Annotated in this window: 51 protein-coding genes, 3 pseudogenes and 1 riboswitch (1 of these 55 running past the window's edge); of the genes and pseudogenes, 30 read left to right on the forward strand and 24 right to left on the reverse strand. The window is 34.7% G+C overall.

Annotated elements, in window-relative coordinates; translation table 11 throughout:
- The 4 genes from J3D55_RS14410 to glgB form a co-directional block, all read right to left on the reverse strand.
- On the reverse strand, positions 1–706 hold the 5' portion of the coding sequence (locus tag J3D55_RS14410) for an SRPBCC family protein (RefSeq protein ID WP_259132163.1). 335 nt of this gene lie to the left of the window's left edge; only the first 706 of its 1041 coding nucleotides appear in the window; the start codon lies at positions 704–706; its stop codon lies beyond the left edge, outside the window.
- A 189-nt stretch (positions 707–895) separates the two neighbouring features.
- A complete protein-coding gene (locus J3D55_RS14415) occupies positions 896–2164 on the reverse strand; it encodes a glucose-1-phosphate adenylyltransferase (RefSeq protein ID WP_259132164.1) in 1269 nt (422 codons plus the stop codon).
- Between the two features lie 79 nt (positions 2165–2243).
- On the reverse strand, positions 2244–3650 hold the full coding sequence (locus J3D55_RS14420; RefSeq protein WP_259132165.1) for a glycogen synthase: 1407 nt from the start codon (positions 3648–3650) through the stop codon (positions 2244–2246).
- Between the two features lie 9 nt (positions 3651–3659).
- The gene (gene glgB, locus J3D55_RS14425) at positions 3660–5609 is read right to left on the reverse strand and encodes a 1,4-alpha-glucan branching protein GlgB (protein ID WP_259132166.1); all 1950 of its coding nucleotides are present in this window, start codon (positions 5607–5609) and stop codon (positions 3660–3662) included.
- A 219-nt stretch (positions 5610–5828) separates the two neighbouring features.
- On the opposite strand from glgB, the gene J3D55_RS14430 reads away from it, so the two are divergent.
- The 11 genes from J3D55_RS14430 (at position 5829) to J3D55_RS14475 (ending at position 15519) form a co-directional block, all read left to right on the forward strand.
- Positions 5829–6950, forward strand: a complete 1122-nt coding sequence (locus J3D55_RS14430) for an alpha/beta hydrolase-fold protein (RefSeq protein ID WP_259132168.1) — start codon at positions 5829–5831, stop codon at positions 6948–6950.
- 4 nt (positions 6951–6954) lie between these two features.
- Positions 6955–8370, forward strand: coding sequence for a M17 family metallopeptidase (locus tag J3D55_RS14435; RefSeq protein WP_259132170.1), 1416 nt, complete (start codon positions 6955–6957; stop codon positions 8368–8370).
- A gap of 204 nt (positions 8371–8574) precedes the next feature.
- Complete coding sequence (locus J3D55_RS22345) at positions 8575–9033, forward strand: ATP-grasp domain-containing protein (protein WP_310467058.1); 459 nt, start codon at positions 8575–8577, stop codon at positions 9031–9033.
- On the forward strand, positions 8951–9724 hold the full coding sequence (locus tag J3D55_RS22350) for an ATP-grasp domain-containing protein (protein WP_310467060.1): 774 nt from the start codon (positions 8951–8953) through the stop codon (positions 9722–9724). Before J3D55_RS22345 ends, J3D55_RS22350 begins: the two co-directional genes overlap by 83 nt.
- A gap of 5 nt (positions 9725–9729) precedes the next feature.
- Positions 9730–10008 (forward strand): hypothetical protein, encoded by a 279-nt coding sequence (locus J3D55_RS14445; protein WP_259132172.1) that lies wholly within the window; start codon positions 9730–9732, stop codon positions 10006–10008.
- A gap of 38 nt (positions 10009–10046) precedes the next feature.
- A complete protein-coding gene (locus J3D55_RS14450; protein ID WP_259132174.1) occupies positions 10047–10760 on the forward strand; it encodes an alpha/beta hydrolase-fold protein in 714 nt (237 codons plus the stop codon).
- A 55-nt stretch (positions 10761–10815) separates the two neighbouring features.
- A complete protein-coding gene (locus J3D55_RS14455; RefSeq protein WP_259132176.1) occupies positions 10816–11769 on the forward strand; it encodes an ATP-grasp domain-containing protein in 954 nt (317 codons plus the stop codon).
- Positions 11770–11790: 21 nt separating this feature from the next.
- Positions 11791–12909, forward strand: coding sequence for a carboxylate-amine ligase (locus J3D55_RS14460; protein ID WP_259132178.1), 1119 nt, complete (start codon positions 11791–11793; stop codon positions 12907–12909).
- A gap of 34 nt (positions 12910–12943) precedes the next feature.
- The gene (locus J3D55_RS14465; RefSeq protein ID WP_259132180.1) at positions 12944–13777 is read left to right on the forward strand and encodes a type 1 glutamine amidotransferase; all 834 of its coding nucleotides are present in this window, start codon (positions 12944–12946) and stop codon (positions 13775–13777) included.
- A gap of 78 nt (positions 13778–13855) precedes the next feature.
- Entirely contained in the window at positions 13856–15040 is a 1185-nt protein-coding gene (locus J3D55_RS14470; RefSeq protein WP_259132182.1) for a hypothetical protein, read from the forward strand.
- 20 nt (positions 15041–15060) lie between these two features.
- Positions 15061–15519: a hypothetical protein gene (locus J3D55_RS14475; RefSeq protein WP_259132184.1), complete on the forward strand. Its 459-nt coding sequence runs from the start codon at positions 15061–15063 to the stop codon at positions 15517–15519.
- Between the two features lie 88 nt (positions 15520–15607).
- On the opposite strand, the gene cphA is transcribed toward J3D55_RS14475, so the two are convergent.
- On the reverse strand, positions 15608–18235 hold the full coding sequence (gene cphA / locus J3D55_RS14480; RefSeq protein WP_259132186.1) for a cyanophycin synthetase: 2628 nt from the start codon (positions 18233–18235) through the stop codon (positions 15608–15610).
- 202 nt (positions 18236–18437) lie between these two features.
- Between cphA and J3D55_RS14485 the strand changes: the two genes are divergently transcribed.
- The 3 genes from J3D55_RS14485 (at position 18438) to J3D55_RS14495 (ending at position 20635) form a co-directional block, all read left to right on the forward strand.
- Positions 18438–19325: a cyanophycinase gene (locus J3D55_RS14485; protein WP_259135108.1), complete on the forward strand. Its 888-nt coding sequence runs from the start codon at positions 18438–18440 to the stop codon at positions 19323–19325.
- A gap of 133 nt (positions 19326–19458) precedes the next feature.
- Complete coding sequence (locus J3D55_RS14490) at positions 19459–20301, forward strand: isoaspartyl peptidase/L-asparaginase (RefSeq protein WP_259132187.1); 843 nt, start codon at positions 19459–19461, stop codon at positions 20299–20301.
- Positions 20302–20398: 97 nt separating this feature from the next.
- Positions 20399–20635, forward strand: coding sequence for a YtxH domain-containing protein (locus J3D55_RS14495; protein WP_259132188.1), 237 nt, complete (start codon positions 20399–20401; stop codon positions 20633–20635).
- Positions 20636–20685: 50 nt separating this feature from the next.
- Here the strand turns inward: J3D55_RS14495 and J3D55_RS14500 are convergent, their stop codons facing one another.
- The 6 genes and pseudogenes from J3D55_RS14500 to J3D55_RS14520 form a co-directional block, all read right to left on the reverse strand.
- Entirely contained in the window at positions 20686–21483 is a 798-nt protein-coding gene (locus tag J3D55_RS14500; RefSeq protein ID WP_259132190.1) for a class I SAM-dependent methyltransferase, read from the reverse strand.
- Between the two features lie 157 nt (positions 21484–21640).
- Positions 21641–21808, reverse strand: a complete 168-nt coding sequence (locus tag J3D55_RS22560; RefSeq protein ID WP_374759496.1) for an SHOCT domain-containing protein — start codon at positions 21806–21808, stop codon at positions 21641–21643.
- Positions 21807–22178 (reverse strand): annotated as a pseudogene (locus tag J3D55_RS14505) (PH domain-containing protein); the annotation flags it as partial. The pseudogene J3D55_RS14505 and the gene J3D55_RS22560, both read right to left, overlap by 2 nt.
- 164 nt (positions 22179–22342) lie before the next feature.
- Positions 22343–22909, reverse strand: a complete 567-nt coding sequence (locus J3D55_RS14510) for a PH domain-containing protein (RefSeq protein WP_259132194.1) — start codon at positions 22907–22909, stop codon at positions 22343–22345.
- A gap of 16 nt (positions 22910–22925) precedes the next feature.
- Positions 22926–23828 (reverse strand): PH domain-containing protein, encoded by a 903-nt coding sequence (locus tag J3D55_RS14515; protein WP_259132196.1) that lies wholly within the window; start codon positions 23826–23828, stop codon positions 22926–22928.
- Positions 23791–24774 carry an SHOCT domain-containing protein gene (locus J3D55_RS14520; RefSeq protein WP_259132198.1) on the reverse strand — a complete coding sequence of 328 codons (984 nt, stop codon included), beginning with the start codon at positions 24772–24774 and terminating at the stop codon, positions 23791–23793. The genes J3D55_RS14515 and J3D55_RS14520 overlap by 38 nt, the downstream gene beginning before the upstream one ends.
- Before the next feature lie 176 nt (positions 24775–24950).
- On the opposite strand from J3D55_RS14520, the gene J3D55_RS14525 reads away from it, so the two are divergent.
- Complete coding sequence (locus J3D55_RS14525) at positions 24951–25217, forward strand: DUF1883 domain-containing protein (RefSeq protein WP_259132200.1); 267 nt, start codon at positions 24951–24953, stop codon at positions 25215–25217.
- A 54-nt stretch (positions 25218–25271) separates the two neighbouring features.
- Here J3D55_RS14525 and hisS read toward each other — a convergent pair whose 3' ends face one another.
- From hisS to J3D55_RS14540, 3 genes are all read right to left on the reverse strand, one after another.
- Positions 25272–26639: a histidine--tRNA ligase gene (gene hisS / locus J3D55_RS14530; RefSeq protein ID WP_259132202.1), complete on the reverse strand. Its 1368-nt coding sequence runs from the start codon at positions 26637–26639 to the stop codon at positions 25272–25274.
- A 209-nt stretch (positions 26640–26848) separates the two neighbouring features.
- Positions 26849–27319: an HRDC domain-containing protein gene (locus tag J3D55_RS14535; RefSeq protein WP_259132204.1), complete on the reverse strand. Its 471-nt coding sequence runs from the start codon at positions 27317–27319 to the stop codon at positions 26849–26851.
- A 14-nt stretch (positions 27320–27333) separates the two neighbouring features.
- Positions 27334–27666: a single-stranded DNA-binding protein gene (locus tag J3D55_RS14540; RefSeq protein WP_259132206.1), complete on the reverse strand. Its 333-nt coding sequence runs from the start codon at positions 27664–27666 to the stop codon at positions 27334–27336.
- Between the two features lie 280 nt (positions 27667–27946).
- Here J3D55_RS14540 and J3D55_RS14545 point away from each other — a divergent pair, with 280 nt between their 5' ends.
- The 11 genes and pseudogenes from J3D55_RS14545 (at position 27947) to J3D55_RS14595 (ending at position 37726) form a co-directional block, all read left to right on the forward strand.
- Positions 27947–28549 carry an HPP family protein gene (locus J3D55_RS14545; RefSeq protein WP_259132208.1) on the forward strand — a complete coding sequence of 201 codons (603 nt, stop codon included), beginning with the start codon at positions 27947–27949 and terminating at the stop codon, positions 28547–28549.
- 6 nt (positions 28550–28555) lie between these two features.
- On the forward strand, positions 28556–28900 hold the full coding sequence (locus tag J3D55_RS14550) for a hypothetical protein (RefSeq protein WP_259132210.1): 345 nt from the start codon (positions 28556–28558) through the stop codon (positions 28898–28900).
- A 23-nt stretch (positions 28901–28923) separates the two neighbouring features.
- Entirely contained in the window at positions 28924–29829 is a 906-nt protein-coding gene (locus tag J3D55_RS14555) for a TIGR01777 family oxidoreductase (RefSeq protein WP_259132212.1), read from the forward strand.
- A gap of 29 nt (positions 29830–29858) precedes the next feature.
- A pseudogene (gene nudK / locus J3D55_RS14560) lies at positions 29859–30441 on the forward strand (GDP-mannose pyrophosphatase NudK).
- A 32-nt stretch (positions 30442–30473) separates the two neighbouring features.
- Positions 30474–31052, forward strand: coding sequence for a hypothetical protein (locus tag J3D55_RS14565; RefSeq protein ID WP_259132213.1), 579 nt, complete (start codon positions 30474–30476; stop codon positions 31050–31052).
- A gap of 133 nt (positions 31053–31185) precedes the next feature.
- Positions 31186–31566, forward strand: a complete 381-nt coding sequence (locus tag J3D55_RS14570) for a VOC family protein (RefSeq protein WP_259132215.1) — start codon at positions 31186–31188, stop codon at positions 31564–31566.
- Between the two features lie 77 nt (positions 31567–31643).
- Entirely contained in the window at positions 31644–32201 is a 558-nt protein-coding gene (locus J3D55_RS14575) for a suppressor of fused domain protein (RefSeq protein ID WP_259132216.1), read from the forward strand.
- 76 nt (positions 32202–32277) lie between these two features.
- Positions 32278–32462, forward strand: a riboswitch (cobalamin riboswitch).
- Between the two features lie 424 nt (positions 32463–32886).
- Positions 32887–35202: a 5-methyltetrahydropteroyltriglutamate--homocysteine S-methyltransferase gene (gene metE / locus J3D55_RS14580; protein WP_259132217.1), complete on the forward strand. Its 2316-nt coding sequence runs from the start codon at positions 32887–32889 to the stop codon at positions 35200–35202.
- A gap of 114 nt (positions 35203–35316) precedes the next feature.
- Positions 35317–36297: a toll/interleukin-1 receptor domain-containing protein gene (locus J3D55_RS14585; RefSeq protein ID WP_259132219.1), complete on the forward strand. Its 981-nt coding sequence runs from the start codon at positions 35317–35319 to the stop codon at positions 36295–36297.
- Positions 36298–36306: 9 nt separating this feature from the next.
- A complete protein-coding gene (locus J3D55_RS14590; protein WP_259132221.1) occupies positions 36307–37155 on the forward strand; it encodes a hypothetical protein in 849 nt (282 codons plus the stop codon).
- A 124-nt stretch (positions 37156–37279) separates the two neighbouring features.
- Positions 37280–37726, forward strand: a complete 447-nt coding sequence (locus J3D55_RS14595; RefSeq protein ID WP_259132223.1) for a KTSC domain-containing protein — start codon at positions 37280–37282, stop codon at positions 37724–37726.
- 417 nt (positions 37727–38143) lie between these two features.
- On the opposite strand, the pseudogene J3D55_RS14600 reads toward J3D55_RS14595, so the two are convergent.
- The 5 genes and pseudogenes from J3D55_RS14600 to J3D55_RS14620 all read right to left on the reverse strand — a co-directional run bounded on the left by J3D55_RS14600 (position 38144) and on the right by J3D55_RS14620 (position 44479).
- Positions 38144–41363 (reverse strand): annotated as a pseudogene (locus tag J3D55_RS14600) (efflux RND transporter permease subunit).
- 4 nt (positions 41364–41367) lie between these two features.
- Positions 41368–41856, reverse strand: a complete 489-nt coding sequence (locus J3D55_RS14605; RefSeq protein WP_259132225.1) for an efflux RND transporter periplasmic adaptor subunit — start codon at positions 41854–41856, stop codon at positions 41368–41370.
- A complete protein-coding gene (locus J3D55_RS14610; protein WP_259132227.1) occupies positions 41804–42430 on the reverse strand; it encodes an efflux RND transporter periplasmic adaptor subunit in 627 nt (208 codons plus the stop codon). Before J3D55_RS14610 ends, J3D55_RS14605 begins: the two co-directional genes overlap by 53 nt.
- Before the next feature lie 6 nt (positions 42431–42436).
- The gene (locus J3D55_RS14615) at positions 42437–43789 is read right to left on the reverse strand and encodes a TolC family protein (RefSeq protein ID WP_259132229.1); all 1353 of its coding nucleotides are present in this window, start codon (positions 43787–43789) and stop codon (positions 42437–42439) included.
- A 96-nt stretch (positions 43790–43885) separates the two neighbouring features.
- Complete coding sequence (locus J3D55_RS14620) at positions 43886–44479, reverse strand: TetR/AcrR family transcriptional regulator (RefSeq protein WP_259132231.1); 594 nt, start codon at positions 44477–44479, stop codon at positions 43886–43888.
- A 181-nt stretch (positions 44480–44660) separates the two neighbouring features.
- Here J3D55_RS14620 and J3D55_RS14625 point away from each other — a divergent pair, with 181 nt between their 5' ends.
- Together J3D55_RS14625 and J3D55_RS14630 are read left to right on the forward strand one after the other, a co-directional pair.
- A complete protein-coding gene (locus J3D55_RS14625) occupies positions 44661–48395 on the forward strand; it encodes a DUF7948 domain-containing protein (protein WP_259132233.1) in 3735 nt (1244 codons plus the stop codon).
- The gene (locus J3D55_RS14630; RefSeq protein ID WP_259132235.1) at positions 48340–48576 is read left to right on the forward strand and encodes a T9SS type B sorting domain-containing protein; all 237 of its coding nucleotides are present in this window, start codon (positions 48340–48342) and stop codon (positions 48574–48576) included. Before J3D55_RS14625 ends, J3D55_RS14630 begins: the two co-directional genes overlap by 56 nt.
- 38 nt (positions 48577–48614) lie before the next feature.
- Here the strand turns inward: J3D55_RS14630 and J3D55_RS14635 are convergent, their stop codons facing one another.
- The 5 genes from J3D55_RS14635 to recQ all read right to left on the reverse strand — a co-directional run bounded on the left by J3D55_RS14635 (position 48615) and on the right by recQ (position 55300).
- Entirely contained in the window at positions 48615–49439 is an 825-nt protein-coding gene (locus tag J3D55_RS14635; RefSeq protein ID WP_259132237.1) for a CvfB family protein, read from the reverse strand.
- A 153-nt stretch (positions 49440–49592) separates the two neighbouring features.
- Positions 49593–50996, reverse strand: coding sequence for a dihydrolipoyl dehydrogenase (gene lpdA, locus J3D55_RS14640; protein WP_259132239.1), 1404 nt, complete (start codon positions 50994–50996; stop codon positions 49593–49595).
- A gap of 227 nt (positions 50997–51223) precedes the next feature.
- Positions 51224–51574 (reverse strand): hypothetical protein, encoded by a 351-nt coding sequence (locus J3D55_RS14645; RefSeq protein ID WP_259132241.1) that lies wholly within the window; start codon positions 51572–51574, stop codon positions 51224–51226.
- 77 nt (positions 51575–51651) lie between these two features.
- The gene (locus J3D55_RS14650) at positions 51652–52734 is read right to left on the reverse strand and encodes a glycosyltransferase (protein ID WP_259132243.1); all 1083 of its coding nucleotides are present in this window, start codon (positions 52732–52734) and stop codon (positions 51652–51654) included.
- A gap of 361 nt (positions 52735–53095) precedes the next feature.
- Positions 53096–55300, reverse strand: a complete 2205-nt coding sequence (recQ, locus tag J3D55_RS14655) for a DNA helicase RecQ (RefSeq protein WP_259132246.1) — start codon at positions 55298–55300, stop codon at positions 53096–53098.
- A 155-nt stretch (positions 55301–55455) separates the two neighbouring features.
- On the opposite strand from recQ, the gene J3D55_RS14660 reads away from it, so the two are divergent.
- Both J3D55_RS14660 and tatC read left to right on the forward strand, forming a co-directional pair.
- The gene (locus J3D55_RS14660; RefSeq protein WP_259132248.1) at positions 55456–56415 is read left to right on the forward strand and encodes a KpsF/GutQ family sugar-phosphate isomerase; all 960 of its coding nucleotides are present in this window, start codon (positions 55456–55458) and stop codon (positions 56413–56415) included.
- A gap of 188 nt (positions 56416–56603) precedes the next feature.
- On the forward strand, positions 56604–57431 hold the full coding sequence (gene tatC / locus J3D55_RS14665; protein WP_259132250.1) for a twin-arginine translocase subunit TatC: 828 nt from the start codon (positions 56604–56606) through the stop codon (positions 57429–57431).
- The last annotated feature ends 240 nt before the right edge of the window (positions 57432–57671 follow it).

The following is a 57671-nucleotide window of genomic DNA, read 5'->3' on the forward strand; positions in this document are numbered from 1 at the left end:
AATCCATCGTTGTGTAATTATAAATTTTGTTATAATTCATCACGATGTTTTTGTAAAGTGCGTCTTTTTTATTGGCAGTACTTACATTGATTCCCAATAAAAGCTTTTCCTCTTCTTTTTCTACCATCAAGCTGTCGTATTTTATGGCAGCCATCTGATTGTCTTTTTCAACTTTATTTCCTAAAACATTTTTAAGATTCGTCATGCTTTTATCAATGTTTTCGGCAAATTTGTCTTCTGTCCAGAAGTTTTTAACCCTACTCAATACTGATAATTTCGGAGTATGAACAACCCAGGTTATTTTTGTTTTTTCTGCTGAAACGGCTTTAAATTTAACTTCAACAACAGTCGGATTTTCGTTTTTGTCCTCGAAAAGCTGGTATCTCAATGCTCTGTTTTCTTTTTCGTAACGAATAAACATCTCTCCGTCTGTATCTTTTTTAGGATCTGCATAACTGATGGAACTTCCCTGTCCTGCGTAAGGTGTATAATAATCGATATCAATGGATTGAGAACTCGTAAAGAAATTATTCCAACGGGTAAAATTCTGCAGATTATTGAACTGTAAAAAAACTTTCTCCAAAGGATAATCTACCTCCTTTTCAATCTCAAAGTCTTTATTTTCATCCACAAAATAATACATGGAAGCCGCATAAGCCCCAATCACTAAAACAATAAATACCGCTATGATCTTAAAAAAACGCATTGCACAAATGTATAGAAAATAACAAGAGTGACCAATATGTTGATCACTCTTGTTTTAATTTATTTTTAAGGATGAAGATGGAGGAATGGATGTTGGAAGTTGATATGCAACCGCTCAATTTCTATGAATAATTTTAAATTAATTTAAATCATTGAGACTTCCCTCTTCCGGCTTCAAACTTCCTGCTTATTACCCAATATGAGTTCCCGGCTTCACAATCGCCCCTTTTTTCACAACGATGATTCCGTCCTGCACTGAATGTGTTCCGTAATCTCCGTCTTTCATGTGTTTTCCGCCGATAATTCTTACATTGTCTCCGATATAACAGTTTTTGTCTAAAATTGCTTTTTCAATATAACAGTACTTCCCGATTCCCATATTTGGCAGACCTTTTCTGTCGTTCTGTACAATTTCCGTGGTATCCTGATAAAAATCGGCACCCATTACATAAGAATTCACGATTGTACTTCCTTTATCGATTCTTGTTCTGTTTCCAATCACTGAATTTTCTATTTTATCTGCCATAATGATACAGCCGTCTCCGAAAACTGCTTTGCTTACGTAAGAACCGTTGATTTTCGACGGCGGAAGCATTCTCGCTCTTGTATAGATCGGCGAAGACGAGAAAAGATTAAACTGAGGAAAATCCTGACAAAGATCTAAATTGGCTTCGTAGAAAGACTCAATTGTTCCGATATCCGTCCAATATCCTTCATATTGATAGCTTAGTGTTGTATATTTTCCGATAGAATTTGGAATGATATCTTTTCCGAAATCATCTCCTGCTCCTTCTTCAAACATCTTTTTAAGGATCGTTTTCGTGAAAATATAAATTCCCATCGAAGCAAGATATTCTTTTCCTGCATGTTTATTTTCTTCGGAAACTTCAGATTTTAACCCATCTAATACATCGTAACCCGGTTTTTCAACAAATGAAGTAATATTTCCTTCATCATCGGAACTTAAAATTCCGAAACCTGTCGCATCTTTAGCATTTACAGGAATCGTAGCAATGGTTACATCGCCGCCATTTTCGATATGGAAATCCAGCATTTCCCTGAAATCCATCTGATACAACTGGTCTCCCGAAAGAATTAAAATATAATCATAATCATATTTTTCCAGATGCTTCATCGATTGACGAACCGCATCTGCTGTTCCCTGATACCAGCTTTCATTTTCAACATTCTGCTCTGCAGCCAAAATATCTACAAAACCTTTGCTGAAAATATCGAAATGATAAGAATTTTTAATATGAGAATTTAAAGAAGCTGAATTAAACTGTGTTAAAACAAGAATTTTATTCAATCCTGAGTTTAAACAATTGGAGATAGGAATATCCACCAATCTGTATTTTCCTGCAATAGGCACAGCCGGTTTTGATCTTGAATAGGTAAGAGGAAAAAGTCTCGTTCCTCTACCTCCTCCCAAAACAATGGAAATAACGTTGCGATTCATAAGTGTATGTTGCGTTTTATCTTTTGGTTAATATTATTTTTCCTTTATACCAGCTTCATTTTCCCTTTCTTAGTAAGCTTTAGTTATTATATAAAGCTATATATTTTTCCGCTGATTTCTCCCATGCAAAATCAAAATTCATATTCGCATAGATCAGATTTTTCATTTCATCTTTTTGATTATAAACCAATAATGCCCTGTTCATCGCGTGAATAATATCATCAACTCCGGGATAGGTGAAATTAATTCCCGCTCCACCTGTTGAAATATCTTCTACCGTATCTCTCAAACCTCCTGTATATCGTACAATCGGAACCGTTCCGTATCTCATGGAATACATCTGATTCAATCCGCAAGGTTCAACTCTTGAAGGCATCAGTAAAAAATCTGCCGAAGCATATATTTTGTGCGAAAGATATTCTTTATACCCTACATCCAATGCAAAATTGGAGTAAGTATAATCGTATTCTTTCAATTTATTTTCAATATAAGAATTTCCCGAACCCAAAATCATGATATTTAATGCACCATAACTTTGTTTAATGCTTTTCCAGACTACATCGGGAAGAAAATCTGCCCCTTTTTCCGTTGCAAATCTTCCGATAAAAGCAAACAACGGAAGCTCAGGTTTTAAACCATATTCTTTACAGAGCTTTTCTTTATTTTTCTTCTTTTTAGCAATGACCTCTTTAATACCATAATTAAAATCAAGCATCGGATCGGTTTCGGGATTCCAAACTTCGGTATCAATTCCGTTGATGATTCCGTACGCTTTTCCGAACTCATCTCGAACCAGACTTTCCAATCCTCTGAAACTTACGAAAAGTTCTTCAAGATAGCCTTGAGAAACCGTTGTAAAAGCCGTTGAACATTTAATCATGCTTGCCAAAGGATTTATATATCCGTTCCAATCCATCAAGCCCCATTTGTACTGATCGAAAGAAGGCAAATAGTTTGCCATTTCCCAGCTCATCATTCCCTGATATTCGCCGTTGTGGATGGTTCCGATCGTTTTTACACCTTTTAAAAACTCAAATTCGCCACAATGTTCAATCATAAAAGGAACCAATCCTGTATGATAATCGTGACAATGCAAGACATCCGGACGAATTTTCATCGCACTCAGCCAATGTAAAACCCCATGCTGAAAAGCCAGAAACTGGAAACTTTCATCCTGATAACCATAAGGATTTTCACGATCCAAAAGCCCCGGAATTTTTACCATGTATAATTCAAATCCCAAAACATCGGTTTTCTCCTTAAAAACCTGTACCTGAAGCATGTTTGACCCTTGATGAATAAAGCCATCAAAAACTATGTCAAACTCATGATCGTAAACAAAAGGTTTGCTGTACCAAGGCATAACGACTTTAGCATCAACACCTTTTATTTTGTTCTGATATTTCGGTAAAGCTCCGACTACATCTGCCAAACCGCCCACTTTTGCTATCGGATAACACTCCGTACTTAGATGATAAACTACCATTTTTGCCTTTTATCTTTTGTGTTGCTTAATTCTTTGTATTTTATATTTTTTGTCTCTTTTCTGTTTTAAAATAATTCCTGCGAGAGGAGGTAAATTTAAACTGATCGACTTCGGATGGTGCATATAATCTTCATACTGTTCTTTGAAAACATTAGGTTTTAGTGCACTTCCTGCATATCTTTCATCATCGGAATTGAAAATAACTTCCCAATGCGTTCCTGCATTCACACCGATTTTATAATCTAAAACTTTGGGTGTTAAATTTAAAATCACCATAAAAACATCATCACGTTTTTTTCCTTTCCTTAAATATACAAAAACAGAATTATCTACATCATCCGCCTGTAACCATTCAAAACCGTTTGGATTAAATTGATTTTCGTAAAAAGCAGATTCATATCTGTAAATATGATTTAAATCTTTAACTAAAGTTTGCAAACCTTTATGAACAGGATATTTCAGCAAATCCCAATCTAAACTTTTTCTAAAATTCCATTCACCGGTTTGTCCGAATTCATCACCCATAAAAAGCAGTTTCGCTCCCGGATGCGTAAACATATACACGTACAACGCACGAAGATTAGCGAATTTCTGCCATTCATCTCCCGGCATTTTATAGATGAGACTTGCTTTTCCGTGAACCACTTCATCGTGTGACAAGGGCATCATATAATTTTCATTATACATATACATCGACGCAAAAGTCAGTTTATGATGATGAAACTTTCTGTTTTCCGGCTCTTCTTTAAAATAATCTAAGGTGTCATGCATCCAACCCATCATCCATTTCATTCCAAAACCGACGCCACCATCATGAACAGGCTTCGTCAGCATCGGAAAATCTGAACTTTCTTCTGCAATCGTCATGATATTATCTCCAAATTCTTTATAAACAGCCGTATTAAACTCCTGCAAAAACACTTCTGCTTCCAAATTCACATTTCCGCCGTGAATATTGGGTTCCCATTCTCCTTCATTCCTTGAATAATCGAGATGAAGCATCGATGTTACCGCATCTACACGCAATCCGTCTGCATGATATCTTTCCAGCCAAAACATGGCATTTGAAATTAAGAAAGACTTCACTTCATTTCTTCCGTAATTGAAAATATAGGATTTCCAATCGGGATGAAAACCTTTTCGCGGATCTTCATGTTCATATAAAAAAGAACCGTCAAATCTGTGCAAACCATTGGCATCACCCGGAAAATGAGAAGGAACCCAGTCTAAAATAACACCAATATCGTTGTTGTGAAGTTCATCAATCAAAAACATTAAATCCTGTGGTGAACCAAAACGCGAAGTCGCTGCATAAAATCCCGTAATCTGATATCCCCAACTCGGATCATACGGATATTCCATAACGGGCATGAATTCTACGTGCGTAAAACCCATCTCTTTTACATAAGGTACGAGTTTTTTGGCGATATCACGGTAATTCAAAAACTTTTTCTGATCGTCACTTTCTCTGACCCATGAAGCCAAATGAATCTCATACACGGAAATCGGAGCTTTAAGACTATTTTTTTTCCAGCGGTTTTCGAGCCAGTTTTTATCTCTCCATTCGTACCAGGTTGTGGAAACCATCGATGCCGCCTGAAGATTTTGTTCCCAGCTTAAAGCATAAGGATCACTTTTTTCTAAAATTTCTCCGCGAGGAGTTTCAATAGCGTATTTGTACAAAGTTCCCCAAGTCAACCCTGCAATAAAACCTTCCCAAATCCCAGATTCGTCCCATCGCGGAAACAAAATATGGTCTTTATCGTTCCAGTTGTTGAAGTTTCCTATTACTGAAACTTTTTTGGCATTTGGAGCCCAAACCGAGAAATAAACGCCTTCTATACCATCTTTTTCGGCAGAATGTGCCCCAAATTTATCATACAGCTTATAATGTTTACCTTCTTTAAAAAGATAAATATCCTGATCCGTAAAAAGAGTATATGTTTTAACCGAATTCATCACGGTTTTAATTTAAATTTTTTATTTTCATTGAAACTACGAAAAATATAAACAGGTACTGTTAATTATTATTGAAATAATCATTATGTTAATCGCCTTCCATCCTATGTTTCTATCAAATATATAGTTTTTTTACTCACTCTTTCATGATTTTAAAAATAATTTGATATAAAAAGATTTTTTATAAATTTAGAGTTTAGAATTTATTAAACGCATATGATGAGGTTTGAACTTTATACAAAAGAAAGTGATGATAGAGCAATATACATCACTGGAAATTTCAACAATTGGAATCCGAAAGATTCCCGCTATCAATTTACAAAACTAGACAGTCAAAATTATTTTATCGAAATTGAAGATTCTATTTTACCCAACATTATTGAATACAAATTTACGAAAGGAGGTTGGGAGAACGTAGAACTCGATCAATACGGAAACATCACTCCGAACAGAAAAGTTCCGAAATCCACGGGCAAAGTTTCTGATAGTATTGAAAAATGGAGGTTGAATTGGGGACCTTTCAAAGATGAATATTTCCCAATTGCAGAAATCATTTCGGAACAGTTTTACATTCCCCAACTTGAGCGTTATCGCAAGGTTTGGGCACTTCTCCCCTACGATTATTATGTCTCCAACAAAAGTTATCCTGTTTTGTATCTTCAGGATGCCCAAAATCTCTTCAATGAAGGAAGCGGCTACGGAAATTGGGAAATTGACAAAAAACTATCCATCCTTGCAGAATACGGACGTGGAGACGTTATCGTAATTGCCATAGAACACGGAAGCGAGGAAAGGATTAAGGAATATATTTTTGACAACGATAATGTAGCACACGGCTCGGAAGGAAAAAAATACATCCGCTTCATTACCGATACTCTGAAACCTTTTGTAGACGAACATTACCGCACAAAAAGAGACCGAGACAATACTGGAATCGGAGGAAGTTCGTTAGGCGCTTTAATTAGTATTTACGGTGGTTTTCTTTACCCTGAAGTCTATTCTAAATTGTTAATTTTTTCCCCTTCACTTTGGGTTGAAGCTAATAATAATTTTCCGCTGATGAGTTTTCGTGTCCCTTTTAAAACTAAAATTTATTTGTACGGAGGCGGTCAGGAAGGTGCAAAAATGGTAAAAAGAATTCATGTTTTTGAAGAATATTTAAAACGCTGGGAAAAGAAAAATCTATTCGATTTTGAATTTAGAACAAACATTAATCCGGAAGGAACACACAACGAATTTTATTGGTCGCAGGAATTTCCAAGGGCAATAGAATGGCTTTATTACGATAATACAGAAAATCCGGTAGAAGTAAAACCGCAACAAACAAGCATTAAAAATTAAAATTATGAAGTTAATTAACAAGAAAAATAAAAATTACACTCAGGTTTTTCATTTATTTACTGAAGAAGAATGGACGAAAACGAGTAAAAATTTCAATAAAAACATTGCTACGTTTTTTACAGGAAAGAAAAATGAAATCTTTGTAAACGCCCATGAAGAAGGCATTACTTATTTTATTGGTTTAGGGAAATCTACCTTGCAGAACTTCGAAATTCAGCAGGTTGCCCATAAATTTTCTCAAAGTCAAAAAAAGAATTTGCAGGCAGTTCCGACTTTGATTTTAGCAGATTTTATGACCGAAAAACAATTCGAAGAATTTGTAAAAGGACTTTTAATAGGAACTTACAACTACCCTTTCGAAAAAACGCATGCTTTCTGGAATGCAAAATTTGAGCTTCATTTTGAAAACACGAGTCAGAAAAAATTAGATCATATCAGTCAGAGATCTTTGGCTTTAAGCAATGGACAAATTGCTTGTCAGGATTGGCTTAATAAACCTGCAAACCTCAAAAAACCGGATACTTTCAGTTTATATCTTAAAAATTTAGCAAAGAAATACGACATCAAATACACCTCTTTCAACAGAAAAAAATGTGAGGAACTTGGTTTGGGCGCTTATCTTTCCGTGAATCAAGGAAGCGCTTATGACGCCGCTTTCACTATTCTGGAATATAAAACGACCGCAAAAAATGCCAAAACTTTCGGATTAGTCGGAAAATGCGTTTTGTTCGACACAGGTGGAATCTCTCTGAAAAACCCTGACAATATGCACTATATGAAGTCTGATATGGGTGGCGCAACAGCCGTTTTAGGAACTTTGATTTATGCCGCAGAAATGCAGCTTCCTGTAAATATTGTTGCTATTTTACCCATTACAGACAATGCAATTTCCGAAAATGCTTTCCTTCCAAGTGACGTCATTACGGCTTATAACGGAAAAACGATCGAGATTTTAAATACCGATGCAGAAGGCAGAATGATCTTGGCAGACGGACTTTCTTACATGGCAAGAAACTTCAAAACAGACTTCCTGATTGACCTTGCGACTTTAACGGGAAGCTCAGTGAGAATGTTCGGCGATACTTGTGGTGCCATGTTTTCCAACAATGAGGAATTAAAAAATATTTTAATAAAAACCGGCGACAAAACCAATCAGAGATTATGGAATTTGCCACTTTGGGATGTTTGGAAAGACGATATTCGGTCTGATGTTGCAGATTTGAAAAACATTTCGATGAAACCGATCGGTGATTGCATTGTTGCCGCAAAATTTTTGGAAGAATTCATAGAAAACCACCCAAAATGGGCACATTTGGATATTGCAGGCGTTGCTTTCGGAAGCGTGGGTTATGCAAAGGAAAAAGCTGCAACCGGCTTTGGAGTGCAATTATTGGCAGATTTAATCGAAAATTATCACTAAAAATTAGTTTATTACAAAAATTCTCAGTATAATTGAAATAGGATTTTTCAAAAGCGCATCATATTTTATTATTTAACATTAAATAATCAATAAAAATTAGCTTTTATTTTTGAAAACTCATCAAAAACTTAAAAACATTATATGGAGGAGAAAACAATAGTATGCATTTCGTGCTATTACAAGGGTTATGATTTCATGGACGAAATGAAAAAGCTCGGTAATAAAATAATCTTAGTAACATCAGAAAATCTTAAAGACAAAAACTGGCCATGGCATGCTATAGACGAAGTATTCTACATGCCTGAAGTAAAGCCTTCCGTCTGGAATCTCGATCATCTTGTTCAGGGATTTTCCCACCTGATGCAGACCAGAAAAGTAGATGCCGTTATTGCATTAGACGATTACGATGTAGAAAAAGCTGCCCTCATCAGAGAAAGTTTCCGGATTCCGGGAATGGGACAAACTACCCACCGCTATTTCAGAGATAAACTGGCGATGAGGCAAAAAGCAAAGGATTCGGGAATCAATGTCCCGGAGTTTACGGCGGTTTTTAATAATGACGAGGTTAATCGTTTCGTTGATGAAGTTTCCTGCTCCCTGGGTTTTAAAACCCCGCTCGGAAGCTTCGGCTTCGGGTATAAAAAAACTTACATCCAAAGATGATCTTTGGGAAGCTTTGAATGCGCTTGGAGAAGAACGTCATTTGTTCCTTCTGGAAAGCTTCAAACCAGGCGATGTTTATCACGTTGACAGTCTTACATTTCATAAAAATATCGTTTTCACTTCTGCTTCAAAATACCTTGCTCCACCCATGCAGGTTTCCCATGAAGGAGGGGTTTTCAGAACGAAAACATTGGGAAGATATTCGGATGAATTTAAGGCTCTTGATGAAGCCAATGAAAAAGTTCTTTCCAATTTCGGATTATTAAACGGTGCGACGCACACAGAATTTATCCGAAGCAAAGACGACGGAAAATATTATTTCCTTGAAACTTCTTCACGAGTTGGAGGAGCACATATCCCTGATTTGGTAGAGGCTTCAAGCAATATCAACATCTGGAGAGAGTGGGCAAAAATTGAAGATTCGTTGCTGAGGGGGGAAAACTATGAGGTTTCTAAACCTACAGGATATTATTCAGGCTTAATCATCGCTTTAATTAAAGATAAAGAACCCGATTATAATGATTTTGAATGCAAAGAAGCGGTGAAATTTTTACCGATTGATTATCATGTAGGAATTGTTTACAAATCAAGTGATTCTATCATCGTTCAGGAAAGATTAGACAATGCGGCAGAGAAAATTCATGCAGAAATGTTGAATATTCTTCCTCCAAAAAGCAAACCGACTTCATAATTTTAATGAACAGAGCTATTAATATTCAAGAAATTATTGATTTTATAAAATATAATTCACCTAAGGAATCTAACTTAATAAGTAACTTAGAGACAATTGAATCAGGAGAATGGGAAAGCAAGGCTTATTACAAATTTGTTGATTTTGCGAATGCAAATCAGCAAGGTTCAAAATGGCAGTTTAAAGAAAATATTGTTATGGAACATCCGAAATTTAAAACAATTGTCTTAGATATTCTTGAAAACGATCGACTTGGCGGAATTGAATTTATTAAATTTATATAATTCTCAAGAGCATAATTTTAAATCTAAATAAGAAAAAAATGCCGCAGATAGAGCATACAGATTTTTACTCACATATTTTAGGAATGAGCCTTAAAGTAGAAGTTACAGGTCATTATGGTCACCCGATCATCATGTTCCCGACTTCACAAGGGCAATACACCCAAAACCATGATTTTCATTTGAATGGAAGTATTAATTGGTTTATTGAACAGGGAAAAGTAAAGCTTTATAATATTCAGACCATTGATGCGTGGAGTTTTTATGATGACAATATTTCTCCGAAACAAAGGATTAAAAATTATGAAAAATATGTTCAGTTTTTGATTCAGGAGTTTGTGCCTTATATTCAAAAGATCCATAAAGTACATCGCGTTGCCTTTGCAGGAGCTAGTTTCGGAGGTTATCATGCTGCGAATTTCGCTTTCAGATTTCCTGATGTTGCTTCACATTTATTTTGTCTTTCGGGAGCTTTCAGTATTAGAAATTTTATGGATGGATATTCTGATGAGCTGGTTTATTTTAACTGTCCGAGAGAGTTTGTAAAAAACGACGAAGCCTGGAAATACAAACATATGCACATTGTTTTAAGCACTTCCGATCAGGATATTTGTAAAGATAAAAACATCGAAATGTCAGAAATTTTAAGATCAAAAGGAATCGATTTCTGGTATGACGAAAGAAAGTGGATCAATCACGACTGGCCACTTTGGAGAATGGTTTTCCCAAACTTTATTGGAGCATTCTTCTCTTAACAATTTAATTATTATTAAAAATCAAACAACAAAATATAAAATAAAACATACAATTATGGCAAAAAAAGTAGGAATTCTATTCGGTATGGAAGACACGTTCCCTTGGGCTTTTATCGATAAAGTAAATGAATTGGGAGGCGGAGAAATCATTGCTGAACCAGTGAATATCGACAAGCTGGAACAAGGCGCAGATTATGGTTATGCAGTGATTATCGACAGAATTTCACAAGACGTTCCTTTCTACAGAGCTTATCTGAAAAATGCTGCATTAAACGGAACTTACGTCATCAACAACCCATTTTGGTGGAGCGCAGACGAAAAGTTTTTCAATAATGCATTGATGTCAAAACTGGGAATTCCGCTTCCGAAAACGGTATTGCTGCCTTCCCATGAAAGACCTACAGATACTACAGAAACGTCATTCAGAAATTTAAAATTTCCACACGACTGGGAGTACATTTTCGACTACGTTGGTTTCCCAGCTTATATGAAACCGCACGATGGTGGTGGCTGGAAAAGCGTTTACAGAGTAGAAAACCCGGAAGATCTTTGGAATAAACTAGGCGAAACAGAACAGCTGGTCATGATGGTTCAGGAAGAAATCGTTTTTGATGATTATTACAGAGTTTATTGTCTTGGGCAGAAATATGTTCATATTATGCCGTATGAACCGAGAAATGCTCCTCATTTGAGATATGAGACAACCCATCAGACTCAAGGTAAAGAATTGGAAAAATTATTAAAAACAATTCACGATTATACCATTAAAATGAATGAAGCTTTAGGCTACGATTTCAACACGGTAGAATTTGCGATAAGAGACGGAATTCCTTACGCCATCGATTTTTGTAATCCGGCTCCGGATGCCGATAGAAATTCTGTAGGTGAAGAAAATTTTGCGTGGATTGTAGAGCATTCTGCAAAATTAGCCATTGAAAAAGCAAAAGAATATGTTCCGGGAAAACCCAATATCTCTTGGGGAACTTTCGTAAAAGATTCTGTAAAATAAAACATAAAAAGCACGAAAAAAATGCATCAATTTACTATTGGAATCGAAGAAGAATATCAAATCATTGATGTTGAGAGCAGAGATCTGATCTCTCATGTTTCGAAAATTATTGAAGGCGGAAAAGCGGTTTTAAGTGAAAATTTAAAACACGAAATGCACGAATCCATGATAGAAATGGAAACGGGAATCTGCCAAAACATTCAGGAAGCAAGAGCCGAACTGACGAATTTAAGAAGACACCTTATCAATACCGCACATGAACAGGGACTTCGTGTTTCCGGAGGCGGAACACATCCGTTTTCAAATTGGGAACATAATACGATTACGAATGGAGAACGCTACACTAAAATTGTAGACGATATGGGAGATGTAGCTCGTGGAAATCTTATTTTCGGACTGCATGTTCACATCGGAATCCCGAATCGTGAAGAAGGCGTGAGAATTCAGAATGTGATGCGTTATTTCCTTCCTCATGTTTATGCTTTGTCCACAAACTCCCCTTTCTGGATCGGAAGAAATACAGGTTTTAAATCTTACAGACAAGAAATTTTCGTGAAATTCCCAAGAACAGGAATCCCAAGTTATTTCAATTCTTTGGCTGAGTTTGACAGTTATGTTGAGCTTTTGGTGAAGACAGGAACTATCGATAATGCGAAGAAAATCTGGTGGGATTTAAGAGTTCATCCGTTCTACCCTACCATTGAATTCAGAATCTGTGATATGCCTTTAAGAATAGACGAAACCGTTTGTATGGCAGCAATTATGCAGGCTTTGGTAGCAAAAATTTATAAGCTTCATCAGCAGAATTTAAGTTTCAGAAGTTACAGAAGACTATTATTAAATGAAAATAAATGGCGAGCTTCCAAAAGCGGAATCGAAGCCCATTTGATCGACTTTGGTAAGGAAGAATCTGTTCCTTATCCGGATTTATTAAGAGAACTTCTTGAGTTTATTGATGATGTTGTAGACGAATTGGGATGTCGAAAAGAAGTCGAGTACGTATGGAAAATTTTGGAGCACGGAACCGGTGCAGACAGACAGCTTAGGATCTTTAAAGAAACGGGAGATTTAACAAAAGTAGTAGACTATATGATCTCAGAAACAGAGCATGGCATAACACATAGTGAACACGCTTGGTAATATTTTGGTAACTTTGCAAGAAATATAATGTAGTATGAAAGATATTCGAATCGCTTTGTTGGACATGAATAACAACCATGTAAATCAAGGTTTTAGAAATATAAAAGAAATTTCTGAAGCTTTTCAGCAGAGCACTGAAGAAAATGTAAGTATCAAAACTTTTGATGTAAGATTCAAAAATGAAATGCCGGATATTGAAGATTTCGACATATTCATTTCTTCGGGTGGTCCCGGAGATCCGCACAGAGAAGGACTTGAATGGGAAGACAAATTTGCCAAGTTTCTGGATAAAGTTTTTGAACATAACAAATTTAATGACGACAAAAAATATCTGTTTTTAATCTGTCATTCTTTCCAACTGGCAAGTATTCACTGGAAATTAGGTACCATCAATAAAAGAAAATCTTATTCTTTCGGAGTGATGCCGATACACAAAACAGAAGAAGGGGAACAGGAATTTTTATTCAAAAACCTTCCGGATCCTTTCTATGGCGTAGATTCCAGAGCTTATCAGTTCATTGAGCCGGATCATGAGCGCTTTGAAGAATTAGGAATGAAAATCGTGGCCATCGAGAAATTCCGCCCTCATATCGATCTGGAAAGAGCAGTGATGGCAGTTCGTTTTTCGGAAGAGATCTTTGGAACTCAGTTTCATCCTGAAGCAAATCCTGCAGGCATGATTGAAAACCTGAAAGACGAGAAAAATAAAGAAGCTATGATTGAGAATTTCGGAATGGAAAAATATCTGGAAACAATCGACAGAATTGACGACGAAGACAAAATTATTTTAACGCAGGCACAGATTCTTCCAAGATTCTTACGGTTTGCAAAAAAAAACGTTTTGAATCAGATTGAAGTAACGGCTTAGATAAAAAAACAACAAACATTACTATAGAAAATCGGGCAAAAATTGTCCGATTTTTTAAAATCACAAAAGAAAAAGAATATGATTCCAAAATACAGAAAGCAGTTTAATCAGGAATTTTCACAGGAAAAATACAATCAGCTTAAAGAAATTTTAAAACAAAAAAGTGGTTTGGAACCTTCATTCAGAATTTCCGAAAGTCCATTATTTTTAACTAAAGAATTTGAATCTAAACTCATTGATGCAAGCGACAGCATTATCGATCAGATTAAAAAGTTGCCCAAAGAAACGATACAGAAAGCGATTCCTGACAATTGCAGAGTTCCCAATGATACAGAACAACCTCATTTTTTCACCATCGATTTTGGAATCTGCAAAAGTGAAAACGGTGAAATCGAACCTCAATTGATCGAGCTTCAGGCGTTTCCTTCATTGTATGCTTTTCAAAAAGTTTTTGAAGAAACATTCTGCGAAGTTTACCCTTTTCTTTCTGAGATTCGAAATAAAATGCCCCATGAAGATTTTAAAAATTACGTAAAAGATTTAATTGTTGGTAATGAAAATCCTGAAAATGTAATTTTATTAGAAATTTATCCCGAAAAACAAAAAACAGCCATCGATTTTCTCTTAACTGAAAAATTGATAGGAATAAAAACGGTTTGTTTAACGAAAATAAAAAAAGAAAGTAAAAAATTATTTTACGAAAACGACGGGAAATTAATTGAAATTAAAAGAATCTATAACCGCGTTATTTTTGATGAATTAGACAGAATCCCGGATCTGAAAACAGAATTTGATTTCCGTGAAGATGTTGATGTAACCTGGGTTACGCATCCGAACTGGTTCTTTAAAATTTCTAAATTCTTATTGCCTTTTTTAAAACATCAATTTGTTCCGAAAAGTTATTTCTTACATGAATTTCCGGAAACTGAAAACCTTGAAAATTTTGTTTTAAAACCCTTATTTTCATTTGCCGGAAGTGGAGTTAATTTAAACCCAACAAAAGAAATTACCGACGTCATCGAAGATAAAGAAAACTATATTCTGCAAAGAAAAGTAACCTACGAACCGATTTTTGAAGATATTAACGGTGAATTTTCAAAAGCAGAGATCCGATTATTGTATATTTGGCGCGAAAACGACGAACGCCCTATCCTTCTGGAAAATCTTGGAAGAATGACGAAAGCCGCCATGGTAAACGTAGATTTTAACAAGAAAGATGCCATCTGGATCGGTAGTTCGAATGCATTTTTTGCGGAAGAATAATCTATTTAAACTAATATACAATGGAAGAACAATCAGCTTTTGAAGAGTTTGATGTAAAAAGTAATTTTGTACGAAGAAGAAGTTTATTACCAGTTTGGATCAAGGTTTTCACTTGGTTATTTTTAATCGGAGGTGCAGCAGCAGTCGGAATATTGATCTGTGGATCATTTCTAACTCATATAAGTTTGTCAATCTATGGAATTCAGTCACCCCATCCTTATACATTAACCGGTTTTTTAATTAGTATTCTGTTAATTTATAAAGGAATTGTCGCTTACGGACTTTGGTTTGAACAAAAATGGGCGCCCCAAGCCGCAATAATAGATGCTATTGTTGGGATTGCTGTTTGTATCATTATGATGGCAATTATCCCTTTTACGGTTCCAAATATAAGTTTTACTATAAGATTAGAATTGATTCCTCTTTATTTCTACTTATTAAAAATGCAGAAAATAAAATCCACCTGGGAAAATTTATAAAGCAAAACCTCCGAAAATCCGGAGGTTTTTTATTTTGAAAAGTGTTGGTTTAGGGGCGGCTTCGAAGAAGCCGCCCCTAAATCTCATATTACATCTTATCATCCTCAAGCAATTCTCTCGCCTGATATTCCTGTACAAGGTCGATAGCATTAGAAATAACATCACTTAAAGCGGTGATAAAAGTTCCTTCTTCTGCCATTCCCATTGCGTGTTTCAGGGCATCAATCTCTTTAGGAATCGTTTCATAGCTTACATTTTTTCCTGCTTCATTTATTCCGTCTATAATCAATCCGTTAATCTCTTCCTCAGTTCTTCCACGAAGATGTTTTTCATTTCTGATGATGATATAATCAAACATTCTTCCTGCGATTTTTCCGCATAATCTGATATCTTCATCTCTTCTGTCTCCAACTCCGGAAATGATCCCGATTTTCTTTGTAGATTCTACATTTTTAAGATAATCTTCAATCGCTTCATACCCTGAAGGATTGTGGGCAAAATCAATTAAAACTTTAAAATTTTTAAATTTAAAAACATTCAGTCTTCCCGGAGTAAGCTGTGCACTCGGAAGAAAAGTTCTCAGTGAATTTGAAATATCTTCGATTCCGAAACCTTGAAGGTAACTTGCCAAACTTGCTGCCAAAACATTCTCGATCATGAATTTAGCTTTCCCTTCCATTGTTATCGGGAAATCTTTTGCTTTACCGATTCTTATTTTCCAGTCCCCTTTTTTGATGGTTACAAAACCCTCTTCATAAATGCAGGTAATTTTCCCTTCTTTTGCAAACTTCCTGATGTGCTTGTTGTTTTCATCCATACTGAAAATCGCCACATTGCAATGAAGATCGTTGACAATTCGCATAGAATATTCGTCATCGGCATTCATTACGCTCCATCCGTTCTTTTTTACGCTGTCAAGAACTACCCTTTTTACTTTGGTAAGATCTTTCAGATTGTGAATATCATTCATTCCTAAATGATCTTCTTTAATATTGGTTAAAACACCGATATCACATTGCGAAAAACCTAGTCCTGAACGTAAAATTCCACCTCTTGCTGTTTCCAGAACGGCAAATTCTACGGTTGGATCTTTTAATATAAATTCAGCTGAAAGAGGTCCCGTTGTGTCGCCTTTTGTCAGCATTGTATTTTGAATATAAATTCCGTCTGAAGTGGTAAAACCTACTCTATGACCGTTGCTTTTAACGATATGCGAAATTAATCTCGTCGTTGTTGTTTTTCCGTTCGTTCCTGTTACTGCAATAATCGGAATAGTAAACTGTTTTCCTTGCGGATACAGCATATCAACAACCGGAGCAGCAACATTTCTCGGAAGACCTTCGCTTGGAGCCAAGTGCATTCTGAATCCCGGAGCAGCATTCACTTCAATGATCGCACCGCCGCTTTCTTTCAAAGGTTGGGTAAGATTTTCTGCCATAATATCGATTCCGCAGACATCAAGACCGATGATTTTTGAAATCCTTTCTGCCATCGTAATATTTTCCGGGTGAACCATGTCTGTGACGTCAATAGAAGTTCCTCCTGTCGACAGGTTTGCCGTTGATTTCAAATAAACAACTTCCCCTTTATGAGGAACGGTTTCAAGAGTATATTGCAGTTTATCAAGAAGTTCTGTCGTATCTTTATCTACTTCAATTTCGGTTAAGACATTTTCATGACCATACCCTCTTCTCGGATCTCTATTTTCTTTTTCAATTAATTGCTGCAGATTATGTTCACCGTCTCCTACAACATGAGCAGGAACTCTTCTCGCGGCCGCAACCATTTTGTTATTAATTACCAAAACCCTGAAATCATATCCCGTAATATATTTTTCAACAATTACTTTTTTAGAATATTTTTGAGCGTGTTCTAATCCTATTTTTGCAGCTTCCCAATCGTTAACATTAATAGATGAACCTTTTCCATGATTTCCGTCTAAAGGCTTTAAAACAATAGGATAATTTATTTTCTTAATTACACTTTCTAATCCTTCTTCATCAACAATCAAATCTCCGATCGGAACAGGAATGGCAGCATCATGAAGCATTCTTTTTGTTAACTCTTTATTACATGCAATATCTACGGCAATTGAGCTGGTTTTCCCTGTGATAGTCGCCTGAAATCTCTGCTGATTAACACCATAACCAAGTTGTACGAGAGAGTTTGTTCCTAAACGAATCCAAGGGATTTTTCTGGAAACCGCTTCTTCTACAATACTTCCTGTGGAAGGACCAAGACGAACTCTTTCTCGGATTTCTTTTAATCTATGAATACAGGCATTTAAGTCATATTCTTCTCCATTAATTAAAACTTCTGCAATTTTTACCGCTTCTTCCGCTGCATAAATTCCTGCATTTTCTTCAATATAATTAAATACAACATTATAAATTCCCGGAGTTTTTGTTTCGCGTGTTCTTCCGAAACCCACATCCATTCCCGCTAAAGTCTGGATTTCTAAAGCGATGTGCTCAATAACGTGTCCCATCCAGGTTCCTGTTTCTACACGGTGGAAAAAACCGCCTTCAACACCTTCAGAACATCGGTGAGTATACAAAGATGGAATCAGTTTTTCCATCCTTTCGCGGAAGCCTTCAATTTTGTTGGTAGGGAAATTCTCCAATTCTTCGAGATCCAACCTCATCTGTATCAGCTTCTTTCTTCTGATACTCCAAATATTTGGACCACGCAGCGCCTGTATCTTCTCAATTTTCATAATCTATTTGCATTTTTAATAGTTAACAATAACTCCATTTAAAATCAAAGATAATGCAAAAGCCTAAAAAAAACTATACCACAGTTAAACATTTATCAAAAAATAAAGAAAATTTATCAACAATTCTAAAATCCTCACAATCAATTAAAATGTGGTAGGAATTTCGTCAAATGTTAATTATTTTTTAAATTTGCAGTCTATGATGAAACCCGTTGGAAAATTAATTGTAATCGGAGGCGCTGTGAACAAAGGCAGCTTTGCCGAAACCGATTTTGATCAGAACATAGAGAAAAACCTCAATTTCTTTGAAAGAGGTATTCTTAGAAAGATCATCAATGAATCAAAACTTAAAGAAGATTCCGTTATTGAAATTGTAACGACAGCTTCGCAAATACCGCAAATTGTAGGTTCAGAATATAAAAAAGCATTTGAATTTTTAGGTGCTAAACATGTAAATATACTTGATGTTCACAATCGTGAGGAAGCCAATTCCGACGCTATTGTAGCCAGAGCAAACGCTGCAGATGTTGTGATGTTCACCGGAGGAGATCAGTTGAGACTGACTTCCATTCTTGGTGGAACAAGATTTCACGACACTATTTTATTAAAATATCAGGAGCAGGATTTTATCTATTCCGGAACTTCAGCCGGAGCAGCAGCCGCTTCTGAAAATATGATCTATCAGGGAAGCAGTTCTGAAGCTTTGCTGAAAGGTGAAATAAAAGCTACGCAAGGTTTAGGACTTATTGATAATGTGATCATTGATACCCATTTCGTACAGAGAGGAAGAATCGGAAGGCTTTTCCAGGCTGTTGTGAGCAATCCGAGAACATTGGGAATCGGTTTGGGAGAAGATACAGGTCTTTTCATCCATAATGATGTAATGACTGCTGTTGGTTCCGGACTTGTAATTTTGGTCGACGGAAGATTTATTAAAGATACCAATCTTACCAATATCAACTTGGGAGAGCCAATTTCTATTGATAATTTAACCGTTCATGTGATGTCGATGAATGATCATTACGATTTAACAACCAAGACATTAACGATAGAGAATTCTCAGTTTAATCCGATACCGCAGGAGAAATAAGAACTGCAAGTTTCGTGACACGAGGTTTAATAATTGAGTAAAAAAGATTTTTTAATTTTATTTGCTTTAAAAACGTCTATCTTAAACTCAAATTTATTTTAGATCTAAATCTCGAAACATAATTTTTAAACTTATGAAAATAATCATCCACGGCGGATTTTTCTCGGAAAGCGATCAAAGCCACGAAGTAAAAGTTGCCAAACAGGAATCTTTAAAAAATATCGCCCAAAAAGCGTTTGAATATCTTCAATCACATGCTGCGTTTGACACCGTTGCTTATGCTGTCTCTTTGCTGGAAGACGATGAATTGTACAACGCAGGAATCGGTTCACAAATTCAAAGTGACGGCATCATCAGAATGAGCGCCGCTATTATGAATGGCGAAACTCAGAAACTGAGCGGTGTCATCAATATTCAGGATGTAAAAAATCCGATTTTTGTTGCTAAAGATTTAATCCACGAAGATGACAGGGTTTTGGGAGGAAACGGTGCGAAAATTTATGCTAATGAAAACGGTTTCGAGAATTTTTCAACTGAAATTCCGCAAAGAAGAAAAGAATATTTAGCCAAATTAAATAACGGAGGAAAAGGAACTGTAGGCTGCGTTGCCATTGATAAAGACGGAAAATTAGCCGTTGCCACTTCCACAGGAGGAAAAGGTTTTGAAATTCCGGGAAGGATTTCTGATTCTGCCACTGTTGCCGGAAATTATGCCAATTCTTTCTGCGCCGTAAGCTGTACCGGAGTTGGTGAAGATATTGTGAGCAATGCCACTGCCACAAAAATTGTAACAAGAGTGACCGACGGAATGTCTCTGGAACAGTCTTTCACAAAAACTTTTGAAGAATTAAAAACAATCGATGGCTTTGCAGGTGCGATTGCCATTGATAAAAACGGAAATATTTATCATCAGGATTCTTATCCGAAAATGGTTTTTGCAAGTTTCGATGGGGAGAATTTTGATATTTTTAATTAATTTTAACATTATTTTATCATTCCATTTAATTTTTTGGCACACATTTTACATGATTACTAATAACCAACTTTAATATTAACATTAAAAAATAGAAATCATGGGAAACAAGACAAAAGGTTTATTAGCATTAGTAGGTTTAGGAGCATTGGCATATTGGAAGTATAAAAACTCAAGTGCTGAAGAACAACAAGCCGTAAAAGATAAAATAAATAATGCAAAAGACAACCTGAATAAATGGGGAAATGATCTGAAGGATAAAGCTAATAATGTTGCTTCACAGGTTCAGGATAAAGTAGAGGAAGTGAAGAACAAAGCACAGGAAACTGTAAATTAAGGCTAGTTTATTTAACATTCATATATACAGAAAGTCATCGTAATTCAGAACTACGATGACTTTTTTTGTGCTTCGATGGCAAAAACCAACGGTATTTTGTTTCCGAACGGCGAGATTCTCCATTTTCCTTTTTCAAATTCTTCGACGTGTTTGAAAGATGGATAAGGCGACCAATCAAATTCTTTGAATTTTTTTATCTGAATATCGTTTTCAATTAAATTCTGAAGAACATCCGCCAAAGAATGATTCCACATCACATAATCCTGTACAATGTCTGCAGATTGATCGGCGTAAGTTCCTTCATAGGTCTCTACAATTGGTTTTTCGTTGAAATAATTGTATTTCACGCCTTCAAAATCATCATCAAACATCCAGATTACAGGATGAAATTCTGCCATGACAAATTTCCCATCCGGTTTCAGAAAATGATCGATAATTTTTGCCCATTTACCAAGATCCGGAAGCCAGCCAATTGTTCCGTAGCTTGTAAAAACAAGATCAAATTTTTGATCCAAAATATTCGGAAGATTGTATAAATCCGTACAAATAAATTGCGTATTCGTACCCGCTTTCTGAGCCAACTCTTTTGCTGTTTCAATAGCTTTATCAGATAAATCGATTCCGGTAACTTTCGCACCCATTCTCGATAACGAGATCGAATCCTGACCAAAATGACATTGCAAATGAAGAATACTTTTGTCTTTTACATCTCCCAAAAGCTCTAGTTCGATTGAATTAAGAGAAGTTCTGCCCTTCAAAAATTCATCCACAAAATAAAAATCTGATTTTAAATGCGGCTCTACTTTGGCATTCCAGGAGCTTTTGTTGATTTCTAAATAGTTTTCCATGAGTTTTACTTTGGTTTAAAGTTTTAACAAAAATTTCAAATCATAAGATACATAAAAATACATTCAACACAATTTGTCATTCGGGAGGAATCTAAGCATAGTATTAAAAAATCGTTTGGAAAGATTCACACCTGAATCCTAAAAATCATTGCTTTTATCATGATTTATTGATCAATTTTTTCTTTTGTTCTAAAAATTCTTCTTCCGTCAAAACTCCGCTTTCCTTTAATCTTCCGAGTTGTTCCAATTGATCCAAAACTGTCGGTTTCCGCTTTAGCCTGAAAATATTCTTTCGGTCGCGACATGAAATCTCGCACTTTTTCACAGAACAGTTCTGCTTCGTATTTTCCAACTCCGTCTATTTCAACGATATCGCTTGAAACATTAATATCGATCGAAGCCAGCATAAATTCTTTCTCGTATTGTATCGAAGTGACCTTATCATAAGAAAAATCTTCAACCTTCAAACCGTAGAACATTTCTTTATCAATGAAAATCAACCTTCTGTCCGTCGCTACCAATACAATGTGATGAGTCGTGGTTTTGTTTCTTCCTTCCACCAGATAGACAATTTTTTCGTCCTGCGAAAGAACGTTCGGAAGCTCATGGATTTCTTTTCTGGCAAAGAAAGTCGGGTTTATATCTAGTTTTTCGAGTTCGTCTTTTATCTCATCAAGTCTTGATTTTTCGCTCATTATTAGTTTTGTTTTTATGGTTTTTAATATTTAAGTTTTTAGTGTTTGTTTTTAATGTCTAAAATTAATTTTAACGCAAAGGCGTTCCACTTAAAAAAGAAGACAAAGTTTTTCTTTACTTACCTATTTTAATATTCAATTATTTTTAATCCAGAAATTTAAAGTTATAATCTATCTAAAAGCTTTTTCTTTTGTTCTGTGAATTCCTGATCTGTCAAAATACCATTTTCCCGAAGCTTGCCCAATTTTTTCAATTGTTCCATAATATCAGTTTCCGGATTGGAACTTTGATTTTTCACAATGGAAATCGGTTCTTTTTTCAGATGTAAAAGATAGTTGTTTACAGTATCGCAAAAACTCAGCGCATTCTTATTGTTATTAACATTTTCTATTGTAATACTTTTCTCTGAAACAATCGTAATATCTGCATAATGAAGTCCAACTCTGCAACTTATAGGATTCATTTTATCATATGAAATATTTTCCTGAAATGAATGAAAAAGTCCGTAAGACTGGAAGATCAATTTTTTGTCGGTCGCTACTAAAAGTCCGTTTTTACTGCCTTCCCAATTTCCTGTCACGGCATGAATAATCTTTTCATCAGGATCAAGAATGTGCGGTAACTGATTAATTTCTTTCTTAATCAAGATCGTGGAAATAGGAACACCAATATTTCCCAGTTCCTTTTTTATCTCTAACAATCTTTGATTATAAGCTTCTTCTTTAGTCATTTAAAACAATATGAATTTAAAGTTTACCCAACAGCTTTCTCTTTTGTTCTGCAAATTCTTCTTCCGTTAAAATCCCTCCTTCTCTCAATTGTCCCAATTTTTCCAGCTGTTCCAAAACAGCATCTGATGAAACCTGTTTTACTGTATCCAACTGCTTTTTAGCTTCTTCTTTGTTGTATATTTTTTTAATAAAGCTGTAAAATTTTTCGGCATCATCTTTATCATTAAAACATTCAAATTCCACAATCTTTTCGTCTGTATGAATTTTAATAATTGGAGACAAAAAATGGCTTACAAAGCTTACTTCTTTGATAGTTTCGTTTGGAAAATCATTTACTTTTACGAGTGAAAACATCGCTTTCGACACAGAAATAATTCTTTTCTGAGTTACTACCAAAATCCCTGCGTCCACCGTTTTTGAAAACTGGGCATCTGTTATTGCTAAAATTGTTTCATCTGCAAAAAGAATACGCGGTAATTCTTTGATCTCTCCTTTCGTAAACATAGAAAGATTGGCATTCAACTGTTCTAGCTGATTTTTGATTTCTTTCCGTCTTTTTTTATAAAAATCGGGAGAGATTATATTTGATCCAGAACTTGCAACTGTAGGTAAATTTTCATTCTGACTTTCTTCAGTTATTTTATTTTGATGATCTGTTCCTGGATCTATTTTACCATTTTCTATCAAACTTTTAATATCATCAATACTGAAATCGCTAAGACTGTAAAGCAATTCCTGATTGATATTACTGGCTTTCTCCAGACATTTATTACAAAGAATATTGCCGTCTGAAAGTTTATTTTCGCCCAGCATCGTATCCATCGATGTAAGTTTTGCTCCACACAATCCGCAATGATCATTCATGTTTTCTATATTTAATTTAAAGTCTTTCCAGTAATTTCTTTTTCTGTTCTGCAAATTCTTCTTCCGTTAAAACGCCGATTTCTCTTAATTTCCCAAGCTTTTCCAACTGTTCAAAAATAACTTCTGTAGACTCTTTACTTACATTAGATGAGCTTGATGGAGCCGGTTTTGGAGCACTTTGCTGAAATGGCGATTCTGAAGTCGGCAGATTATAAAGATTGAAAGACGAAGCCTGAATTTGTTGCTGTTGTTGTTGTTGTTGTTGTTGTTGTTGTTGTTGTTGTTGTTGTTGTTGTTGTTGTTGTTGTGGAACAGCTTGTTTTGCAGAACTGTTGAGGTAAGAATTTACGGCATTCAAAAAAGTTCTTCCGTCGTTTTTTGTATGTAATTTAAATTCTGCAATTGCACCATTTTTCGTCAATATTTTAAGAGACGAATACAACAGGTTTTCGATATGGTCTATTGATCTGATATTTTGATGAAAATATTCGTCTTTCTGTACATTTCCAAAGAATTTTTTATCAATAAAAACAACTCTTTTCTGCGTCGAAAAAAGAAGACCTTCTACTTTTCCCGGAACGGTTAAACCTTCAGCAACGGCAATCAATTTTTCGTCACGATCTAAAATATTCACCAATTCTTTCACTTCATCATTCACAAAAATGCTGAGTCTCGCATTCAAAGACACAATCTGATCTTTGATTTCGTCAAGTCTTGTCACTGTTCCTCCGAATCCAAAACTCTGATTTCCATAAGTTTGAACATCAGAAACCGGCGAAGTTGCAGGATTTTCTAATTCCCCGATTTTTCCCTGAAGAATAATTCCTCTAATTTCAGGAAGAAAAAACTGATTGAGATTATTAACAATATCTTTATTAATATTTGTAGCCTGATTCAGGCATTTATTGCACAAAATATGACCGTCTGCCAATTTATTTTCGCCTAAAACGGTATCCATAGGCGTTAATGGTGTCCCGCACAACCCACAAATGTTATTCATCTGGTTTTAAGTTTATTATTTTAAAATCATTTTAAAGTTTAGAATTGATTTTCGTTTTATAATATTCCAAAATACGAATTTTATATTTAATTAATTCTTTCTGAAATACGGAAAACCGTATAGATTTCAAAAATAATATAATTTATTTTGAAATCAAAAAGTTAAAATTAATCAATATGAATTATCAATCTTACAATTTAGGAAATTTGGAAGGAGGTGAAATTGTAGAAGTCATTTTACGAGGAAACTCTGCAAACGTGAAATTATTAGATAATGCCAATTTTGGTAATTATAAATCGGGACGAAAATATAATTATTATGGAGGTCATGTTACTAAATCCCCATTTAAAATTAAAGTTCCTCATTATGGTAGTTGGTATGTTGTTATTGACTTGGGTGGATATTCTGGAAGTATAAATTCTTCCGTTCGAGTAATTTCTTAAATAAAAAAGCATTATCAATTGATAATGCTTTTTTATTTCTTTTAAAGATGTATGCTATCCTAAAAATTCTTCCAAAGAAACCGTTTTTTGTTCTCCGGCTTCAAGATCTTTATAGGTAACGTTTCCGTTTTTAATTTCTTCTTCGCCTAAAAATACAAGGTTTTTGATTCCTTTCTTTTCTGCGTATGTGAATTGTTTTCCAATTTTTGCAGCTTCAGGATAAATTTCTGCGGAAATCCCTTTTTCTCTTAATTGTCTTATCAATTTTAAGGCTTCCAAGATTTCGTTTCCACCAAAGTTGGCGAATAGATATTCAACTTTTGAAGTTGCTTCTTCAGGGAAAAGTCCGAGTTCTTCCATGACAAGATAAATTCTGTCGAGACCGAAAGAAATCCCGATTCCCGGAATATTTTTCACCCCGAAAACTTCCGTAAGATTGTCATATCTTCCGCCGCCGCCGATAGAACCCATCTGAACTTCATCAGCTTTCACTTCGAAAATCGCTCCGGTATAATAATCCAAACCTCTCGCCAATGTAATATCGAAAACAAGATTCTGAATATCAACACCGAGATTTAAAGACTGCGTAATAACCATTTCCAGTTCTTCAACACCTTTTAATCCGATTTCATTTCCGGCAAATTTCTCTTTTAGCTGAAGAAGATTTTCCAATGCATCATTAGATTGTGTGAATAAGAAATCCAGTTTATCAATTGATTCCTGAGCAATACCTCTTTCTAATAATTCTTTTACAACACCGTCTTTCCCGATTTTATCAAGCTTATCAAGAGCAACCGTAAAGTCGATTAATTTATCTGTAATTCCGGCAAATTCTGCCAAACCGGAAAGAATTTTTCTATTATTAATATGAATCGTCACCGAAACACCAAGTTCCGCAAATGATTTTAAGTACAACTGAACCAAATCTACTTCCTGCAAAAGACTTTCGCTTCCTACAACATCCGCATCACACTGATAAAACTCTCTGTATCTCCCTTTTTGAGGACGATCTGCTCTCCAAACCGGTTGAATTTGGTAACGCTTAAAAGGAAAAGTCAATTGATTATGATTCATCGCCACGAATCTTGCAAAAGGTACGGTAAGGTCGTAACGAAGGGCTTTATCTGTTATATTTTCTGAACTAAAAGGTTTATCCAATGCTTTTTGGAAATCAAGCAACATCGTATTTTTTTTGTCCTCTTTCGCTTCATTAATACTTGAATTCAATATCTTAAAAATCAAGCGATCTCCTTCTTCTCCGTACTTCCCTGTTAATGTCGAAAGATTTTCAAAGCTCGGTGTTTCCAATGGCTGGAATCCGAATAATTCAAAGTTTTTCTGTAAAATATTGATGATAAATCTTCTTCTTGCAACTTCCAATGCTGTAAAATCTCTCGTCCCTTTTGCTAAACTTGGTTTCATTTTATAATTGATAAATGATGATTAATATGTATAAGTATTGCAAAAATAAGGAATTGAAAAGACTTTTTTGCTACATATACATTAGATTAAAAAGCTGAGAAGAAATTTATTTTCCATACTACTAAACCTAACAGGTTTTAAAAACCTGCTAAGTTTGAACAGACTTGAAAAGATCTGAAAATCAATATCAGTTTAGCGATACCAAAAAATCAGATACTTTCTAATATCTCCAGAATTTCTTCACCATAATTTTCTATTTTATGTTTTCCAAAACCTTTAATATCGAGCAACTCTTCTTTTTTTGCGGGTTTGTATTTGGCTACAGACACCAATTCTTTATTGGTCGCAATAAAATAAGATGGCAGATTTTGTTCTCTTGCTTTTTCTGATCTCCAGTATTTTAAGGCTTCCAGAATTTTCTCTTCGTCAGAACTCAGCTCATCATTTTCAGCGGAATATTTTACATTTTTAGAGTCTTTCACTGAATTTTTAACAATTTTCAGTTCGTCAATCTTCAATTCATCAAAATACAAAACTACAGACCAATAATTTTCATCGTTCACAAAAGCTGTTTCCACTTTTATAATTTCATTGGATTCCAAAAAAGCATCTAATGTTTTCTGATCTTCATGAAGAAATTCTTCCGGCAATCTGATTTTAAAAACTTTTACTTTCATCATTTGTATTTTTACCGTTATTTACTTCCCAAAAGCAGAATTTCATCCACCCGAATTTCTGTGATATATCTTTTCACTCCATCTTTATCGTCGTAAGATCTGTACGTCAGTTTTCCTTCAATGGCAATTTCTTTTCCTTTGGGAACGTATTTCTGGAAAATTTCGGCAGTTTTCCCAAACGCAGCCAGATTGTGCCATTGCGTTTCCTCTACTTTTTCACCTTTTGCATTGGTGTAATGATCAGAAGTAGCCAGAGAAACACTCGCTTTTACATTTCCATTTTCAAAACTTATCATTTCAACTTCTTTACCTGTGTGACCGATAAGCTTTACTTGATTTCTTAGTGACATAACTTTTAAATTTTTAAAATTAATATTCAGATAAGAGACGCTCACAGCTTTTCTCAAATCTCTGTGGCAAAGGTTGTTGAAATACAAAATAAGAATCGGTTGCAAACTATTTAAATTCGTTTGTAGTCACTTGAAAACGAATTACTTGTTGTTAATCAATTATTTACTAAAAATTAATTTCTAAAATAATTTTAAATATTTTCTATCGTTTTCCCACAAAGATTAATTCGAATTTGCTACAGTCGTTTTCAAACGGATAATTATGTATATTTGAACATATATGAAGAAGACAATAAAAAGAACATTCAGGGTTTCGAAATATGTGATCTATAAGGAAACGCTGGTTGATTACAAAGAACATTTCTGGTCGTTTCTGGGAGCATTTTTCGGAATCGGAATCATTGCTTTTATCCAATCGCATACCTTATCTTCAACCGAAAATATCTTTCTGATCGGTTCTTTTGGAGCGTCAAGTGTTTTGATTTATGGAGCCATTCAAAGTCCGCTTGCTCAACCTAGAAATCTAGTTGGAGGACATGTTCTTTCCGCTTTGGTCGGAGTTACCGTTTACAAAATCGTTCCGGATATTATCTGGCTTTCTGCACCTTTGGCGGTCGCTTTTTCCATTGTTTTGATGCAATACACAAAAACGCTGCATCCTCCCGGTGGCGCAACTGCATTGATTGCCGTAAGTTCAACGGGAAAAATTCCGGAATTGGGTTTTTGGTACGTCCTTTCTCCGGTGCTTTCAGGATGTATTATTTTGTTGATTATTGCTTTGATTTTTAATAATATTACCTCCAACAGAAGCTATCCCAATCATAACAGATTCAAATATTTATTAAAGAAAAAACACGAACATACACACAAAATGAAAAAATAAAAATCTATGAATTGTCTCGAATGTGGTGAAAAAATTATCGGAAGATCAGACAAAAAATTTTGTAATGATGCATGCCGAAACGCCTACAACAATAAGCAGAATAAGGATTCCAGCAATCTGATGCGAAATGTAAACAACAAACTTCGCAAGAATTACAGAATTTTGGTGGAAATAAATACCGACGGTAAAACAAAAATTGCCAAATCCAAGCTCAATGGCTTAGGTTTTGATTTTGATTATTTTACTAATCTTAAAGTTTATAAAAACGGTTCCGAATATAAATTTATATACGATTACGGTTATAAACTTTTAGAAGAAGACTTTGTTTTGATCGTAAAAAATCAGGCATAAATACCAAATTTTAAATTATTTGTATGAAAGAAATTGTCCTGATTACGGGAGCCAATGGTTTGGTTGCCCAAGAACTATTAAAAAGGCTTGAAAAAGAATATTCTATAAGGTTTTTAACCCGAAAAAACAAGAATTCTAATGAGTTTGAATGGGACATCAAGAATCAGTCAATTGATGAAACAGCTTTTGAAAATGTTTCCCATATTATTCATTTGGCAGGAGCAAATATTTCCGAAAAACGCTGGACAGATGAGCGAAAAAAAGAATTAATTTCCAGTCGTGTAGATTCTGCCAATCTGATTTTAAAAACGTTGCAAAAAAATAATATTAAGTTAAAATCTTTCATTTCGGCATCCGGAATTAATTATTACGGAACAAAAACAACCGAAAAAATTTTCACGGAAAAAGATGATCCGGGAAATGATTTTTTAAGTGAAGTTGTCGTGCTTTGGGAAAGAGTTGCAGATGATTTTAAAGAACAAAATGTTGCGCAAAGAGTGGTAAAAATCCGAACGGCAGTCGTACTTTCAGAAAAAGACGGAGCTTTGAAAAAGATGATTCCGACGATAAAAATGGGGATCGGCTCACCATTAGGAACCGGAAAACAATATATGCCATGGATTCACATTAAAGATATTTGCTCGATTTACGAATTTGCTTTAAAAAATTCCGAGTTGGATGGAGCTTTCAATGCGACTTCACCGGAACATACAACCAATGAAAATTTAACCAAAAAAATTGCAGAGGTTTTGAAAAAACCTTTATTCATGCCGAATGTTCCCAGTTTTGTTTTAAAATTATTATTCGGAGAATTGGCAAGTGCTTTGCTGGAAGGTTCACGAGCTTCTTCCGAAAAAATTCAAAAAGAAGGTTTTAAATTTGAATTTCCAGTTCTAAAAGAAGCTTTGGAAGATTTATTAAAAAATTAGATAAAAATTTAATCAAGATTGTATAATCTATGAATAATATCAACATAAATATTGAAAAAACAGAAATATTATCAGACAACTGGTATACTTTGAAGAAGGTAACTTTCAATATTCAAAAAAAGGACGGAAGCACAGAAACCCAGAGCCGTGAAGCCTATGACCGAGGAAACGGAGCCGTGATTTTGCTTTACAACAAGGTTTCAAACACGGTAATTTTGACGAGACAATTCCGTTTACCGACTTATATCAACGGAAATCCTACCGGAATGTTAATCGAAGCCTGTGCAGGTTTGTTAGACAATGACAACCCCGAAGAGTGCATTAAAAGGGAAACTGAAGAGGAAACCGGCTACAAAATTTCTAAAGTAGAAAAAATTTTTGAAGCCTATATGTCTCCCAGTTTCTGTCACTGAAATTCTTCATTTTTTCGTTGCAGAATATTCAAAAGAAATGAAAATCACAAACGGAGGCGGTCTTGAAGATGAAGGTGAAGATATCGAAGTCTTGGAATTGGCTTTTAATGAAGCTCTTTCTATGATTGATTCAGGAGAAATTAAAGATGCGAAAACGATCATGCTTCTTCAATATATCCGTCTGAAAAATATTCTATAAAATTGCCCGAAAAGTAAATAAAATTAAAAACTATGAAATTAATATTCGCACTGAGCCTTTCATTATTACTGTCTATGAACGTTTTTGGACAGAAAACTGAAAAAGCTGGTCCAAAAGATAAAGCGGTCATTGAACATTTTAAGAATGATTATAAAAAGAAAAATTATAAAAAATTCGGAGGAAAAATGACTGTGAATGATAACCAGATAGTATTCGACAATAAAATTATTTTCTACGATAAAGCTGATAAAATCACAGAATCAATGCTAAAAGAAGGATTAATCTATCCTCAACTTTTAACGGATTATCAAATCGATAAATTCGAAAATGAAGACAGCGACAGAACTCAGAAAAGATTTGCCAAAATTCAGAAAAACTGGAAAGATGCTTTTGAAGTGAATAATATTAAGTTAAGTAACGCTTCTGAGTTAATTTTTTTAAGTTCCGACGTGAAAGTCAAAAGGTTTAAAATTATTTGCAAGGATCCAAAATTTCCGAATCTGATGATCTATTATTTTGAGCTTACCGATAAAAATGCAACGAAAGAAACTTCGGTTCAGGATTTTATTAAAAATGCGAAACTGACGTATATTTTTCAGAGAACGGAGTAAGAAGACATGACAATTGAAATTTTACTTAAGAAAGATTAATTCTTTTGAATCAACATAAAAAAAACCAAACACGAATATCCCTAATTTTCTTGCACAAATATTCACAAATAATTTGATAATTCAATCTTAAATCATGGAAATCCAAAATATTGACCATATTGTTTTAACTGTTGCAGACATTGATAAAACCATAGAATTCTACAGCAATATTCTAGGTTTTGAAGTCGTCACTTTCGGAGACAGTAGAAAAGCTCTGACTTTTGGAAATCAGAAAATTAATCTTCATCAAAAAGGAAAAGAATTTGAACCAAAAGCACATCAACCAACTTGTGGTTCGGCTGATTTGTGTTTTATTTCCAAAACAGATATTCATGAAGTGTTGGAAGAATTAAAACAGAAAAACATTGAAATCATCGAAGGAATTGTTGACAGAACCGGAGCGTTGGGAAAAATAAAATCGGTGTATTTCAGAGATCCGGATTTAAATTTGATTGAGGTGAGTAATTATTTTTAAGATGAATTTTAATTTTTCGCCAAAAGAATAAAGACCTTAAAAATTAATTTTATATTAGTTCATAATTAAGAAACGCCATGACTCCAATTGAAAAATATCTTGAACATTTAGATAAAATATTCCAGCAAGAACCTGAATTTTACAATAATGACAGTTTAATTGAAGGAATAAAAGGAGTAACTTCAATTGTCTACAGAGATATTCCAGAAAAAGGTTTTATCACAGCAATCACTTATGGTTTATCATTAGCCAAACATCGGGAGTGGAAATTTGGAAGACCCGAATTATGCATTTCCGTAGAATCAGAAAACCTCGATTGGGGAATTGTTTCTGGTTTTATTGCTAATCAACTTAGAGGTAAATGTCCTTTTTGCTATGGAGAAACAATTAATTTCCGAGAACAAATAAGTGAAGATTCTGAAATGGATGCTTTTTTAATATTTGCGCCAAGTACTTTGGATAAAGAAGATTATTTGGATATTGATGTTGGAGCAGATTATACAATTAATATTGCCGGACTTTATCCAATCTATTCTGAAGAAATTGAAGTATATAATCAAATTGGATTAAAAGAATTTTGGTTTCATCCCGACTTTGATAATTATAGTGTAAACAGAAAAAGAATAAAGCTTTAACTAAAGATTCTATTTTAACTCACAATTTTCAAAAAATTATTCCCTACATTTGCCCCTGAAAACAGTTCTTTAACATACTTCATCAAACGGAAAAGGTTTTACATAACGTAGATTAATAGGGAATCGTGTGAGAATCACGAGCTGTCGCGCAACTGTAAGTAACACACCAAAAGTTTTTGTCCACGCATATCCACTGCGCAAGCGGGAAGGATGACAAAAGCTGTTACAAGTCAGGAGACCTGCCTGTTCCGAATTGACAATGCTTTCGCGGTTTGAAGCTTTTTGGTCATACAGATGATACTTTTGAACGTATTTTGGTTTAAAATTTTAATTTAATTCAAGTTTTAAGTTGATTTAATTTTTAAACGCAAAGATTCTTTTGTTATGACTTCTTATTTTTAGGGAGCAAAGAATTGCGACCTTGTCGCTGATGAAGCTAATGTTTTTTATACATCCGCTTCTTAAAATCAATAAAATTGATTCTTCTTTGTCTTCTTGAATATTGAAGTTTTTAATTAAAACTTTGCGTCAAAAAATAAAAAAATGTAAGCCAATCCTTTTATTAAGGAAAAATTACGTCCTCACTGTATCTACTCTATTCATCAAAAATTCTTTCTACGACGGCATTGCGAAGCATTCTAAAAGAGCTTTAAAATTATTGTTTAATTTAAAAGTTTAAAAGAAAATGCAAACGCACATTCTTGGCTATCCGCGAATTGGTAGCAACAGAGAACTCAAAAAAGCCTGCGAGCAATATTGGTCGGGCAAAATCGTTTTAAACGAATTATTGGAAGTCGGAAAAACCATCACTCAAAACAACTGGAAACTGCAGCAGGAAGCGGGAATCGACCTTATTCCATGCAACGATTTTTCGTATTATGATCAGGTTTTGGATATGACTTTGACAGTGGGAGCGATTCCGGAACGTTATCAGGAAATTACTTTCAAAAAATCTGAACTGGATCTTTATTTTGCGATGGCGAGAGGTTTTCAGAAAGACGGTTTGGATATCACCGCCATGGAAATGACGAAATGGTTTGATACCAATTATCACTACATCGTCCCTGAATTTCAGAAAAATCAGGAGTTTAAATTATTTTCCAATAAAATTATTAAAGAATTCATTAACGCAAAAAAATCGGGAATCAATGCAAAACCTGTAATCATCGGTTTATTGACTTATTTATTATTAGGAAAAGAGAAAGAAGAAGGTTTTGATAAATTAGATTTAGCTCAAAACTTGCTTCCGATTTATATTCAAATTTTAAAAGAACTGGAAAATCATGGTGCAGAATATATTCAGTTTGATGAGCCTTTTTTAACGTTAGATTTAAATGAAAAGGCGAAAGAAACCTATCAATTTATTTATGCTGAAATCAGGAAACAATTCCCGAAACTTAAATTTATTGTTGGAACTTATTTTGATGGATTAAAAGACAATCTTTCATTGGCAACTTCCCTTCCGATCGATGTTTTGCATATTGATTTGATTCGTTGTCCTGAACAATTGGATGAAGTTTTACATACAATTCCAAACAATTTAAGTCTTTCTTTAGGAATCGTCGACGGAAGAAATATCTGGAAAAATGATTTTGAAAAGTCTTTACATTTTATTGAAAAAACAGTTCATAAAATCGGTTCGGAAAGAATCTTTATTGCTCCGTCTTGTTCACTGCTCCACTCTCCTTTTGATCTTGATTCAGAGAAAAATGAAGAAATTCTATCTCCTGAAATCAAACAATGGATGGCTTTTGCAAAACAAAAAGTGGATGAAATTGTCAGTTTAAAAAAATTAGCTTCAGAAAATCCGGATTACAAAGCTTTACAAGAATTAGCTGAAAATAAAACGGCGATTAAAAACCGTAAAATTTCAACTTTAATTCATAATCAAAGTGTGAAAAACCGTGTTGAGGTGACGACTGAGGAGGATGCACAGAGAAATAATCCATTTAACATAAGAAAAGAAGTTCAACAGCAGGTTTTGCAATTGCCTTTGTTTCCGACGACAACAATTGGTTCGTTTCCACAGACTAAAGAAGTGAGAAATTGGCGTTCAAAATTCAAAAAAGGTGAATTGAATGCCGAAGAATACGATACTTTATTAAAACAGGAAACCGAAAGAACCATTCGTTGGCAGGAAGAAATCGGAATCGATGTTTTAGTTCACGGAGAATTTGAGCGAAACGATATGGTGGAATATTTCGGGGAACAATTGGCAGGATTTGCGTTTACTCAAAACGGCTGGGTTCAAAGTTATGGAAGCCGTTGTGTAAAACCACCTGTGATTTTTGGAGATGTTCACAGACCGAATCCAATGACAGTTTATTGGTCAAAATACGCTCAATCTTTAACAAAAAAATGGGTAAAAGGAATGTTGACGGGACCTGTGACGATTCTTCAATGGTCTTTTGTGCGCGACGATCAACCTCGCTCGCTGACTTGCAAACAGATTGCTTTGGCGATTCGTGATGAGGTGAATGATTTGGAAAAAGCAGGAATCAGAATCATCCAGATTGATGAACCTGCGATTCGTGAAGGTCTTCCGTTGAGAAAATCTGACTGGCAAAATTATCTGAAATGGGCTGTTGAAGCTTTCAGAATTTCGGCAAGCGGTGTGGAAGATGCCACACAAATTCATACGCACATGTGCTATTCTGAGTTCAATGACATCATCCAAAATATCGCCGATATGGATGCCGATGTCATTACGATAGAATGCTCCAGAAGCCAAATGGAACTATTGAATGCTTTTGCAGATTTCAAATATCCGAATGAGATTGGACCGGGAGTTTATGATATTCACTCGCCAAGAGTTCCGTCAAAACAGGAAATGGTGGAATTGCTAAAAAAAGCACAAGCCGTTATTCCTGCACAACAACTTTGGGTGAATCCCGATTGTGGCTTGAAAACCCGTCATTGGGATGAAACGGAAAAGGCGTTGATTGCGATGGTGGAAGCTTCGCGGGAGATGAGTGAGGAGTTTGCTTTGCAGATACTTTAATTTATTGATGTTTATTTTTCAGGAGTCTTTTGGAGACTCCTGTTTTTTTATTATATTGGATTTATAACTCAAAAAAAAAAAAATTATTTATTTTAGCTATAATAAAATAAACTAATGGCAAAAATTTATCTTTCATATCAACATAAAGATCTAGATTTAATTACCAGAATTGGAAATGACCTAAAAGAAAGAGGGCATCAAATACTTATGGATCAAAGTATAATGCAGGTTGGGAATGACTGGAGAAAAGAATTAATGAAAGAATTAAAAAATTCTGATGGATTATTGGTTCTTATAACTGAAAATAGTTTAGATTCAAGATATGTTATCAGCGAAATAGGCACCACAAGAGCTTATATTGATGAAAATGAAAATAAAAAATTTTTGATTCCTGTTATTTATGGTGATTTTGAAGTCCCGGATTTTATAAAGGATCTATTCTGTATAAAATTAACTGATGGAAATTATGAATCTGCAATTAATAAAATAGATGATTCCATTTCGAATTTTATAACAAGAAAATTAACTATAGAAGAAGAAATAACAAAAAAAGTAGAATTTATAAAGAATGAATCTGCGCAATATGTTGAAATAGCTAAAAAAACATTACAGAGAAGAGAAAATCAAAATAAATGGATTGCTTATAGCTGTTATTGTCTTGGATTTATAGCTTTAGTTTTAGGTGTTTTTTTCACTATAGATGGCTTAAGTTCAATTGGTAATTTAAAAAAAGTTAAACAATTAGATATTAATTTTTTTTGGCTAACTATAATTATACTTATCCTAAAAAGCACCATTATTATTGGGCTTCTTTTAGCTTGTTCAAAATATACATTTATTTTAGGCAAATCGTTTATGCATGAATCTTTAAGGAATGCTGATCGCGCTCATGCAATATCATTTGGTGAATTCTTCATTAAAGCGTTTGCAGATAAAATAACAACCTATAATGAAGTTAATGATATATTTAAAAATTGGAATATTGATAAATCAAGTAACTTTAATGACTTAGATTCGAATTCTTATGACCCAAAATTTTCTGAAAATTTAATTGACGTAATTAAAACTTTAACAGATAAGATTCAAACTAAATAATATTTTATAATGTGCCATATTTTTGATTTTATTTTCAACAAAGAATTTCTAAAAAGTATTTTAGGCCCTTTAATAGCGACTGGAACAGCACTACTAATATTTTATTTATCAATAAAAAAAGACAAGAGGAAGGAAAGAAAAGAGAAAAAAAGAGAAGCTCATAATAGAATTAGAAATTTTTTAAACTTATTAAATTCATCCAAATCCCATGCTGAAAATACTATAAGTAACCTAAATCAAATGATTAATAGTTATGAGACTAGTTTAATTAATTTTCAATTATTAAGATTTTCACCAAACAAAAGTTTTGAAAGATTAGATGGAAATCTTAAAAACGAAAACTATTTTCAATCTTTTATAAAAAAGTTTGGTAAAAATAAAGTTGATAATTTTAATCGATTATCATTAATTATTGATTACTTTAACTTACAATTAGATCATCTTTGGGCTATGGTAGAAAAAGCGCAATTGCATGACTATGAAAGGAAAATAAAATTTAATGATTTAAGTAAAAAAGCAGTTAATCAAATTGCGCGACTTACAATTCATACCTCTTATGGAATAAGCGACGATGAATTAGAAATTTTAGGAAGTATTTTAGTTGAATACCATGTTAATATGGTCAATTCAATTGAACATCAATACATTTATTTAAGAAAGTTTTTAACAGAAGGATTAAGTAATCATATTTCCAATCCAAATATCACTGATCTTATAGAATTAATAAAAGATGCTTCAGAATTATTTAATGAAATTCAAAGCCAAAATAAAAATCATAAACAAGACTTAATTCAAATTAGATATGAAATGCAATTTTCTTTGCAAACATATTCTATAGAAATAAATAATTTAAATTAGAAAAGTTTGGTAATTATTATTTATTAAAAGCTATTATATTATCAAAACAAATTAATAATCAAAAACTTACGATTTTTAAAATAAAATTCCTTAATTTTGCACCCCGAAATAAGGATCATACGTTATGAAAAGAATAGGTGAACACAGAAAACTTCTTGGAGTAGATAATACGGCTACGTTAAAAGAATTGAAAACAATTTACAGGAATACGATGAAAGATACGCATCCTGATAAATTTGTGAATGACGAAGCGGGACAACTGGAAGCTGAAGAAAAAAGCAAATCTGTGATCGAAGCCTATCACTTTTTGGTAAGCATCAATCCGGAAACGCAGGAAAAATATAAAGAAGAATATACGGAAACGATTACAACATCAATTATTACTGACTTTTATCTTGAAAAACAGATTCTTAAAGTTCAGCATTTGAACGGGAAAATGTTTGAATATATTGGTGTTCCAAGAAATATTTACATTAAAATGGTAAATGCTGATTCGCCAAGCCGTTTCGCAAGAAGACATATCTACGGAAATTTCATCTACAGAAAGTCTGGTGAAGTGATGGCAGATTAATTTTCCATTTATAAAATATAGCAAAAGCTTTCAGTTCATTCTGGAAGCTTTTTTTATTGGGAAAAATATAATTTTTGGAGATAGAGAATGATTACTGATAATTTAATTATTATAGAGATGCTTCGAAAACCTCAGCAGGACATTCCTAGTACTAACTGCTAAATTTTAATACAAAATATGCTAAAGTTTTTATTACTCATTATTTTTACGTTTGTAAAGGTATTTCATTTAGCAACGTCATCTTCACTTTGTCATCTCGTAGAGATCTAGGCGAGAATCTTTCAAAATTAATCTCTAATAAAGTTGCTTAGATCCCTACGGGACGACAAACTGTATGGAAAATAGTATTGCATTAAAAGCACAAAAAAAGCGCATCAATAAATTGATACGCTTTTTCGGTTAATTAAGGTTGTTATATTAGTCTATGTGTTTCGGGGTGTAACCGTCTTCACTTAGTTTCTTTGTGTTCATATTCAGCTTTCATTTCAGCTTCGTAGTCTACTTTTTCACCCATACTGGTTCCGAAAAGTCTATTAAATAATCTGCTGAAGAATCTTATTGCTGATTCCATTAGAGAATAAACTACCGGGACAATGATTAGCGTAAGGAATAATGACGATGTCAAACCACCGATAACTACCCAAGCCAATCCGTTGTTCATCTCCGCTCCTGCTCCTTTTGCAATTGCAATCGGGATCATCCCGAAGATCATCGCAATCGTTGTCATCAAAATCGGACGAAGACGTGCGTGGTTTGCCTGAACCAAAGCGTCGTGTGTATTTGCACCTGCCGCTTTTCTCATATTTGCGAAATCGACAATCATAATCGCGTTCTTCGCCACCAAACCAATCAACATGATCATACCCAACATGGTAAAGATGTTTAATGAATTTCCTGTTAAAGCAAGAATCACCATTACTCCGATCAATGCCAAAGGAATTGAGAACAATACTACAAACGGATACACAAAACTGTCATATAGCGAAACCATTACCAAGTAAACCAATACAATAGCCGCCATTAAAGCGATTCCTAATGTACCGAAACCTTCCGTTTGGTTTTCCATATCACCACTCCAGATGTAATTTACTCCGGCTGGTTTTGTTTTTTCGTTTTCCATAAATTGTGCAGACCATTCGTTGGCAACGTCTCCTACAGGACGACCTACCACTTTTGAAAGCACTTTTACAGAAGGCGATTTATCTCTACGTTGCAGCAAACTCGGTCCTGAACTCATGTCTACATTTGCAAACTGAGCCAATCTGATCTGTTCTCCGTTATTATTCGTGAACATTAAGTTTCTTACATCATCAATCGATTTTCTGTTGTTGTCAGCAAAACGGATGTTGATGTCATATTCATATTCTCCGGCTCTGTATTTTCCGTCTGTATTTCCGTTGAATGCAGTCTGCATCGCTTGTCCTACATTAGAAAGATTTAAACCTAAAGAAGCCATTTTATCTCTGTCGATATTTACTCTTACCTCCGGACTTCCTGTATCGGTAGATAATTCAGCATCTACAGAACCCGGAACTTTTTTAAGCAATTCTAAGATTCTGTTGGCTTCCTTATTCGCCGTTTCGTTATCTGCAGCAGTTACCACCATTTCTATTGGTGCGTTATCTGCTCCCATCAATCCAATTGGTGCTGTTTTAAACTCAACTCCGGTGAATTTTTCTTCCAGGTCACGCTTCATTTTTGCAGCGATGATATCTGTACTTTCTCCTCTTTCAGATTTATCAACAAGATTTACCTGAACTTCAGCCTGATAAACTGTAGCCTGTGAAGCTCCAAAACCTGAAGATTGTTGACCAACTGTAGTAATCAAATCGACTACATCTTTATCATTTCTTAAATATTTCTCAACTTCTAATGTTACCTGATTGGTTTTTTCAACCGTTGCATCTTTTGATAATTCTATCTGAACCAAGAATTGTCCACGGTCTATTTTAGGGAAGAATTCACCTCCGATAAATCCGAATGCAACCAACATGAATGAAGAAATCAAAATCAAGAATGTTACGATAACCGTCATTACTCTTCTTAAAGTTGATTTTAAACACCACTCAAGAATTCCTGTGATCCAGTGTGTAAATTTTTCCAATTGTCTTTCAAACCAAAGAATGAATTTCTCAAAAGGATTTTTACCCGTTAAATGTACAAGCTTCCCGAATCTTGAAGACAACCAAGGAATAATGGTAAATGACGCCAATAATGATAACATCGTAGCAATAACCACCGTGACACAGAACTGCGCCAAGATATCAGAAACCAACCCCGAACTCATCGCGATCGGTAAGAATACCACCACAATTACCAATGTAATTGCCGAAACGGTAAACCCGATTTCCGAAGCACCGTCATACGCTGCACGAATTCTGCTTTTTCCCATCTCCATGTGACGGTAAACGTTCTCCAGTACAACAATCGCGTCATCCACAAGAATACCTACCACCAATGAAAGTCCTAATAAACTCATTAAGTTTAAGGTATATCCCATTAAGTACATTCCAATTACCGTTGCAATCAATGAAACCGGAATAGAAACCATTACAATGAATGCGTTACGGATATTGTGAAGGAATAATAACATTACAATGGCTACCAAAATTACCGCCAAGAACAAGTCAAAAATAACGTGATCTGCAGCTTCCAAGGTAAAATCTGTACTGTTGTCTACAATTTTCACTTTTATACCTTGAGTTGTATAATTCTTCATCACCTCATCCACTGTTTTCTGAATGCTTTCTGAAACCGCCACTGCATTCGCATCCGACTGTTTCTTCACCTGCATCAAAATCGTAGGATTCTGGTTGAATCTTGCAATTTTCTCTACATCTTCCTGAGAATCAAAAACTGTTGCCACATCAGAAAGTCTTATCTGAGCGCCATTTTTATTAGAAATAACAAGGTTGCTCATCTCTCCGACAGACTTGTATTTCCCTGATAATCTAATGGTAGATTTAGTTGTTCTAGATTTCAAACTTCCTGTAGGGAAATCTAAGTTTGATGAAAGAATTGCCTGTTGCACATCTCCGATTGAAAGACCGTAACCCTGCAATTTTTTTTCATCAATACTCACCTGAATTTCTCTCTCCTGTCCACCGATAAGATCAACCTGAGCAACACCATTCACACGGGAGAAAATAGGTTCTATTTTTTTGTCTAATAAGTCGTAAAGCTCCTTACTGTTCAGTTTTTCACTGGAAACACTCATCGTAATGATCGGTAGATCGTCTAATGAGAATTTATTCAGTGAAGGGGCATCTGCATCGTCCGGAAGGTCCGAAAGAATAGCATTTACTTTACGTTGTGCATCATTCAGGGCGTAGTTTACATCAGCTCCTGTATTTAACTGAACCGTGATCACCGAAAGACTTTCGTATGAAGACGATTCTACTTTTTTCACGTTTTCCAAAGCACCAACGGCATCTTCTATCTTTCGGGTAACCGAAGTTTCCACCTCACTCGGTGAAGCTCCCGGATAAACCGTAGAAATAGTAACCATGTTGGTTTCAAATTTCGGAATCAATTCGTACCCCATCATGGAGTAACTCAAGATCCCACCCAGTGTAAGTATCGTAAATAATACGATTACTAAGGATGGTCTTTTAATGGATATTTCTGCTAACTTCATCTGTCTACTTTACGATATTGATTTTAGAACCATTTTCTAAGTTGATCTGTCCGCTGGTAATAACTTGTTCACCACCATTAAGTCCGCTTAAAATCTGTACTTTGTCTCCGTATACTTTTCCGATGGTAACTTTAATCAGTTTAGCAGCTCCGTTCTGAACAACAAATAATTGTCCTGAACTTACACCGTTTACGAAAGCTTCCGCGGGAACTGTTAACATATTTTGAGTTTCAGCACCGTGATTTGTCTTGAATAAAGCTGTTGCGTACATACCCGCTTTTAAGTTTCCTTTGTTTTGAACTTCAATTTCAACAGGGAAATTTAAAGAAGCATCACTTTTAGGAGCAATAAATGTAATTCTACCGCTGAAAGAATCTTCCGGCAAAACATTAACATTAATTGGAACTTCCTGACCTAAAGCAATTCTTCCGATCTGGCTTTCATCCACTAAAACTGAAAGTTTTAAGCTGTTGATGTTTACAATTTCGAACATCGAAGTTCCTATAGAAACCACAGTTTCCGGGCTCAACCATTTTCTTGTTGATCGTTCCGCTGATTCCTGCACGAATGCTTGTATCGTTTACTTTTACACCTTGAGCTCTTACCGCCACTTGTGCATTTTTCAGTTGTAATCTTGAGTTATCCAGCTGTTGCTTGGTAACACCTCCTGTTTTAAAGGCATTTTCATAACGCTGGTTATCCATTATTGCATTTTGCAAGTTGTTTTGAGCCTGAGAAATATCAACTTCGATAGCATCTCTCTTAATGGTTGCTAAAACCTGACCTGCACCCACTTTTGAACCTTCTTTCACCAAAACATTGACGATACGTCCTGCAATTTCAGAAGCCTGATTCATTTCCTGCTTTGGAAGAAAAGTTCCGTTTGCGGAGTAATCTGTATCTATATTTTCTCTTGCTACGGTTACAATATTTACGTTGATTTTGTCAACCTGCTTAGCAACTTCTTTTACTTCTTTTTCCTGTTTCTTCTTATTATCGGAAATCTTATAGGCTCCCAAACCAATAAGGACAGCTGCTACGATGATATATATTAAAGTCTTTTTCATAGTTTATTACGGGTTTTGTAGTGTGTTTAATTCTCCTTTTGCTTTAATTAACTTAATTTCAGCCTGTTTGTAATCTAATAAAGCATTGGCGTAGTTCTGTTTAGCCTGTGTTAAAGCATTTTCAGCATCCAAAACTTCTGTAAGCGTTGCCAAACCGTACTGATAATTGGACTCGGTATTTTTCTGAACTCTTTCCGCCAAACCTACATTGTCTTTCATGCTTTCGATATTGATTAATGAATTTTCAATATTGGTAATGGCATTTCTATAATCTAAACTTAAGCTTAACTGAGTATTCTGAATATCAAGATCAAGATCCTGAATATCAACTTCCGCCTGATTGATCTTCGCTTTTGTAGCACCTCCCGTGAAAATCGGAATATTTACATTCAAACCAATCGCAGAATAATCACTCCAAAGAACTCCGTTGTTGATCCCATTCGTAAGAGGGAATTTTCTACCTTGTCCTCCCCAACCGTAATTGGCAACCAAATTTACCGTAGGGTACAGATAAGCTTCCGTCGCCTTTTTATTAAAGACCAAAAGTTCTCTGTTTTTATTTAAAACTTTGATCTCCGTACGCTCATCAAGATTTACAGTACTTGCAACCAATTCAGGTTTTGGTTCGATTGATTTTTCTTCAAGCTCGATATCTGTAGAAATCGGAACTCCCATATAAAATTTCAAAGCATTTTTTGAAAGTTCCACAGAATTAATCAATGTCTGTTTGTTTGAACCGATATTCGTCAACTGAACATTGGTACGGTCTAAATCGATTGACTTTGCCAAACCGTTATCCACTAAACTTTTAATAACATTTCTTACTTTCTCTGTGTTGGCATAGCTCGCTTCTACTGTTTTCAGATTTTCTTCCTGCACAAAAACCTGATAGTAAGCTGTTGCTACATTTTCAATGATTTGTTCGTTGGTCAGCTGAGCATTCAAAACATAGAATTCTCTTGTTGATTTTGCTGCTTTAAGACCTGTAAATACCCTCTGATCAAAAATAGCCTGTTGAACCTGTACAGAAGCCGTTGAACTCCAAGGTTGTCCCAGCTGAGCTCTGATTCTTTCTCCACCGAATTCTAGCAAAGACTCCTGAATAACAGGATTATAGGTTAAACCTGCCGTTGCGCTTATCTGTGGTAAAGCTCCGGCTCTGGCTTCATCAATTTTGTATTCGGCTTTTTTGATCTGTAAAGCAGCTTTTTTCGCCTCTGCTTTGTTTTGAAGTGCCTGTTTGATGGCTTCCTGAAGAGAAACCTGCTGTTGTGCAGACACGGATGAAAAACCGAAAATCATAAATGCAGCCGCTATACCAATTTTTAGCTTGTTTGCAGTTATACGTTTTCTTTTCATAATCTTATACTTCGTTTATTTTTTTAATGTAATTCTCTCTTGAATGTTGTTATTTCTAAATGACGAATCATTTCTTAAAATACTTTAACATTTTCTTTAATTTTTGAATAATATATTCAGAATGATCTCTTTTCTCTCGGAAATGATCTTATCAAATTCTTTCTCGCCAATCATCAGATTCTCCATCAACAGAGGTCTTACTGCACTTGGGAAAACCAATAAGGAAATCATGTTTAAGACAAATTGAATGGGATCCATTTTATCGATATTTCCCGATTCCATTTCCTTTCTTATATCATCATATAATTTGTTCAGTTCTTCCTCTTCAATATCTTTATGATGGCAAGTCCCTTTATTGATCTGTGATACGATATAGGTTTCCAGATACGGATATTGCAAGCTCGTGGAAAGACTTCCGTCTATAAACTGCCCTATTTTTTCTTTAAAAGGCAAATCAGAATTCATAATGATCTCAGATTTTTCCTTTTCTACTTTTTGCGCTTCATCAAAAATGATCTGAATCAGATTATCTCTCGAACGGAAATAATAATTAATAAGCGTTCTGTTGACTCCCGCTGCATCAGCAATTTCCTGAGTAGTAGCGTCAAACTTTCCCTTCACAAAGTATAAATTCTTCGCAGTGTCCTTGATTAATTCTTGTGTTTGGTCTTTTTTTGCTTGATTTGACATTTTTGTTAAACAAATTTGTGCAAATATAAATCAATCAATCGTTTTGACAAAATTGTTAAACAAAATAATTAAACAAATTTGTATGATTTGCGTCAGGTTTTGGAATTTAAGTTTGAGATTAATATTTGTTAACCTGCATTAAATAAGGCATTTTTATATATTTGCCGAAAATTAGTAACCGATGCGAAAAATATTGTTTCTTTTCACAGTGCTGTGCTGTGGATTTCTTTTTTCTCAAAAAAAAGCGCCTCAAAACAATGACTATTCTTTTTATGAAAATAAAGGACAAGTCGTTGATCAGGACGGAAAGGAAAATGCAGATGTAAAATATCTCTTTCTTTCTAATGGATTAAATGTTCAGATAAAGAAAGGAGGATTTTCTTATGATGTTTATGAAACTAAGAAAACTGTAAATCCAAATTCTTCAAAATTTAAAAAAGATAAATCTCTTGACGGTAAAACCTATTACGAAGATGAGTTTTTGTACGAAAATCAGTTCCATAGAATCGATATTGAATTAATCAATTCAAATAAAAATGCAAAAATTGTTGCGGAAGGAAAGTCGTCTGATTATGATAATTATTACAATATTCCCAATAAACCTAAAGGTATAACAAACGTTTATCGTTACCAAAAAGTTTCATACAAAAATGTTTATCCTAATATTGATTTAGTATTTTTTAAACCAAAAGATACTTTAAAACCTATAGAATATAATTTCATCATCAATCCTGGAGGAAAAATTTCAGATATTAAAATGAAATTTAACGGAGCTCCAACATCTATTAAAGACAATAAGCTTTTAATGAAAGTTCGTTTCGGAGAAATGTATGAGAATATTCCAAATAGCTGGATTTTAGCAAATAAAAAAGAAAATATTAATGTTTCTTTTAAAGATCTTGGTGATCAGACTTTTGGGTTTAGCGCATCTATTAATTCTTCGGATAAAACAATTGTAATCGATCCTGTTCCTACGAGGGTTTGGGGGAGTTATATTGCCGGCTTTGGAGATGATTACGGAAGAGCAAAAACAGATTTACAGAATACAGTATACATTTTTGGAGGAACAACAAGTTCTACTAATTTTGCTACATCAGGTACATATCAGCCAAATATTGCAGGAGGACTAGATGCTTATGTAATGAAAGTAACTAAAAACGGACAGAAAATTTGGGGTACTTATTACGGATTCGGGCAGAATGATTATTTCAACGACGTAGATTTTGATGAAAATTTTAATGTCTATGCTGGTGGAAAAGTTCAAAGAGGATTAAGTAATGAAGATATTGTAGTCGTAAAATTCAATAGCAATGGCGGATTTATTTTCCAAAAAGAATTTTTCACTAACAGAATAGATAATCTATCAACTGTTTCATATAATCAAAACCACATCTATTTTGCTGGTGATGCTTCCAGTACGGATTTTCCTACTGTCAATGCGATGCAACCCTCAAAAGCAAGCCCATCAGGTTTAACAGATGGAATTATTGGCTCATTGGATGCAACAACGGGGAATGTAGATTGGGCTACTTATTTTGGACGTGCAGATGGATCATCCTCTATTTTTCAGATTATGTCTTCTGTGGATAATCTTGAAATTATTGGAGCAACACAATCTCCGACATTTCCTATGATAAATGCTTTCCAAGCTATACATGGTGGAGGTTCAGACGGGATCTACATAAGACTTTCAAAATCTGGAAGTAATATTTTAAAATCAAGTTATTATGGAAATGCCGGCTACGAATTTGTTACAAACGCAAGAATTGTAAATAATACACTTATTCTTGCTGGAGAAATCCCTTCACCTGGTTTATTGAATCCAGTAGGTATTTGGCGAGTGAATTTAACAACTCACGCAATGACAAAAAGCTATTTTAATTTTCCAGGCACTATGCAGCTCCTTGCTTATGTGGATGCATCTGCCAATATTTTCTTTACAGGATTACATTCTAGTGGAAACCCAGATGTTTCAACTCCTGGAGCTTATATGGGAATGCCTCCTTTTTATAATGCTTCTTATCTACTTAAATATAATCAAAATGATGTAAAAGAATGGGGAACTTATTATACAGGTAACGGAGCAACACAGCAAGGTATGGCAACAACAGATTATGAAGGTGCTATTTACTTAACCGGATTTTCCGGTTTAAATACATCAGGAATTGCAACTCCCGGAACATTTCAACAACAAGGAGGAGGATCAGGAAATCATGATGCTTTTATCGTAAAATTTAGAGATTGTACATCCAGCTCTTCTATTACATCAAACTCTCCGGTTTGTATTAATTCAACGATACAACTGAATGCAACACCAGGCGCAATTTACAGTTGGACCGGACCAAACGGATTCACATCCACTTTACAAAATCCAACTATTCCAAATGCTACATCAACAAATGCAGGAACTTATTCTTGTCAGATTTCAGGATTAGGAGATTGTGACGGTATATTTACACTAAACGTAGTAGTAGGTGACAACGTTGCACCCATTCCAAATACAGCAACGCTTCCGGATATCACAGGAGATTGCCATACTATTGTTACCAATATTCCAACGGCAACGGATAATTGTGCAGGAACAATCAATGCAACAACTACAGATCCACTTTCCTATTCTCTTCCAGGAACGTATATAATTCACTGGACTTATAATGATGGGCATGGAAATACGGCAACACAAAATCAAAATGTAATCGTAACCGCTCCTACGCTTCCAACAACTGCAAACGCACAACAAATTTTCTGTGCAAGCAATCATCCAAAAATTTCAGACATCCAAATTACAGGTCAAAACATAAAATGGTATGATGCAAGTGGAAATGTTTTAGCACCAACAATTGCTTTGGTTAATGGACAAACTTATTACGCTTCTCAGACAATTAATGGATGTGAAAGTAATAAAATTGCAATTCAAGTTACTGTAAATGAAACTCCGAAACCAATCGGAAATTCTGCTCAGGATTTTTGTGCTTCGGCAAGCCCAACTTTAGCTAATCTGGTTGTTACAGGAACAGCATTGAAGTTTTATGATGCTGCCGGAAATATTTTACCACTTACCACTCCACTTGTTTATGGAGCTACTTATTTCGTAACACAAACATTAAACAATTGCGAGTCGGAAAAACTGGCAATTTCAGTAACACTTTCAACGAATAATGTTCCGGCAAATGACTTTACTGCGACATTATGTAACAGTACAACAGGAAGTTCAATGATTGTTAATTTAACTTCTTATCAGGCAAATATTATCGCCAATCCAAGTGCTTATACATTTACTTACACTGATGATTTAGGAAACTTGATTACGAATCCTTCAAATTATGTTTTAAACGTTGGTTCGACCGTAATTCACGTTAAAGTTATTACACCGGACGGATGTTTCATCGTGGTAAGATTAAGTTTAACATTAAATCCAAAACCTGAATTTAATCTTCCTGAAAAAATTGATTTCTGTAAAGGAAAAACCGTAACATTGGATGCAGGAAGTGGTTATTCATCATATCTTTGGAATACAGGAGCAACAACTCAGACCATCACTACTTCTACTCCCGGAAATTATTCTGTGACGGTAACCAACAGTTTTGGATGTCAAAATACAGACAATATTCAAGTGAGTTATACGATTTTGCCGGAGATTGTTTCTGTTACTGTAAGTAATAATTCTGCAACCGTATTTCTTTCTGCAACGGGAAGTTTCGAATATTCATTAGATAACTTTACTTGGCAGGATTCTAATATTTTCACGAATTTAAGCATTGGAGAATATATCGTTTATGTGAGAACAAAAGGAGGTTGTATTATTGGTCAGAAGCCTTTTTCTATCTTTAATATTCCAAATGCATTTACACCAAACGGAGATGGATTTAACGACAGATGGAAAATTGCAGGGCTGGAAAATTACCCTGGAAACTGAGGTAAATGTTTATGACAGAAAAGGTCTTCCGGTTTTCAAAGAAATCATCACCAAAAAACCAATGGAATGGGACGGAAAATTAAATGGAAGTACCGTTCCTACAGGAAATTACTGGTACACGATAAAAGTTTCCGACGGTAGAACTTACACAGGTTGGCTACTGATTAAGAATAGAAACTAAAACAAAAACGAGCAGAAAATTCTGCTCGTTTTTTATTTTTATAATAATGTGATTTTATCTTCTAAAATATCGATGATTTTATCCCTATAAAGTCCGCCTATTGCTTTCTTAAAGTTCTTTTTACTCATCTGAATTTCGTCTTTAATCTCTTCCGGTGAAGATTTGTCTGAAAGATGAAGCAAACCGTAATTTTCTTCTAATTTATCTAAAATCTTCTTTTTAAACTCATCAATATTTTCAAAACCTTGAGGCTGTAAAGAAATATCTATTTTCCCATCCTCTCTGATTTCTTTAATATAACCCGATTCTTCCGATAAAGGATATAATTTTTTGAAAACATCCGATGTATAAATCAATCCAATATATTTTTTATTGATAACGACATTCCAGCCCAATTCGCTTTCGTTCATTATGATCAAATCTACACTGTCTCCTTTCTGGAAGGGCAAATCCTCATATTGCGGGTTTCTTTTGAACTTTGTTGTTCCGGTAATCAGATCAAGATCTTCGTCAACATAAATATTAACCAAATATCTTTTTCCTTCAAGGATTTTAGATTTTTGCTGTTTGTAAGGAATGAACAAATCTTTGATAATTCCCCAATCCATAAAAGCTCCGCTTGGAAGACTCTGAACCGCGCTCATCACAGCAAATTCTCCTACTTCAGCCAAAGGAATTTCTGTTGTTGCTTTTAATTTACCATCATCCTGATACACGAAAACCTCAATTTCATCACCAACTTCTTTGTCATCCTGAGTGAAAATTTTTGGTAGAAAAGCCTTTTCACCGGCTTCATCTGTTAAGATCCATCCTGAATGGTTTTTTTCTGAAATATTTAAGGTTTGAGTTTTTCCGAGTAGCATGTATGATAAAATTAGTTTGCAAAGATACGGAAAATAATGCAAGTTTAGGTGTGAGCGGGTTTGAGAGTTTTGGAGTTGGAGTATAGAAAAGGCTGCCATCGTAATTGAGGCAGCCTTAATTTTAAATATCTTAAATCTTTAATAAAAGATTAATTACATATGAATAGGTCTCTTCCCTGTTGCATCCAAAGCAGCTTCTTTAATAGCTTCTGCATAGGTTGGGTGAGCGTGAGAACTTCTTGCGATATCTTCTGCACTTGCACGGAATTCCATTGCAATTACCCCTTCTGCGATCAAATCGGCAGCTCTTGCTCCGATGATGTGCATTCCTAAAACTTCGTCAGTTTTTTCGTCTGCAATGATTTTTACCAAACCATCAACATCACCACTTGCACGGCTTCTTCCTAACGCTCTCATTGGGAAAGATCCTACTTTGTAAGCTACTCCTTCTTCTTTCAATTGCTCTTCAGTTTTACCAACTCCCGCAACTTCAGGCCAAGTGTAAACAACACCCGGAATTAAGTTATAATTAACGTGAGGCTTTTGTCCAGCCAATGTTTCAGCAACGAAAACTCCTTCTTCTTCAGCTTTGTGAGCCAACATCGCCCCTTTAATTACATCTCCGATTGCGTAAATATTTGCAACGTTAGTCTGTAAGTGATCGTTTGTTTTTACTCTTCCTCTTTCGTCAAGTTCAACACCTGCTTTCTCTAATCCAACACCGTCTGTATAAGGTTTTCTACCTACAGAAACTAAACAGTAATCTCCCTCTACAACAACCTCTTCTCCTTTTTTATCTTTAGCCGTTATTTTTACAGTATCTCCATTTCTTTCAACTGCAGAAACTGCCGTAGAAAGCATGAATTTCATGCCTTGTTTCTTAAGAACTTTAGTTAATTCTTTACTTAAAGCTCCATCCATTCCAGGAATGATCTTGTCCATAAACTCAACAACCGTTACCTGAGCTCCTAATCTTAAATAAACAGAACCTAATTCAAGACCGATAACTCCACCACCGATAACTACTAAATGCTTAGGAATTTCCTTAAGATTTAAAGCTTCCGTAGAAGTAATCACTCTTTCTTTATCTAAAGTAATGAAAGGCAAAGAAGTTGGTTTAGAACCTGTTGCAATGATTGTATATTTAGAATCGATCGTTTCCGTAGAACCGTCGTTTTTTGTTACTTTGATCTGAGTTGCAGATTCGAAGCTTCCAACGCCTTCAAAAACAGTGATTTTGTTTTTGTTCATCAGATAGCTGATTCCGTCAGTATTTTGCTTGATTACCTCATTCTTACGCTCGATCATTCTTGCAATGTCAGCTTGAGGCTCATTGATAATGATTCCGTGACCTGCAAAATTGTGTTTTGCGTTCTCAAAATGCTCAGAACTGTCTAAAAGCGCTTTAGACGGAATACATCCCACATTAAGGCAAGTTCCTCCTAAAGTTGGATATTTTTCAATAATTGCTGTGGTGAAACCTAATTGTGCAGCACGGATTGCAGCAACATAACCTCCAGGACCAGAACCGATTACGGTAACATCGAATTGACTCATGTTATTTTATGAATTTGTTTATTATTAACTTACTTTATTCTTACAAATTTACTGATTAATTACCACGTGAGAAAGTGAGATTTGTCAAATTTTTAAGATGGATGATGGAAGTCAGTTGATGGGAGTTTAAAGTATTGCGATTATTTTTGTTTTAATCTAAAATTTCCACTCAAAGCCTACTACATCTGCATTATCTTCCAACATCCGGCTTCAGACTTCCAGCCAGTTTATAAATCTACGTTGATTTTCCCACGCCCAAAAGTTCCCATACTTTCAAAAAACGAACCTCCGTAAACATACCATTCAAGGCTTTCCAGAAATTCCACGGCATTTTCAGGGGTTATTTGTGAGCGGTCTTTTTTAGAGACGATCCCTTTGTACCATCTTCCGGATTTGGAAAAACTTTCAAATTCAACAAAATAATGAATCCATATTCTTTGACAAAGTTTGCACTGTTGAATGCTTACTTCTGCATGTCTTCCGTTGGTATGATCGATGCCTAATTCAGAACTTCTGTATTCAGTATAGTTTGAAGTAGGTTTTTCACAAGCGCATCCGATTTGGGCGATTTTATTCATTGAGGAATGTTGATTTTAAATAAAATTAATGAAGGTCAAATGTAAGAAAATAAGAATCTCCAACGCAAATCCGGCGTTTATTTCTTCATTAAATCCAGCAAAACCTTTTCATATTTATCTAAAATAATATGCTTTGAAAATCTTGATCTGATTGAATTTTTAATAGAATCCGGGTCATAACTTCTTTGAAGAACGGTCATAATTTTTTGTGCAAAATCTTCATGATTTTCGATATCAGCAACTTCTCCGTTCGTATTATCCTGAATGATTTCGTTGATTCCACCGGGACAATTATTGGCTAAAGAATACGTTCCACAAGCTCCGGCTTCCAGTAAAACATTCGGAAAACCTTCGTATCTCGACGAAAGAATAAACAGATCTGCAAACTTCAAAAACTGGTACGGATTTTCCTGTCTTCCGTGAAAAATAACGTGTTTTAATCCCAGAAAATCTTTCATCTGATGAAGAATTTCACGATCTTGTCCGTCTCCTAAAATATGAAGAATAATATTTTCATTTTTAAGTCTTGAAAAAACTTTCAGTAAGTTATCAAAACCTTTTCTGGCAGATAAATTCCCGATGGCTACAACGTTTTTATAATTGTATTTAAAACTTTCGGGCTTTGTAGAAGTTTCCAGTTTTGCATTAATAAAATCAAAATCCACAGGATTATTGATCTTGACAATCTTGCTGTGTCTGATATTAAAATTATCAACTAAATCTTTTTTCATATCATCACTTTGCGCAATGATTCTCTGGTAATTATTGTAGAAATTATAGAAAAATTTTATCTCTTTTCGGGTAACATGTTCAGTAACGACATTTGTTTCCCTTGCAATGAATTTTGTTCTCGGAAAAAGCTTGATAAATAAAGACAAATAGGCATTCACTTCACCAAAACCGGAGAAAACAATATCAGGTTTTCTTCTATAAATTTCCCTTAAAATCGGTTTTAAAGAATGTCTGATTCTTTCTGTATTCACATCGATAATTTCAACATCTTTTTCCAAAAAATTGAGGTAACCGCCTTTCTTGCGTAAAAGCAAAATCTTAGGCTCAAATCGATCTCGGGAGAGGTGATTCGCAATGGTGGTAACAATCCTTTCTGCGCCTCCGGTTTCCAAATCCGGCAGAATAAATATAACAGAAATCTTTTTCATCAGTGTAAAGTTAGTAAAAAGTTTTATTGACCTTTAATTCTAACTGATAATTAATGATTTTTAACTTAAAATAGTAACCTATTTTTTGCCTTTCTATCCATTAAGTTTGTCATTCCATAGGAATCTAAACACAAATTTTTATACGATTTTCTAATACTTTGTAGATTCTTTCAAGCTGACAAACTTGTTGCTAATAATTTTTTCAAGCTCTTAAAAAGATATTATTAAATTGAAATCGATAATACTAAACCTTACAGGTTTTAAAAACCTGTAAGGTTTGAATAGACTTGCCTACAAAAAAAAGAAACTCTTCCGTGGAAGAATTTCTTTCAATATTATTTCGTTATCATTTAAAATCACCTTAGTTTGCAACGTCGCTTATGAATTTTATTCTCAACATTCTCACTTCTTCATCAGAAAGTTCGTCGCCGAATTCATCCAGTAAGATTTTCATACTGTCGCTATCAGATTCGTTCATGAATTCCATAAAACCATCTACAATATCTTCATCAAAATTGTCTTCGATGTAATAATCTATATTTAATTTAGTTCCCTGATAAACAATACGTTCCATCTCTTTCAACAGTTCATCCATTGAAATATTTTTGGCTCTTGCAATATCTTCAAGGTCTATTTTTTTATCCGTACTCTGAATGATGAAAACTTTGTGGCTCGATTTGTTCGCAACCTGTTTCAGCACCATGTCCTGAGTACGTTCGATATTATTGTCTTCTACATATTTACTAATAAAATCTGCGAATTCTTTACCATATTTCTTGGCTTTTCCTTCACCGACTCCATAGATTTTTGCAATTTCATCTACCGTAATCGGGTACTGAACCGTCATGTCTTCCAAACTCGGATCCATGAAAACCGTATAAGGCGGAATTCCATGCTTTTTAGCAACTTTTTTCCTTAATTCTTTTAGTAAATTAAATAAATTCTGATCTAATCCACCTGCAGACTGCTGTTGAATCTGGTCGCTTTCCGCTTTTGTCTGAGAAAGATCAAATTCTCTGTCTTCTGCGATTAGAAACGGTTGTTCTAATGTATTATTTAAAGCTGATTTCCCTTTTTCAGACATTTTTAAAACGCCATACGTTTCAATATCTTTCTGTAAAAAATTCTGAACGGTAGCTTGTCTTAAAATAGTTTTCCAATGATTTTCAGTTTTGTCTTTTCCAAATCCGAAATACGAATTTTGTTCAAGTTTATACGATTTTGTCACTGCATTTTCCTTTCCGACAATTACAGAAATTAAATCCTTAGACTTAAATTTCTCACCTGTATCATTGATTAATTCAAGAGTTTTCGACAAATCATCGCTTGCATCTTTTAATTTTGGAGGATTCGATGAGTTATCACACATATTGGCTCCGTCACCATTAATCGGGTCAAAATTTTCCCCAAAATAATAAAGAATATACTGTCTTCGGCTCATCGAAGTTTCGGCATAACCAACCACTTCATTCAAAAGCTGCAAACCGATTTCTCTCTCGGAAACAGGTTTTTGAGCCAGGAATTTTTCTAATTTTTCAATGTCTTTCGGATCATAGAACGCCAAACAATGACCTTCTCCTCCATCTCGCCCTGCACGACCGGTTTCCTGATAATAACTTTCCAGAGATTTAGGAAAATCATAGTGAATCACAAAACGTACATCCGGCTTGTCGATTCCCATCCCGAAAGCGATGGTTGCTACAATTACATCAGCTTCTTCCATTAAGAATTTATCCTGATTTGTTACTCTTATCTTTTGGTCTAAACCTGCATGATAAGGCAGAGCATTGATTCCGTTTACCTGTAAAAGCTGAGCAAATTCTTCAACTTTTCGTCGGCTCAAGCAGTATACAATTCCCGATTTCGTTTTATTCTGACTGATAAATTTTACTATTTCCCTGTCTACATTTACTTTTGGCTGTACTTCATAGTAAAGATTCGGTCTGTTGAAACTTTCTTTGAAAACCAATGCATTGCTCATTCCCAGTGTTTTTTGGATATCATCCTGAACTTTGGGAGTCGCCGTCGCCGTCAATGCAATCACTGCTACATCTGCAATTTTGTCGATAATTGATTTTAAATTTCTGTATTCCGGTCTGAAATCGTGTCCCCATTCTGAAATACAGTGTGCTTCATCGATAGCAACGAAAGAAATCTTAACATCCTTTAAAAACTCTAAATAATCTTCCTTAATTAACGATTCCGGGGCGACGTACAAGAGTTTTGTTTTCCCACTTTTAATGTCATCAAAGACCTGTTTGGTCTGCGTTTTATTTAATGATGAATTTAAAACATGTGCTACTCCGTCTTCAGAAGAAAGCCCGTTCACGGCATCTACCTGATTTTTCATTAATGCGATCAAAGGAGAAACTACGATTGCCGTGCCTTCGGAAATAAGTGCCGGAAGCTGATAACATAAGGACTTACCACCTCCTGTCGGCATCAATACAAATATATCCTTTCCTTCTAACAGGTTTTCTATAATTTGTTCTTGTTGTCCTTTAAAAGTAGAAAACCCGAAGTATTTTTTCAATTCGCCTGATAAATTGGCTTTTTTTGCGCTCATCTAATTTTCTATTGCTAAATTTGCATCTAATCCAAAGTTATGAATTTTTCGCTTAAAATAAAAGCGAACGAATTTATAAAAATAAAATTTGTATTAAATATTCTTTTTTAAATATAACGTTTTTTTAGTGATTTTTTGTACACCTATAAAATAAAATGGAAAAAGCCAATATCATTTCAATCGCAAGAACTACTCTGGAAATAGAAATCTCGGAACTTGAAAAGCTTAAAAACAGACTTGATGACGATTTTGTAAAAGCAGTTGAGATCATTCATTCCGCAAAAGGAAAATTGATTGTTGTAGGAATCGGAAAATCTGCTCACGTAGGAAATAAAATTGTAGCCACATTGAATTCTACAGGTACTCCTTCCCAATTTCTTCATGCTTCAGAGGCTATTCACGGGGATTTGGGTGTGATTCAGAAGCAGGATGTCGTTTTATGCATCTCCAACTCCGGAAATTCACCGGAAATTGTAAACTTAGTTCCTTATTTAAAAGATTATTCTTCTGCATTAATAGGAATGACGGGAAATAAATCCAGCAAACTTGCCGAATTTTCTGAAGTTATTTTAGATACCCACGTTGATATGGAAGCTTGTCCGAATAAACTGGCTCCTACAAGCTCAACCACTCTGCAAATGGCTCTTGGCGACGCTTTGGCAGTTTCTTTAATGGAAATGAATGATTTTAAGGCAAATGATTTTGCCAAATTTCATCCGGGTGGAAGTTTAGGTAAAAATTTAATTTCAAAAGTTGATGATTTCCTTTCTTCGCAAAAACCTCATGTTACAGAAAATGAAACAGTTAAGGATGTTATTATTTCCATCAGCAGCTCAAGACACGGAATCACGGTTGTCACCAACGAAAATGAGATTATGGGAGTCATTACCGATGGAGATTTAAGAAGAATGCTGATGAAAGGTGACGATATTTCTAAAGTTTTGGCTAAAGATATCATGTCTGCAAACCCAAAAACGATCGAAAGAACCGCTTTGGCAAAAGAAGCCATGAAAATTTTGAAAGAAAACAACATCGGGCAACTTATCGTAACAGAAAACGGAAAATATTTCGGGATTATCGATCTTCATAAATTGTTAGACGAAGGAATTAACTAAGCTGGAATTTAATGAATTATCATAATATTTCTATAAATATCATCAATTAAAACAGTGAGTATTAGGAATGTAATATTGAGCCTATCGAAGCATCGAAGCTTTAAATTTTAAACCTTCAATTTAAAATTCCAACTTCCTATTTTAGTGAAACTTTTTTCATAAATTTGAGTCCTTAAAAATATTATTCTGTGAGTGAAGGTAAAGACATGTCCTTTCTTGGGCATATTGGAGAATTAAGAGGTCATCTTGTACGTTCTATCATTGCTATTATAATTGCTGCTTTTGTTGTAGGCTTTAATATCAACTGGATTATGGATCATATCTTTTTTGGTCCTACAAGAAATGATTTCCCGACCTTTCATGTGGTTAACCATTTTTCCAGAATGATTTTGGGCGAAGACAGTATTCACCTTCCAAAAGACTTCCCTGTTCGTGCCAGCAAGCTCTATCAGCAGTTTAATGTCATGATGGCGGTTTCTATTTTTGGTGGAATTGTAGCCTCTTTCCCTTACATTGTCTGGGAACTTTGGAGATTTATCGGTCCTGCTTTGCATCCGAAAGAAAGAAAAAACTCGATATTTATCATCAATGCCGTTTGGATTCTGTTTATGACAGGCGTTTTATGCGGATATTTTTTAATCCTTCCATTTGCTATTAATTTTGGGGTTATCTTCAAAATTTCAGATATTATTATTCCGCTTTACGATTTAAGCGACTATACAACCCTATTTTTACAGGTAATTTTAGGGATGGGTGTTATTTTTCTTTTCCCTATTCTTATTTATTTCCTTACAACGATCGGAATTCTGTCACCAAAATTCATGCGTACTTACCGTCGTCACGCCATTGTTTTAATTATGGTTGTTGCCGCAATTATTACTCCTGCCGATGTTTTGAGTATGATAATGGCAGCTTTCCCATTGCTTTTACTGTATGAATTCAGTATTTTAATGTGTTCTTATACCTACAAAAAAGTACAGAAAGCCGCTGGAAACTTACCCGTTGTTCAGAAATAATTGATAAAATTTTTTTTAAAGTTTAAAATATTTTCCCGTAGATTCATTCTGCGGGATTTTTTTTTGGAGCTATTTGACTTCGTCGAATTGTACTTTTATTATTTTTTAAGGAGCTATTTCCCGCTTTCCGTTGCAATCTTTTTTTGCAAAAAAGGATTTTCTCTTCAATCGGGGCTAGGATTTTTGTCGTTTTTTCAACCTTTCAGACTAATTCAACATTCTATTTGTACCATAATTATA

Source organism: Chryseobacterium ginsenosidimutans, from assembly GCF_024807225.1.
GTDB lineage: Bacteria > Bacteroidota > Bacteroidia > Flavobacteriales > Weeksellaceae > Chryseobacterium > Chryseobacterium ginsenosidimutans.

Bases quoted from the DNA above. Each gene is read 5' to 3' on its own strand.
- J3D55_RS14415 (WP_259132164.1), bottom strand. From the start codon at position 2,164: ATGAATCGCAACGTTATTTCCATTGTTTTGGGAGGAGGTAGAGGAACG.
- J3D55_RS14420 (WP_259132165.1), bottom strand. From the start codon at position 3,650: ATGGTAGTTTATCATCTAAGTACGGAGTGTTATCCGATAGCAAAAGTG.
- glgB (WP_259132166.1), bottom strand. From the start codon at position 5,609: ATGAATTCGGTTAAAACATATACTCTTTTTACGGATCAGGATATTTAT.
- J3D55_RS14430 (WP_259132168.1), top strand. From the start codon at position 5,829: ATGAGGTTTGAACTTTATACAAAAGAAAGTGATGATAGAGCAATATAC.
- J3D55_RS14435 (WP_259132170.1), top strand. From the start codon at position 6,955: ATGAAGTTAATTAACAAGAAAAATAAAAATTACACTCAGGTTTTTCAT.
- J3D55_RS22345 (WP_310467058.1), top strand. From the start codon at position 8,575: ATGAAAAAGCTCGGTAATAAAATAATCTTAGTAACATCAGAAAATCTT.
- J3D55_RS22350 (WP_310467060.1), top strand. From the start codon at position 8,951: ATGAAGTTTCCTGCTCCCTGGGTTTTAAAACCCCGCTCGGAAGCTTCG.
- J3D55_RS14445 (WP_259132172.1), top strand. From the start codon at position 9,730: ATGAACAGAGCTATTAATATTCAAGAAATTATTGATTTTATAAAATAT.
- J3D55_RS14450 (WP_259132174.1), top strand. From the start codon at position 10,047: ATGCCGCAGATAGAGCATACAGATTTTTACTCACATATTTTAGGAATG.
- J3D55_RS14455 (WP_259132176.1), top strand. From the start codon at position 10,816: ATGGCAAAAAAAGTAGGAATTCTATTCGGTATGGAAGACACGTTCCCT.
- J3D55_RS14460 (WP_259132178.1), top strand. From the start codon at position 11,791: ATGCATCAATTTACTATTGGAATCGAAGAAGAATATCAAATCATTGAT.
- J3D55_RS14465 (WP_259132180.1), top strand. From the start codon at position 12,944: ATGAAAGATATTCGAATCGCTTTGTTGGACATGAATAACAACCATGTA.
- J3D55_RS14470 (WP_259132182.1), top strand. From the start codon at position 13,856: ATGATTCCAAAATACAGAAAGCAGTTTAATCAGGAATTTTCACAGGAA.
- J3D55_RS14475 (WP_259132184.1), top strand. From the start codon at position 15,061: ATGGAAGAACAATCAGCTTTTGAAGAGTTTGATGTAAAAAGTAATTTT.
- cphA (WP_259132186.1), bottom strand. From the start codon at position 18,235: ATGAAAATTGAGAAGATACAGGCGCTGCGTGGTCCAAATATTTGGAGT.
- J3D55_RS14485 (WP_259135108.1), top strand. From the start codon at position 18,438: ATGAAACCCGTTGGAAAATTAATTGTAATCGGAGGCGCTGTGAACAAA.
- J3D55_RS14490 (WP_259132187.1), top strand. From the start codon at position 19,459: ATGAAAATAATCATCCACGGCGGATTTTTCTCGGAAAGCGATCAAAGC.
- J3D55_RS14495 (WP_259132188.1), top strand. From the start codon at position 20,399: ATGGGAAACAAGACAAAAGGTTTATTAGCATTAGTAGGTTTAGGAGCA.
- J3D55_RS14500 (WP_259132190.1), bottom strand. From the start codon at position 21,483: ATGGAAAACTATTTAGAAATCAACAAAAGCTCCTGGAATGCCAAAGTA.
- J3D55_RS14510 (WP_259132194.1), bottom strand. From the start codon at position 22,909: ATGACTAAAGAAGAAGCTTATAATCAAAGATTGTTAGAGATAAAAAAG.
- J3D55_RS14520 (WP_259132198.1), bottom strand. From the start codon at position 24,774: ATGAATAACATTTGTGGGTTGTGCGGGACACCATTAACGCCTATGGAT.
- J3D55_RS14525 (WP_259132200.1), top strand. From the start codon at position 24,951: ATGAATTATCAATCTTACAATTTAGGAAATTTGGAAGGAGGTGAAATT.
- hisS (WP_259132202.1), bottom strand. From the start codon at position 26,639: ATGAAACCAAGTTTAGCAAAAGGGACGAGAGATTTTACAGCATTGGAA.
- J3D55_RS14535 (WP_259132204.1), bottom strand. From the start codon at position 27,319: ATGATGAAAGTAAAAGTTTTTAAAATCAGATTGCCGGAAGAATTTCTT.
- J3D55_RS14540 (WP_259132206.1), bottom strand. From the start codon at position 27,666: ATGTCACTAAGAAATCAAGTAAAGCTTATCGGTCACACAGGTAAAGAA.
- J3D55_RS14545 (WP_259132208.1), top strand. From the start codon at position 27,947: ATGAAGAAGACAATAAAAAGAACATTCAGGGTTTCGAAATATGTGATC.
- J3D55_RS14550 (WP_259132210.1), top strand. From the start codon at position 28,556: ATGAATTGTCTCGAATGTGGTGAAAAAATTATCGGAAGATCAGACAAA.
- J3D55_RS14555 (WP_259132212.1), top strand. From the start codon at position 28,924: ATGAAAGAAATTGTCCTGATTACGGGAGCCAATGGTTTGGTTGCCCAA.
- J3D55_RS14565 (WP_259132213.1), top strand. From the start codon at position 30,474: ATGAAATTAATATTCGCACTGAGCCTTTCATTATTACTGTCTATGAAC.
- J3D55_RS14570 (WP_259132215.1), top strand. From the start codon at position 31,186: ATGGAAATCCAAAATATTGACCATATTGTTTTAACTGTTGCAGACATT.
- J3D55_RS14575 (WP_259132216.1), top strand. From the start codon at position 31,644: ATGACTCCAATTGAAAAATATCTTGAACATTTAGATAAAATATTCCAG.
- metE (WP_259132217.1), top strand. From the start codon at position 32,887: ATGCAAACGCACATTCTTGGCTATCCGCGAATTGGTAGCAACAGAGAA.
- J3D55_RS14585 (WP_259132219.1), top strand. From the start codon at position 35,317: ATGGCAAAAATTTATCTTTCATATCAACATAAAGATCTAGATTTAATT.
- J3D55_RS14590 (WP_259132221.1), top strand. From the start codon at position 36,307: ATGTGCCATATTTTTGATTTTATTTTCAACAAAGAATTTCTAAAAAGT.
- J3D55_RS14595 (WP_259132223.1), top strand. From the start codon at position 37,280: ATGAAAAGAATAGGTGAACACAGAAAACTTCTTGGAGTAGATAATACG.
- J3D55_RS14605 (WP_259132225.1), bottom strand. From the start codon at position 41,856: ATGTTCGAAATTGTAAACATCAACAGCTTAAAACTTTCAGTTTTAGTG.
- J3D55_RS14610 (WP_259132227.1), bottom strand. From the start codon at position 42,430: ATGAAAAAGACTTTAATATATATCATCGTAGCAGCTGTCCTTATTGGT.
- J3D55_RS14615 (WP_259132229.1), bottom strand. From the start codon at position 43,789: ATGAAAAGAAAACGTATAACTGCAAACAAGCTAAAAATTGGTATAGCG.
- J3D55_RS14620 (WP_259132231.1), bottom strand. From the start codon at position 44,479: ATGTCAAATCAAGCAAAAAAAGACCAAACACAAGAATTAATCAAGGAC.
- J3D55_RS14625 (WP_259132233.1), top strand. From the start codon at position 44,661: ATGCGAAAAATATTGTTTCTTTTCACAGTGCTGTGCTGTGGATTTCTT.
- J3D55_RS14630 (WP_259132235.1), top strand. From the start codon at position 48,340: ATGGATTTAACGACAGATGGAAAATTGCAGGGCTGGAAAATTACCCTG.
- J3D55_RS14635 (WP_259132237.1), bottom strand. From the start codon at position 49,439: ATGCTACTCGGAAAAACTCAAACCTTAAATATTTCAGAAAAAAACCAT.
- lpdA (WP_259132239.1), bottom strand. From the start codon at position 50,996: ATGAGTCAATTCGATGTTACCGTAATCGGTTCTGGTCCTGGAGGTTAT.
- J3D55_RS14645 (WP_259132241.1), bottom strand. From the start codon at position 51,574: ATGAATAAAATCGCCCAAATCGGATGCGCTTGTGAAAAACCTACTTCA.
- J3D55_RS14650 (WP_259132243.1), bottom strand. From the start codon at position 52,734: ATGAAAAAGATTTCTGTTATATTTATTCTGCCGGATTTGGAAACCGGA.
- recQ (WP_259132246.1), bottom strand. From the start codon at position 55,300: ATGAGCGCAAAAAAAGCCAATTTATCAGGCGAATTGAAAAAATACTTC.
- J3D55_RS14660 (WP_259132248.1), top strand. From the start codon at position 55,456: ATGGAAAAAGCCAATATCATTTCAATCGCAAGAACTACTCTGGAAATA.